The 42845-nt window shown below is 59.1% G+C and carries 44 protein-coding genes and 1 tRNA gene (1 of these 45 only partly in view); 27 read left to right on the plus strand and 18 right to left on the minus strand.

All coding sequences use genetic code 11. The features are described from left to right. From lptC to yjgA, 10 genes are all read left to right on the plus strand, one after another. Positions 1 to 498, plus strand: partial view of an LPS export ABC transporter periplasmic protein LptC gene (gene lptC / locus ACTG3T_RS08650; protein ID WP_439101867.1) — the 3' portion only. 81 nt of this gene lie to the left of the window's left edge; 498 of the gene's 579 nt are visible here — the last part of the coding sequence; its start codon lies off the left edge, out of view; it ends in the stop codon at positions 496 to 498. After that, positions 482 to 1201, plus strand: coding sequence for a lipopolysaccharide transport periplasmic protein LptA (gene lptA, locus ACTG3T_RS08655; RefSeq protein ID WP_439101868.1), 720 nt, complete (start codon positions 482 to 484; stop codon positions 1199 to 1201). Before lptC ends, lptA begins: the two co-directional genes overlap by 17 nt. After that, on the plus strand, positions 1179 to 1904 hold the full coding sequence (lptB, locus tag ACTG3T_RS08660) for an LPS export ABC transporter ATP-binding protein (RefSeq protein ID WP_439101869.1): 726 nt from the start codon (positions 1179 to 1181) through the stop codon (positions 1902 to 1904). Before lptA ends, lptB begins: the two co-directional genes overlap by 23 nt. Before the next feature lie 244 nt (positions 1905 to 2148). After that, a complete protein-coding gene (locus ACTG3T_RS08665) occupies positions 2149 to 3630 on the plus strand; it encodes an RNA polymerase factor sigma-54 (RefSeq protein WP_439101870.1) in 1482 nt (493 codons plus the stop codon). A 96-nt stretch (positions 3631 to 3726) separates the two neighbouring features. Next, positions 3727 to 4014: a ribosome hibernation-promoting factor, HPF/YfiA family gene (gene hpf / locus ACTG3T_RS08670; protein ID WP_008294475.1), complete on the plus strand. Its 288-nt coding sequence runs from the start codon at positions 3727 to 3729 to the stop codon at positions 4012 to 4014. 26 nt (positions 4015 to 4040) lie between these two features. Then, entirely contained in the window at positions 4041 to 4550 is a 510-nt protein-coding gene (locus ACTG3T_RS08675; protein ID WP_439101871.1) for a PTS sugar transporter subunit IIA, read from the plus strand. Then, positions 4550 to 5404: an RNase adapter RapZ gene (gene rapZ, locus ACTG3T_RS08680; RefSeq protein ID WP_439101872.1), complete on the plus strand. Its 855-nt coding sequence runs from the start codon at positions 4550 to 4552 to the stop codon at positions 5402 to 5404. The genes ACTG3T_RS08675 and rapZ overlap by 1 nt, the downstream gene beginning before the upstream one ends. Positions 5405 to 5412: 8 nt before the next feature. Then, positions 5413 to 5682 (plus strand): HPr family phosphocarrier protein, encoded by a 270-nt coding sequence (locus ACTG3T_RS08685; RefSeq protein WP_439101873.1) that lies wholly within the window; start codon positions 5413 to 5415, stop codon positions 5680 to 5682. Further along, on the plus strand, positions 5679 to 7031 hold the full coding sequence (gene mgtE / locus ACTG3T_RS08690) for a magnesium transporter (protein WP_439101874.1): 1353 nt from the start codon (positions 5679 to 5681) through the stop codon (positions 7029 to 7031). Before ACTG3T_RS08685 ends, mgtE begins: the two co-directional genes overlap by 4 nt. Next, complete coding sequence (gene yjgA, locus ACTG3T_RS08695) at positions 7024 to 7575, plus strand: ribosome biogenesis factor YjgA (protein WP_439101875.1); 552 nt, start codon at positions 7024 to 7026, stop codon at positions 7573 to 7575. Before mgtE ends, yjgA begins: the two co-directional genes overlap by 8 nt. On the opposite strand, the gene ACTG3T_RS08700 is transcribed toward yjgA, so the two are convergent. Genes ACTG3T_RS08700 through ACTG3T_RS08725 form a run of 6 tightly spaced genes read right to left on the minus strand, consistent with a single transcriptional unit; the run spans position 7526 to position 16004 of the window. Continuing rightward, on the minus strand, positions 7526 to 11509 hold the full coding sequence (locus ACTG3T_RS08700; protein WP_439101876.1) for a YhdP family phospholipid transporter: 3984 nt from the start codon (positions 11507 to 11509) through the stop codon (positions 7526 to 7528). The genes yjgA and ACTG3T_RS08700 overlap by 50 nt on opposite strands. Positions 11510 to 11534: 25 nt before the next feature. After that, on the minus strand, positions 11535 to 12989 hold the full coding sequence (rng, locus tag ACTG3T_RS08705; protein ID WP_439101877.1) for a ribonuclease G: 1455 nt from the start codon (positions 12987 to 12989) through the stop codon (positions 11535 to 11537). After that, positions 12986 to 13582 (minus strand): Maf family protein, encoded by a 597-nt coding sequence (locus ACTG3T_RS08710; protein ID WP_439101878.1) that lies wholly within the window; start codon positions 13580 to 13582, stop codon positions 12986 to 12988. Before ACTG3T_RS08710 ends, rng begins: the two co-directional genes overlap by 4 nt. Next, the gene (gene mreD, locus ACTG3T_RS08715) at positions 13582 to 14067 is read right to left on the minus strand and encodes a rod shape-determining protein MreD (protein WP_439101879.1); all 486 of its coding nucleotides are present in this window, start codon (positions 14065 to 14067) and stop codon (positions 13582 to 13584) included. Before mreD ends, ACTG3T_RS08710 begins: the two co-directional genes overlap by 1 nt. Continuing rightward, entirely contained in the window at positions 14060 to 14935 is an 876-nt protein-coding gene (gene mreC, locus ACTG3T_RS08720; protein WP_439101880.1) for a rod shape-determining protein MreC, read from the minus strand. The genes mreD and mreC overlap by 8 nt, the downstream gene beginning before the upstream one ends. Before the next feature lie 31 nt (positions 14936 to 14966). Then, positions 14967 to 16004: a rod shape-determining protein gene (locus ACTG3T_RS08725; protein WP_008294463.1), complete on the minus strand. Its 1038-nt coding sequence runs from the start codon at positions 16002 to 16004 to the stop codon at positions 14967 to 14969. A gap of 452 nt (positions 16005 to 16456) precedes the next feature. On the opposite strand from ACTG3T_RS08725, the gene gatC reads away from it, so the two are divergent. The 4 genes from gatC to ACTG3T_RS08745 are packed head-to-tail and all read left to right on the plus strand — an operon-like array spanning position 16457 to position 20022. Beyond that, the gene (gene gatC, locus ACTG3T_RS08730) at positions 16457 to 16744 is read left to right on the plus strand and encodes an Asp-tRNA(Asn)/Glu-tRNA(Gln) amidotransferase subunit GatC (protein ID WP_439101881.1); all 288 of its coding nucleotides are present in this window, start codon (positions 16457 to 16459) and stop codon (positions 16742 to 16744) included. Positions 16745 to 16775: 31 nt separating this feature from the next. Next, the gene (gene gatA / locus ACTG3T_RS08735) at positions 16776 to 18236 is read left to right on the plus strand and encodes an Asp-tRNA(Asn)/Glu-tRNA(Gln) amidotransferase subunit GatA (protein ID WP_439101908.1); all 1461 of its coding nucleotides are present in this window, start codon (positions 16776 to 16778) and stop codon (positions 18234 to 18236) included. Continuing rightward, on the plus strand, positions 18233 to 19687 hold the full coding sequence (gene gatB / locus ACTG3T_RS08740) for an Asp-tRNA(Asn)/Glu-tRNA(Gln) amidotransferase subunit GatB (protein WP_439101882.1): 1455 nt from the start codon (positions 18233 to 18235) through the stop codon (positions 19685 to 19687). Before gatA ends, gatB begins: the two co-directional genes overlap by 4 nt. A gap of 44 nt (positions 19688 to 19731) precedes the next feature. After that, positions 19732 to 20022, plus strand: coding sequence for a PA4642 family protein (locus tag ACTG3T_RS08745; RefSeq protein ID WP_439101883.1), 291 nt, complete (start codon positions 19732 to 19734; stop codon positions 20020 to 20022). Between the two features lie 46 nt (positions 20023 to 20068). On the opposite strand, the gene smrA is transcribed toward ACTG3T_RS08745, so the two are convergent. Then, the gene (gene smrA, locus ACTG3T_RS08750) at positions 20069 to 20674 is read right to left on the minus strand and encodes a DNA endonuclease SmrA (protein ID WP_439101884.1); all 606 of its coding nucleotides are present in this window, start codon (positions 20672 to 20674) and stop codon (positions 20069 to 20071) included. Between the two features lie 211 nt (positions 20675 to 20885). Here smrA and cysZ point away from each other — a divergent pair, with 211 nt between their 5' ends. Next, positions 20886 to 21614 carry a sulfate transporter CysZ gene (gene cysZ, locus ACTG3T_RS08755; protein WP_439101885.1) on the plus strand — a complete coding sequence of 243 codons (729 nt, stop codon included), beginning with the start codon at positions 20886 to 20888 and terminating at the stop codon, positions 21612 to 21614. Positions 21615 to 21704: 90 nt separating this feature from the next. Further along, the gene (locus ACTG3T_RS08760) at positions 21705 to 21851 is read left to right on the plus strand and encodes a hypothetical protein (protein WP_439101886.1); all 147 of its coding nucleotides are present in this window, start codon (positions 21705 to 21707) and stop codon (positions 21849 to 21851) included. Here ACTG3T_RS08760 and rhlB read toward each other — a convergent pair. From rhlB to hemA, 6 genes are all read right to left on the minus strand, one after another. Further along, entirely contained in the window at positions 21848 to 23131 is a 1284-nt protein-coding gene (gene rhlB / locus ACTG3T_RS08765; RefSeq protein ID WP_439101887.1) for an ATP-dependent RNA helicase RhlB, read from the minus strand. The two genes, ACTG3T_RS08760 and rhlB, sit on opposite strands and share 4 nt — an antisense overlap. Positions 23132 to 23188: 57 nt before the next feature. Then, positions 23189 to 23773, minus strand: a complete 585-nt coding sequence (locus ACTG3T_RS08770) for an HvfX family Cu-binding RiPP maturation protein (RefSeq protein ID WP_439101888.1) — start codon at positions 23771 to 23773, stop codon at positions 23189 to 23191. A gap of 134 nt (positions 23774 to 23907) precedes the next feature. Beyond that, positions 23908 to 24678, minus strand: coding sequence for a HesA/MoeB/ThiF family protein (locus ACTG3T_RS08775; RefSeq protein WP_439101889.1), 771 nt, complete (start codon positions 24676 to 24678; stop codon positions 23908 to 23910). Positions 24679 to 24689: 11 nt separating this feature from the next. Further along, positions 24690 to 25523 (minus strand): peptide chain release factor N(5)-glutamine methyltransferase, encoded by an 834-nt coding sequence (gene prmC / locus ACTG3T_RS08780; RefSeq protein ID WP_439101890.1) that lies wholly within the window; start codon positions 25521 to 25523, stop codon positions 24690 to 24692. Continuing rightward, complete coding sequence (gene prfA / locus ACTG3T_RS08785) at positions 25523 to 26608, minus strand: peptide chain release factor 1 (RefSeq protein WP_439101891.1); 1086 nt, start codon at positions 26606 to 26608, stop codon at positions 25523 to 25525. Before prfA ends, prmC begins: the two co-directional genes overlap by 1 nt. Further along, a complete protein-coding gene (gene hemA, locus ACTG3T_RS08790; RefSeq protein ID WP_439101892.1) occupies positions 26605 to 28053 on the minus strand; it encodes a glutamyl-tRNA reductase in 1449 nt (482 codons plus the stop codon). The genes prfA and hemA overlap by 4 nt, the downstream gene beginning before the upstream one ends. Before the next feature lie 223 nt (positions 28054 to 28276). Here hemA and ACTG3T_RS08795 point away from each other — a divergent pair, with 223 nt between their 5' ends. Further along, the gene (locus tag ACTG3T_RS08795; protein WP_439101893.1) at positions 28277 to 30067 is read left to right on the plus strand and encodes a tetratricopeptide repeat protein; all 1791 of its coding nucleotides are present in this window, start codon (positions 28277 to 28279) and stop codon (positions 30065 to 30067) included. After that, a complete protein-coding gene (lolB, locus tag ACTG3T_RS08800) occupies positions 30064 to 30708 on the plus strand; it encodes a lipoprotein insertase outer membrane protein LolB (RefSeq protein ID WP_439101894.1) in 645 nt (214 codons plus the stop codon). Before ACTG3T_RS08795 ends, lolB begins: the two co-directional genes overlap by 4 nt. Positions 30709 to 30713: 5 nt before the next feature. Here the strand turns inward: lolB and ACTG3T_RS08805 are convergent, their stop codons facing one another. Together ACTG3T_RS08805 and ACTG3T_RS08810 are read right to left on the minus strand one after the other, a co-directional pair. After that, complete coding sequence (locus ACTG3T_RS08805) at positions 30714 to 31061, minus strand: type II toxin-antitoxin system VapC family toxin (RefSeq protein ID WP_439101895.1); 348 nt, start codon at positions 31059 to 31061, stop codon at positions 30714 to 30716. Further along, positions 31061 to 31261, minus strand: a complete 201-nt coding sequence (locus tag ACTG3T_RS08810; protein WP_439101896.1) for a type II toxin-antitoxin system VapB family antitoxin — start codon at positions 31259 to 31261, stop codon at positions 31061 to 31063. Before ACTG3T_RS08810 ends, ACTG3T_RS08805 begins: the two co-directional genes overlap by 1 nt. Positions 31262 to 31420: 159 nt before the next feature. On the opposite strand from ACTG3T_RS08810, the gene ispE reads away from it, so the two are divergent. From ispE to ACTG3T_RS08845, 7 genes are all read left to right on the plus strand, one after another. Then, positions 31421 to 32332 carry a 4-(cytidine 5'-diphospho)-2-C-methyl-D-erythritol kinase gene (gene ispE / locus ACTG3T_RS08815; RefSeq protein WP_439101897.1) on the plus strand — a complete coding sequence of 304 codons (912 nt, stop codon included), beginning with the start codon at positions 31421 to 31423 and terminating at the stop codon, positions 32330 to 32332. A 13-nt stretch (positions 32333 to 32345) separates the two neighbouring features. Beyond that, positions 32346 to 32420: transfer RNA gene (locus ACTG3T_RS08820), tRNA-Gln, on the plus strand. Between the two features lie 105 nt (positions 32421 to 32525). Then, positions 32526 to 33458 carry a ribose-phosphate pyrophosphokinase gene (locus ACTG3T_RS08825; RefSeq protein WP_439101909.1) on the plus strand — a complete coding sequence of 311 codons (933 nt, stop codon included), beginning with the start codon at positions 32526 to 32528 and terminating at the stop codon, positions 33456 to 33458. A 92-nt stretch (positions 33459 to 33550) separates the two neighbouring features. Next, the gene (locus tag ACTG3T_RS08830) at positions 33551 to 34216 is read left to right on the plus strand and encodes a 50S ribosomal protein L25/general stress protein Ctc (protein WP_439101898.1); all 666 of its coding nucleotides are present in this window, start codon (positions 33551 to 33553) and stop codon (positions 34214 to 34216) included. 111 nt (positions 34217 to 34327) lie between these two features. Next, entirely contained in the window at positions 34328 to 34951 is a 624-nt protein-coding gene (gene pth, locus ACTG3T_RS08835) for an aminoacyl-tRNA hydrolase (protein WP_439101899.1), read from the plus strand. A 2-nt stretch (positions 34952 to 34953) separates the two neighbouring features. Next, positions 34954 to 36048, plus strand: a complete 1095-nt coding sequence (ychF, locus tag ACTG3T_RS08840; protein WP_439101900.1) for a redox-regulated ATPase YchF — start codon at positions 34954 to 34956, stop codon at positions 36046 to 36048. A 76-nt stretch (positions 36049 to 36124) separates the two neighbouring features. Then, positions 36125 to 36859, plus strand: coding sequence for an esterase/lipase family protein (locus ACTG3T_RS08845; RefSeq protein WP_439101901.1), 735 nt, complete (start codon positions 36125 to 36127; stop codon positions 36857 to 36859). Here the strand turns inward: ACTG3T_RS08845 and ACTG3T_RS08850 are convergent. Then, positions 36804 to 38567, minus strand: coding sequence for a TolC family outer membrane protein (locus ACTG3T_RS08850; RefSeq protein ID WP_439101902.1), 1764 nt, complete (start codon positions 38565 to 38567; stop codon positions 36804 to 36806). The two genes, ACTG3T_RS08845 and ACTG3T_RS08850, sit on opposite strands and share 56 nt — an antisense overlap. A 210-nt stretch (positions 38568 to 38777) precedes the next feature. On the opposite strand from ACTG3T_RS08850, the gene ACTG3T_RS08855 reads away from it, so the two are divergent. Together ACTG3T_RS08855 and ACTG3T_RS08860 are read left to right on the plus strand one after the other, a co-directional pair. Beyond that, positions 38778 to 39470: a transglutaminase-like cysteine peptidase gene (locus ACTG3T_RS08855; RefSeq protein ID WP_439101903.1), complete on the plus strand. Its 693-nt coding sequence runs from the start codon at positions 38778 to 38780 to the stop codon at positions 39468 to 39470. A gap of 9 nt (positions 39471 to 39479) precedes the next feature. After that, the gene (locus tag ACTG3T_RS08860) at positions 39480 to 41396 is read left to right on the plus strand and encodes a bifunctional diguanylate cyclase/phosphodiesterase (RefSeq protein ID WP_439101904.1); all 1917 of its coding nucleotides are present in this window, start codon (positions 39480 to 39482) and stop codon (positions 41394 to 41396) included. Between the two features lie 34 nt (positions 41397 to 41430). Here the strand turns inward: ACTG3T_RS08860 and ACTG3T_RS08865 are convergent, their stop codons facing one another. Beyond that, positions 41431 to 41751, minus strand: a complete 321-nt coding sequence (locus ACTG3T_RS08865; protein WP_439101905.1) for a hypothetical protein — start codon at positions 41749 to 41751, stop codon at positions 41431 to 41433. Positions 41752 to 41790: 39 nt separating this feature from the next. Continuing rightward, positions 41791 to 42438, minus strand: coding sequence for a hypothetical protein (locus ACTG3T_RS08870; RefSeq protein WP_439101906.1), 648 nt, complete (start codon positions 42436 to 42438; stop codon positions 41791 to 41793). Between the last annotated feature and the right edge of the window lie 407 nt (positions 42439 to 42845).

Genomic DNA, 42845 nt, shown 5'->3' on the forward strand with positions numbered 1-42845 from the left:
ACCATGCTTTCTCCTCCGCCGACACTGATCAAGGAAAGGGCTGCGCCCGCCGGCCCGACACGCGTACCGGAGAGTTATGCGAAACAGGTCTCGGTAAATGACTTCGACGCCAACGGCGTTCTTGAGGGGAGCACCGAGGCGGTGACGCTGAGACGCTTCCCCGGGGAAGGCATCGTGGAACTCGACGAGCCTAAACGGCACAACTACACGACCGATGGCGAGTGGGTGGCAAACGCTATGAGCGGGCAACTTCGCGAGAAAACCGAGGTGCTCGTGCTCAATGGCGAAGTGCGACTCCAATACGACAGCGAGAACCTGCAATTTCTCACGGAACGGATGATTATCAATATGCCTAAACAGGCCGCACGGAGCACGACCAGCGTGCGCATCTGGCAGGGCGATAACGAAACCGTGGCAGACCAGATCTATATCAATCTCAGCCGTCAGGTCGCATCCCTCAGCGGCTCTGTCAGGACAGTGTATGTTCCGGAAAGCTAACCTCAGCGTCGAGACATCCATCGCCGGACGCAGGCAGGTCCCGCGGGACGCTGCCACCTACGCCGTTCTGGCTGGCTGCGCCATGATCGTCGCAATACTGCTGTTACCCCACTCTGCGCAGGCGCTGCCCGAGGACCGCCTGCAGTCCATAGAGATAACCGCCGCCCGTGCCGTGCGGGATGAGCGCGCGGGATTCACCGTGTATAGGGGCGATGTGGTTATGAAGCAGGGCAGTTTGCATATCCGTGCCGACAAAATCACGATTTTTCATGACAGCGAAGCCGCCGATCGCATCATCGCCGTCGGTGCGCCCGCGACACTTCGCCAGCAGCCGGAAATCGACAAGGATTTTGTCACCGCAAGTGCCGGTCGCATTGTTTATGAAAAGTCCCGCGAGTGGGTGCAACTGCGGGAAGCCGCGGTCATCGAGCAGGACGGCGCGGTCGTCAGCGGTGAGTCCATCGACTATTTTATGGCTGAGCAGCGCGTCCGCGCCGACGCCGCGGCAGAGGACGCCGATGGACGGGTGCAGGTGATTATTCCCGCCGCGGTTATCGAAGCCGAAACCGGCGAGGAAAGCGACCAAAGCGACCAAAGGGACAGCAAGGATTCGGGCGGCGAGACAGGCACGACCGAGCCCGAGCCCCCCCGAAGCAACACAGCCCCCCAGGGAGGCGTCGATGGCGACCCTCAGGGCGCGTAGCCTCGCAAAAGCCTACCGCGGCCGCGCGGTAGTCAAGGACGTGAGCATCGAGGTGCAGAGCGCCCAGGTGGTGGGACTTTTGGGCCCCAATGGCGCGGGGAAAACCACCTGCTTCTACATGATCGTGGGCATCGTCGCCTCGGACGCCGGCGACATATTGATCGACGATGAGAGTATTACCGCCCTGCCCATGCATGAACGGGCGCGCCGCGGTATCGGTTACCTACCCCAGGAAGCTTCTATCTTCCGCCGCATGACCGTTGGCGACAATATCCTGTCAATACTGGAGACCCGCAAAGACCTGAACCGCGCGGAGCGCAGGAAACGCCGCGACGAACTGCTCGAGGAGTTCCATGTGGGCCATCTCAAAGACAGCCTCGGGCAGGCACTCTCCGGCGGCGAGCGCCGCCGCGTAGAAATTGCCCGCGCCCTGGCCATGGAGCCCAAGTTCATCCTTCTGGACGAACCCTTTGCCGGCGTGGACCCCATCTCTGTCGGCGACATCAAGAACATCATCCGCCATCTCCAGACCCGGGGCATCGGTGTTCTCATTACCGACCACAATGTGCGGGAAACGCTGGATATCTGCGAGACCGCTTTCATCGTGGGCGAAGGCCACATCATCGCGCAAGGCAGCCCCCAGGATGTTCTGGATAACGCCAAGGTCCGCAAGACCTACCTTGGGGAAAACTTCCGCCTGTAAACCCCAATCTGTGACGGACATCGGCTTTTCCGGCATTAACTATGGCACTAACACAATGCAATAAGCGCGCCAAGGCGTTGCGCCACTCCCGGTGCAGGCCTACACTTACTCCCAAGGGGCGGCAATGTACTGTCCCACCGTGGGGATGCGCGCCGGCTCGATTCAGGGCAGAGCGCGCGTAAGAGCGCACCTAGATGGCACAAGACCATCGGTGCGAAGCGCAATTTGGCAGGACTGACGCGCTATGAAGCAGGGACTACATCTCAAGCTCGGTCACCAGCTAACGATGACACCGCAGCTGCAGCAGGCCATACGCCTGCTACAGCTGAGCACCCTTGATCTGCAGCAGGAAATCGAACAGGCGCTGCAGGAAAACCCCATGCTCGAGGTTGAGGAAGAGCAGGCCGATACGCCGGAACAGTCCTCCCGTGAGGACTCGGGCAATCACGAAGGCCCCATGGACAACCCCGAACGCAGTGCCAACGTTGATGAAGCCTCTGCCGAGGGGGAGTATGAGGCGAGCATGCCCGAGGACCTTCCGGTAGATACGCAGTGGGAGGATATTCTTCCCTCCAGCGCCCCCCCTCCCTCCGAAGGCGCCGGCGAAGACTTTGATTTTGACAGTCGCAACCGGGGCAGTGAAAGCCTTCAGGATCACCTCCGCTGGCAGCTCAATCTCACCCGCCTGTCCGACAGCGACCGTATCGTAGCCCTGGCCATCATCGACGCCACTGATGCCAACGGCCGTTTTAACAGCAGCGTTGAGGATCTCCTTGAACTGTTCCCGCCGGAACTGGAAATAGAAAAAGAGGAGGTCACAGCGGTACTCCACGGCCTGCAGCAGTTTGAGCCCGTCGGCATTTTCGCCCGGGACCTTCAGGAGTGCCTGCAGCTACAGCTCAAGCAACTCGACCCCCTGACCCCCTGGCTGGATCAGGCCAAGATTTTGATCAATCGTCACATTAATCAACTGAGCAGCGGCGACTACGCACAGATCATGCGCCGCATGAAGCTCTCGGAAGATGATCTGCGCGGCGCCCTCAGGCTGGTGCAGTCACTGGATCCTTTGCCGGGCAAGCAGTTTGGGGACGATGACACGGAATACATCGTTCCCGATGTGTATGTCAGCCGCAAGGAGGGCCGCTGGGTTGTTGAGCTCAATCCCGACACCGCGCCCCGGCTGCGTATCAACGACCACTACGCGGGGATGATCAAGCGCGCAGACAACAGCGCCGATAACAGCTACCTCCGGGACAATCTTCAGGAGGCCAAATGGTTCCTGAAAAGTCTCCAGAGTCGCAACGAAACCATGATGAAGGTGTCTACAGAGATAGTGAGGCGCCAGCGCAACTTCCTGGAGTATGGGGAAGAAGCCATGAAGCCGCTGGTATTACACGACATCGCGGAGGCCGTTGAAATGCATGAATCGACCATTTCCCGAGTGACAACGCGCAAATACATGCACACGCCCCGGGGCATCTTTGAGCTCAAATACTTTTTTTCCAGCCATGTGGCGACCACCAGCGGCGGCGCCTGCTCATCCACGGCGATTCGGGCCCTGATCCGCAAACTCATCGCGGCGGAGAATCCCCGCAAACCCCTGTCCGACAGCAAGCTGGCTGAACTTCTGGAGGGTCAGGGTATTCAGGTCGCCCGGCGGACTATCGCAAAGTATCGGGATAGCCTCACCATCCCACCGTCCAACGAGCGCAAGCGGCTTGTATAGCTGCGGCGGCGCCCGAGAGCTCGCCATCAGACCCAACCACAGCCAGACAACGATGTTGCCAAAAACCCAGCTAACACCAAAAACCAGGAGAAGCGCATGCAAATAGTAATCAGCGGACACCACGTCGAAGTCACCGATGCCCTGCGAGAGTACGTGGAGGCGAAGTTCGAACGTTTGCAGCGGCACTACAGCCAGATCAGTAAGTCCGAGGTGACACTCATCGTGGAAAAAATGGTACAGACAGCAGAGGCCACGGTGCACATCGCCGGCAAGGATCTGTTTGCCTCTGCCGACTCGGAAGATATGTACGCCGCCATCGACGCCCTTGTGGACAAGCTTGATCGCCAGCTGATCAAGCACAAGGAAAAAAACCGACCTCACTAAACAACCGGGAGCCTTCGGATTTACCCATGCCAGCGATACCGACCATGAGCCAGGAAACACCCCACGCCGCCAACAGCGTCAGTGATCTGCTGACGCCTGCACGCAGCCTTTGTCGCATCCCCGGGGGGAGCAAAAAGCACCTCTTTGACCTGGTGGCGGAGGTGCTGGGGAGTGATCGGGATGAGTTCCACCCGGACGAGCTGGTCGCCGGCATGCTGGCCCGGGAGAAGCTGGGCAGCACCGCCCTGGGCAATGGCATAGCGATACCCCATTGCCGTCTCAAGGACTGCGAATCGCCCTGCGGCGTACTCCTGACCCTGTCCAGCGGAGCGGACTTTGATGCGCCGGACGATGAAGACGTGGACCTTCTCTTTGCCCTCGTAGTGCCCAGCGAGGCCACCCAGGAGCATTTGAATCTTCTTGCGGACCTCGCGCGACTCTTCTCGCAATCGGATTTTCGTGAATCCCTTCGCCGCTGTACCAGCAACGAGGCGCTTTTCGACACAGCCATCAACTGGACCACAGGCACGGCCTAGTGGACCTGATTATCATCAGCGGTCGTTCGGGGTCAGGGAAAAGCACCGCCCTGCATCAGCTGGAGGACGAGGGTTTTTATGCCATCGACAACCTCCCTGCGTCGCTCCTACCAGCCCTGGTGAGAGAGACAGGACCGGGGCTTCCGGAACAGTTTCGGGGTATTGCGGTATGCATCGATGCACGCAACGCCTTTCGTGACCTGCAGGGATTCAGCGCCACCCTCGCCTCCCTGGCGGATTCAGTGCAGCCGCGCATTCTTTATCTGGACGCCGATGAGGCGACCCTCATCAAGCGCTTCAGCGAGACGCGGCGGCGCCATCCTCTGACCAATGAGAAGCTACCGCTGGCCGAAGCCATACGCTACGAAAGCGAACTGCTGGAGCCCCTGGCAGCGCAGGCGACGCTCACCCTCGATACCCGGGCCATGACCATCTATGAACTTCGCGACGCGATCCGCCAACGACTGGTGGGCTCCGAAGCAGAAGAAATGGCCATTCTTTTTCAGTCCTTTGGTTTTAAGCGGGGAGTACCCGGCGATGCCGATCTGATTTTTGATCTGCGGCTGCTCCCCAATCCCCACTGGTCAACCGAGCTACGCCTGAAAACCGGGGAGGACCCCGCCGTTGTTGCCTATCTTGAAGACCACGACATCACAGAGCAGTTGTTCAAGGACATTGCGGGCTTCATCGAGCGCTGGGTGCCCGCCTATCAAAAGAGCAGCCGGAGCTATCTCACCGTTGCTTTGGGCTGCACGGGAGGACAACACCGCTCGGTATATATGGCCCGGCGTCTCCACAACCACTTTCAGGGCCAACTTGCGCAGCTTCAGCTTCGTCACCGGGAGCTCCGGTAGGCCGCGTCATGATCGAAAGCGAACTCAACATCATCAATAAGCTGGGGCTCCATGCCCGCGCCGCCGCCAAATTTGTCAGCTGTGCCAGCCGCTTTAGCAGCACGATCCAGGTGAGCAAGAGCGGCGAGTGGGTCGATGGCAAGAGCATTATGTCGATAATGATGCTCGCCGCGGGCCAGGGGAGCACATTGACTCTCCGCGCCGATGGCAGCGATGAAGCCGCGGCCACCGAAGCGATCCAGGAACTGGTCAACGACTATTTCGGCGAAGGCGAATGAACACCCTTCAGGAAGATCAGAAACGCTCCCGGGATAGCGTTTCCCGGGCTCTGGAGAGCGGCACCCTCGTCGATGTTCGCCGACGCATCCGCGTCATGGAACCCGGCGAAGTCGCCCACATTCTGGAGTCCTCACCCCCGCGGTACCGCCACGTGCTCTGGCAGCTGCTGGAAGGATCCCAGGAAGCCGAGGTGCTCAATGAGCTGGGCGAAGAGCTCAAGCTCGATTTCCTCCAGAGCATGGGACCGGACCAGGTCGCACAGATCACCGAAGAGCTGGATGACGACGACGTCGCGGATATTCTCCAGCAGCTGCCCGAGGCCTTTACCCAGCAGGTGCTGGATGAGATGGATGAGCAGGACCGGTCCCGTCTCGAACGGGTAATGGTGTACGACGAGGACACCGCCGGTGGTCTCATGAACACGGACACCATCTCTATCCGCGCCGACGTGACCCTCGACGTGGTGCTGCGTTTTCTGCGCCGCCATGAAGAAATTCCCGAGATGACCGATACCCTCATTGTGGTCAGCCGCGATGATCATTACATCGGCCTCTTACCCGTTCGTACGCTGCTGGTGTCTGACCCGGGCTCTTCCGTGCGGGAACTCATGCTCACCAAGCGCAAGCCCCTTCACACGGACATGTCCGATAGCGAAGTGGCCCGGCTCTTCGAGCGCAATGACTGGGTCTCTGCCCCGGTGGTGGATAATGAAGGTTTGGTGGTGGGGCGAATCACCATTGACGATGTGGTGGATGTTATCCGCGAGGATGGCGACCACTCCTTCATGTCCATGGCGGGTCTGGACGAGGACGATGACACCTTCGCGCCAGCGATTAAAACTGCAAGGCGCCGCGCTCTGTGGCTTGGCATCAATCTCCTGACGGCCTTTATAGCGTCTTCTGTGATCAACCTCTTTCAGGGCACCATTGAACAGGTAGTCGCGCTGGCAGTACTGATGCCCATTGTCGCCTCCATGGGGGGTATTGCCGGTACGCAAACACTGACCGTGCTGGTGCGCGCGCTGGCCGTCGGACAGATCAACCGCAGCAATGCCCGCTGGTTGATCAGCCGGGAGTTTGCCTCCGCCGCCCTCAATGGCTTTCTCTGGGCATTGGTCGTGGCGGTGGCCGCGGCCCTCTGGTTCGACGACAACACCCTGGGACTGGTGATCGCCCTCGCTATTGTGATCAACCTGATTACCGCCGGCCTCACCGGCGCCGTGCTGCCACTGGTACTGCAGCGTCTGAAAATCGACCCTGCCCTGGCCGGTGGCGTTGTTCTGACGACGGTCACAGATGTTGTCGGTTTTATGTCTTTCTTAGGCCTTGCGACGGTGTTTTATGCCTAAACCAAAACGCGGCAAGAAAAAGTCTGTGGACGAGCTCGAGCTGGAGACCAACACAGAGTTTGACGGCCCCAGTAAATCGGCAATGAAGCGGGAGATGACCGCGCGCCAGGAGCTGGGAGAAGCTCTTTGCGAGCTCAGTCCCCGGGAACTCCAGCAGATTCCCATCGGAGACGAGGACCTCCTGGCAGCCATTGCTGAGACTGCGCGCATCAAGCACCACAGCGCATTGCGGCGCCATCGGCAGTACATTGGCAAGCTCATGCGGCGCATCGATCCGGAGCCGCTCCAGCAGGCTCTGGATGCGCTGTATCAGTCCCGAAAACAGGAAACGGTGGTATTCAAGGGGCTGGAAGCGTTGCGCGACACCCTGATCCGCGATGGCGACAAGGCGCTGGGACAGGTGCTGGAAAAACATCCGGAGGCTGACCGTCAGCACCTCCGGCAACTGATTCGTGAAGCCCAGCGGGAGGCCGCTGCAGAGAAGCCGCCCGCCGCTAGCCGTCGCCTTTTTCGCTATCTGAGGGAGCTTCACTCCGCGGCGTGAGCTTATCGTCGAAGAGCCGGCTGAAAGTCACCGAGGGCGTTTCCATGGGACCGGAGACCTCGTAGACCGCCGAGGACATGCGGTTCACCTGTTTCTCAAACACCTTACTCACCACAAACACGCCCGCCGCCACCGCGGGGCCGGCTGCCAGCGCTGCCACCCAGGGCAGGTTGTTTGCAACGGGCAAAGTCACCAGCAGTTCGCCGTCGATGGTGCCCAGCTCCAGATCACTGACACCGGTGAAGGCAAAGGCACTCGCCGCGCCATCAATCTGCAGGTCCGCCACCTCCAGAATTCCCCGCTGAAGATATAGCTCCGTACTGGCAGTGACAAAGGGTATACCCGACTCAAACATATGACTGAGGCTGAGCCCCCGGAGTATTTCGGCAAAATTCAGAAAACTGATCATGGAGAGTGCACCGGGGCCTGACTCCAGCAGGCGCCCGTTGCGGGCGGCCAACTCCACAGACCCTTCGGCATTGGCCACTGCATAAGCAGAGGGCGGGCCGGGCCAGCGCAGGCGCAAGGACAGGGAACCGGATTCGGACTCCAGTGTCGGACTGAAGCCCGCGGCACTCATCACTCCACCAAGATCCCTGTAGCTGGCATCGATTTCCAGGGCAGTAAGCTCACCCTCGCCACTGCCGAACCAGCGCAACATGCCGGGCTGGGGATCATCCAGCGCGAGGCCCCACAGATCACCGCCGATGTCCGTGGCATAAATCGCTCCGTCGGATTGGGCGGTATCCAGGTCGAATCCCACTCCCCCCAGAACGCGTCCCTCGTTGCGAAGCTCCAGTACATCAACCCGCATACTCGGCATCGTGGCACGCACCTGCTCCAGGGATATGGGTTCTCCCTCCCCAAAACTTGCCAGATCCAGATGCTCCAACAGCAACAAAAGCTCATCACCCTCACGGGTCAGACTGCCCTGCACCAGATCGGATTCGATGGCGCCCTGCCAGAGGGTGTCCTCGCCCCAGAGATCCACCCGGGCCCGCCCAAAGCTGCGGGTGGCGAGACTCAGCTCACCCACTTCCAGAGAAGCAATGTCATAACTCAGCGGAGCACCGGACAGTCCTGCAGGACCCATGACCCCGGAGTCAGCGGTTGCCACGGGCTCTGCCGCCGGAGCATTACCCTGCGCCCTGCCGTCTGCCGCCGCGCCGTAGCGACGATAAAAATCACTCCACTGTGTGATATCCAGCGCAGAGACCGTACCGCCCAGGCAGAATCGCTGCTCACAGCTGTTCAGCTCCGCCGCGGCACCGCCCACGCTGGCTGCAAACCTGGACAGCCCTCCCTCGCCTATTCTCATCTTTACTGCCAGTCGCTCTCCCAGGGTAAGAGCCATCACCGGGTCAGTTTTCAGGGGCACCGACAGAGCCAGCGGCAGAGCCTGATCCGGGGCCTTCCCGAAGGGTTGCGGCGCATCAAAGGCGACTCCCAGCAACTCTGAACGAAGCAGGAAACGGGGATTAGTTTTATCGCTGAGCAGGAGTTCACCGGTAAAGGACGTTGACCCTGCGGTAAAGCCGAGCAGCGGCTGCTTCAACCACGGTGCCACCGCCGCGGTGTCAAATTCCCCCGTCAACAAAAGGTCCATCCCGCGCTCGGGAATTTCTGCACTCTCCGCACCGGCAGTACTTTCAACACCATCAGCACCGATGCTATCCAGCGCACTCAGAACAACGTTGCCACCCAGAACCTGGCCCCGGAGCTCACTCCCGACAAATCCCTGATCTGTGCGATAGCGCAGAGTCCCCTCTACCCGGGACGCGGTGAGCTGCAGCTGGTCCATCGCTGCGGAAGCACCGGCAAGCTCCAGCGAAAGATCAACAAAAGGCAGCGTTGATTTGCTGCCAATGGGCAGGGTCAGAGCGAGATCTCCCTCCATGGACCCCGCGAAGTCCCAATCCACAAAAACACGCTGGGTGAGATCGCGCAGCGGGGAGTCACGAAGCAGGGCACCGGCAGCGGCTGCAGGCCCCGATACCTGGCCGCTGATATCCAGTAACGCCCCCGGCGATTGGGGCAGAACGCGAACCATGAGGTCTTCGATGTACGCGCCCTCGCTGCGAGCCCGGGGAATCCTGCCCCAGGTTCTGCCGTCATCAACCCACACGGTGGCTGTCACATCCGTAAGTGGTGGCCACGCGGGATCATAGGTAAGGGTCGCGTCACTGGCATCCAGGAACAGTTGCACCGTCATATGCGGATAGTTGCGCGGTCGGGTGCTCCCCCGCCAGATAAACCCTGCCCGCTCAACTTTGCCGGCGACAATACTTCGATCCAACCACCCCAGAAGCGGCCCGGGTAGCGTCTTTGGCAAATACTTCCCCCGTTCCTGCACACGGGAGTTCCCAAGTCCAATCAGCAATTCAAGCTCCACCCCGGTGACGCGTTCCTCAAAGGGAATGTCCACAGCAAACAAACCCTTCGCTTGCCCCTCGTTCCCCGTCAATCGCATCAGCCCGCTGTCTATATGCAGGCCCGTCGCGTCCCAGGCCAGATACACATTACCCAGGGCGTCGCTGTAGCGCTGGGGCGCCTCATAAAGAGACGGGTAATGCATGCTGAAATCATCGGCATCCAGGTTTAACTGACCGCCCCCCGGCGCCAGTTCCAGATAACCGGTGACCCCGGTGAGAGCGGGCGTATTTCGCCAGCTCTTCACGCTCAAGTCATCGACGGCACTGCGCAGCTGCCAGCTGTTGGCGGGATCGGAAAGATCGTCCAGACGCAGCTCCACCACGCTGAGGGTCCCCTCTGGCGCCAGGGTGGGCAGTACGTCCCGCAAACCCTGAGGCATCCCCGGCGCGGCCGCCAGCAAAGTGGGCAGCGCCCCCAGGCCCAGATCGCTGGCGCGGATACGCAGCGCCTGTCCCCACCAATCGAACTGCGCGCGGTCCAGATCCAGGGCCTGGCCGGCGCGCTCAATATGAAAATCCTCCGTGAGCAAGCTCCAGTGCCGGGCCCGTTGCTCCAGGGCCGCCTCGAAAGACAGGGCGTCCAGCGGCAGAGACCAGGCACCAGTGGGCTCATCCAACTGCAGGGCCGCACCGTCCCAGCGCATCTTTGCCGTGGAGTCGCCGCCAACGCGTGTCAACCAGAACTGCGCGCTGGCAGACCCCGCGAGGCGGAAGGGCAAATCGAGGGTCTCCCAAAACGCACTGAGTGCAGCAAGGTCACTGCTCCTGGCATCCACAAAAACATCGCCTGTCCAGGAAAGAGGGCGAAGTGGGCTCCCCACACCCTCGGCATTCACTTCAAGGGCAATACTCTCGCCCTCGACCATACCGTGGAGCCGCCGGGCATTCCCCTCCCGCTCAAGCAACAGGTCCACCGCCAGGGCAACGCGGCCCTTGGAAGTAATCAGCTTGAGCTGATTCTCTGCCAGCGCCACACGCTGAACATTGGGAAGGAAATCTTCCAGCCAGGCCTTGAGCACGCCGTTGCGGGGCGTAAAGCCCACGACTTCTATGGCGCCCTCTTCCGTGAGCCGCGCATCCACCGCCAGCCCTGCCACATCCATGCGCGACAATTGTAAAGACCCGGCGAGCACACTCCCGGGAATATCGAGACGCAGGGAGCCTCGCCCAATAGCAATGGGAGGGGCCTGGGGATCATCCTGGGTAATCCGCAGTTCGGTGAAATTCAGCTCGGGACTAAAGGCGTTCCATCCCCCCGACAAGCTTTCTACGGACACCGTGAACGGCAATTGCCGGTTGATCAGCTCCAGCACCGGATCGCGAAGCGCCGGTATTTGCTGCATAAAAAAACGGCCCGCTGCAACATAGATCGCCAGGAGCACAACCAGGAACACAAGGAGCCGCCACGCCCAGGGCGCCAGGGCATGGAAACCCCGAAGCGGCAGACTTTCGCCGTGGTGGGTTTCGCCAGAATGACGGTCGCTGAGGTGGCTATCGCTCATCGTCGACTAGTCAGTAAGCTGATTGCTATAGCAACACAATATCGAACTGCTCCTGCGTGTAATCCGACTCCGCCCGGAAGCTGATGCTGCGCTCGATAAAGGATTCGAGATCACCAACGTGGGCGGACTCCTCATCGAGCAGACGCTCCACCACGGTGTGCGACGCCAACACCAGCAATCCGCCGGTCTCGTAGGCTCGGGCGTCACGCATAATCTCCCGGAGAATCTCGTAGCACACCGTCTCCGGAGATTTTAATACACCCCTGCCCTCGCAACTTGGACAATCCTCGCAAAGGGTCCGTTCCAGGCTTTCGCGGGTACGCTTGCGGGTCATTTCAATGAGCCCCAGGGCGGACACGCCGCTGATCTTGTTCTTCGCCGGATCCCGCGCCATGGCTTTTTCCAGAGCCCGCTGTACCTGTCTGCGATGCTCTCCGTCACTCATATCGATAAAGTCCACGATGACAATACCGCCGAGATTGCGCAGCCGAAGCTGCCTGGCAAGAACGCCCACCGCTTCGAGGTTGGTTTTGAACAGGGTCTCTTCCTGGTTTCGTCGCCCCACAAAGGATCCGGTATTCACGTCAATGGTGGTCATGGCTTCGGTCTGGTCAATCACCAGGTGCCCGCCACTCTTCAAGGGTACCACCCGTGCAAGCGCGCGCTGTATGTCCTCTTCTACGCCGTGGAGATCGAAAATCGGTCGCTCGCCTTCATACAGCTCCACGAGATCGGCAACCTCGGGCATGTACTTGAGGCAAAAGTCGTTAAGCACCGCATAGTTGTCGTGACTGTCCACCAGAATGCGCTGTACCCCGGGTCTGGCGAGATCCCGCACCGCCCGAAGCTGCAGTGGCAGATCCTCGTAAAGCAAACCCGGACCCAGAGCCTCCGACACCCGTCGTGACACCACGACCCAGAGGCGCTTGAGGAAACGAAGGTCCGCAAGAATCTCGCTTTCCCCAGCGCCCTCGGCGGCGGTTCTCACTATGTAGCCGCCCCCGGCCAGGGACTCCGATTCCAAAGCCCCGGCCAGCACTTTCTGCAGCCTGGCCCGCTCCTCGGCCTCATCAATGCGCTGGGAAATGCCCACATGGTCGCTCTGGGGCATGTACACCAGGTAACGGGTAGACACGGAAAGCTGGCTCGTGAGCCGCGCGCCTTTTTTGCCGATGGAGTCTTTTACTACCTGAACGGTGATGATCTGCCCCTCACGGAGATGGTCAGCAATGCGCTCATCGGTGACGGTTCCCACACCGAGGACATCACTCAGATGAAGAAAGCCGCTGCGCTCAAAGCCAAAGTCCACAAAAGCGGCCTGCATGCCGGGGAGCACCCGGTCCACGCGCCCGGCGTAGATATTGCCCACAATGCCAAGGCTCGCCTGCCGCTCTATGTAAATGTCCTGGGCAGCACCGTTCTCCACAACGGCAACACGCGCCTCCATGGGTGTCACGTTGACAAGAATCTCCTCGTTCACGCCGTAGCCTTCCCAAGCACAGGCACCAGTCCGAAGCGCTGCAACAGCTCCCGCGCTTCAAACAGCGGCAGGCCAATGACATTACTCACGCTGCCATCCACACGAAGCACAAAGCTCCCTCCCAGACCCTGGAGGGCATAGGCCCCTGCTTTGTCCCAGGGCTCATCGGTGGCCAGATACTCCTCGATCAAGCCCCTTGATAACTCACCAAACTCAACGAGCGTTCGCACCACAACAAGCTCTGTATGCCCATGGTCTCTCGCACACATTGCCGTCAACACCTCGTGGCTTCTACCGCTCAGGGCATTGAGCATGGCACGGGCATGCTCTTTATCGTCAGGCTTACCCAGGCTTTGTTCCCGGAGGACGACGGTTGTGTCAGCGGTGAGCAGTACCGTCCCGCTAGCCAGGTCCAGCGCTTCGGACTTTTCCCGCGCCATACGCTCCACGTAGTCCCGGGGCTGCTCGCCCGAAAGGAGGGTTTCGTCGATGTCCGCAGCGTAGACGGTAAAACCCACCCCCAGCTGCCGAAGAAGCTCTGCCCGCCGTGGGCTCGCGGAGCCCAAAACCAGCGATGGCTCAAGCGAAGACATCAGTGCACCTTATAGCTGCGACGGAGTTCCCGCAGCACCGGCATCAGCAGAGGCCAAAGCAGCGCTGTACTGAGCGCCGGAAAAAGAAAACCAAATCCCGGCACGGCCCCGCCCTGGAGTCCCTGCAACCATTGGGTGATGAGCTGGTGAAGACCCGCAAGGAGAAAGACCACGGAGGACTGCTGCACCAGAGTAAAGACCCGCAGGCGCTGGTACATAAGACTTGCCAGAGTCACCACCACCGAGAGAGAGAGCATATTCTGACCAATAACCGCGCCCTCCATCACATCCACAAAGAGGCCTACGATCAATGCCGTTACCAGCCCCACGCGATGGGGCAAGGCGATGGTCCAGTAAAGCAGGACCAGCAGAATCCATTCGGGTCGCCACCACAGCAGAGTTCCTGTGAGTGGAATCACCGCGAGCACCGCGGCAAAAAGTAATGACGCCAGAATCACCCAGTAGGCGTTCCTGCGCTCACTCACTCGGCGCGGCCTCGGGGTCCAGCACGGGTTCGATGTCGGGCAGCTGACTGAAAACCAGAAGCACGTGGCGGGCACGATCCAGCGCCGCCGTGGGTCTGGCAGAAATCTGGGCAAAGGCTTCACCGGGGTTACGCTCTACGGCAGACACCACCGCGACCGGATATCCGATGGGAAAGCGCCCCCCCAGACCCGAGGTGACCAACAGATCGCCGGCCTGAATATCGGTGGTCGCCGTGACGTGATTCACCGCCATCTGATCCAGGGAACCCACTCCTTCTGCTACCGCCCGAACTCCGTTGCGGTTGACCTGCACCGGCACCGAATGACGGGGGTCGGTGACCAGCAATACGCGCGATGTGGTTACACCCACTTCCACCACCTGTCCCATGAGGCCCTGGGCATCGATGAGGGGCTGGCCCAGGTAGACATCGGCCTCCGCGCCCTTGTCCAGCACCAGTTGATGCCGCACGGGATCCGGAGAAACGCCGATAATCTCGCTCACCAGGACGTCATCGCGAAGGAGCGCCGTGGAATTTAAGAGCGCCCGCAACCGCGTGTTATCCGCCTGCATGGACGCAAGCTGCTGGGAGCGCCCCTGGAGCACCAGGTTTTCCCGCCGCAGACGGTCATTGTCTTCCAGAAGGCTCTGGCGGGAGCGAATGTTGCTGTCCTGCCAGTCGCTGATGGCCGAGGGAATATCGGCGATGAGATAGATAGGGGTAAGTACGGTGTCGATAGCCGATCGTACCGTCCCAAGGCCGCTGTAACGCAGATCCGCCAAAAGCAATGCGCCCACCAGCACAAGCCCCAGCACAAGCCTGAGACCGAGATTGGATTCCTGTATGAACAGCGGCTTGATTAGCAGCACCCAAAGCGGGCAATGCTTATGCCGCCCGCGTTTACTCCGTAGAAAGCAATTCTATCGTATGGCGGTCCATACGTTCCATGGCCATACCACCACCGCGGGCTACGCAGGTAAGGGGATCCTCGGCCACGACCACGGGTAGCCCCGTCTCCGACGCGATGAGCCGGTCCAGGTCTCGCAACAGAGCGCCACCACCGGTGAGCACGATACCGCTCTCGGCAATATCGGCGGCCAGTTCCGGAGGGGATTGCTCCAGAGCCGACTTTACGGACTGCACGATGGAAGACAGGGGGTCCTGCAAAGACTCGAGAATCTCATCGCTGTTGAGGGTAAAGCTCCGGGGAACGCCTTCCGCGAGGTTGCGGCCGCGAACATCGATCTCCCTAAGTTCGCTGCCAGCGAAGGCACAGCCCACTTCCTGCTTGATTTTTTCTGCTGTGGAATCACCGATAAGTGTGCCATAGCGCCGCCGTACGTAGGCTACGATCGCTTCGTCAAAGCGGTCTCCGCCGAGGCGAATGGAATCGGAGTAGACCACGCCATTGAGAGAAATAATGGCGATTTCAGTGGTACCACCGCCCACATCCACCACCATGCAGCCGGCGGCCTCATCGACCTCCAGACCCGCACCAATAGCAGCGGCCATGGGTTCTTCGATGAGCCGCACTTCCCGGGCACCGGCGGACAGCGCCGATTCGCGAATGGCGCGCCGCTCCACCTGCGTAGACTTGCAGGGAACACAGACCAGCACGCGAGGGCTGGGACGGATAAAACGGGTCTCGTGCACCTTGGCAATAAAGTGCTGGAGCATTTTTTCCGTGACCTGAAAGTCAGCAATGACGCCGTCTTTCAGGGGCCTGATGGCAGTAATGTTGCCGGGAGTCCTGCCTAGCATGCGCTTGGCCTCGGTACCTACCGCTTCAATGGTTTTCTGTCCATTGTGAATACGAATAGCAACCACCGAGGGCTCGTCGAGAACAATGCCCTGACCACGTACGTATATCAGGGTGTTGGCTGTTCCAAGATCAATGGAGAGATCGTTTGAGAACATGCCACGCAATTTTTTCAGCATGAAAGTCGGTTACCTGAGTAAAGGTAAATATGGTGGGTGAAGGTACTCGTGGTCGAGACTGCCGCCAAACCCTGTCGCAAAACTCCGCCTATGGCGCGTTCGGTGCCTGGCGTCGACATCATAGAACCGATGTCGTCTTGCGCTAACAGATTTCTGTCTTCACTTTTATGTCTTTTATGTCTTTTATATCTTTTATGTCTTTGCTTTTGTGTTTTCACTTTTGCGTCCGCACCTATGCGTCATCAACTGTGTGGTGTCACAAAAGCCCGTTTATCCGCGTTTTGCGCGTTAACCCAGTGTTTCTGTTTAAGGTCGATATGGCGCGCAAGGTTATCAACCGCAGGGGTGTTGGGCAAGAAACAAATGTTGTATGGTGCGGCGCTCTTTGGGGGCCATACCCTGACAAGACAATCTACACCTACACTGCCACCTAAACGACGACAGATAGAGCCATGTCCGTATCCGGCGACACCATTCGAGAAATCGCTCAGCTTGCGCGCCTGCGCGTGGAAGAGGATGAGCTTCCCGCATTGACCGGGAATTTTAATGCCATACTGGATCTTTTTGAGCAGCTGCAGGCAGCGCCTACCGATCGCATCGAGCCCATGGCGAACCCCCTCGACGCTCGACAGACACTTCGCGACGATATCGTGACCGAGAGCAACCAGCGTGATGTGCTCCAGAGTATCGCGCCCCTCACGGAAAATGGCCTATACCTGGTGCCGCGGGTCGTCGACTGACATGGCGACCAACAAAGGGACTAACGCAGACATGGACGCCCGCAGCCTCACAGAGCTTGCGGCAGCACTGGCAAGGGGCGAGACCAGCAGCGTAGCGCTCACGGAAGCCGCCTTGGCACGCGTCGACGCCATGGACGGTGCTCTTAACAGCTTTATCTCCTTAGATACCGAAGGCGCTCTCGAGGAAGCCCGGGCCGCCGATGCGCGCATCGCCCGGGGCGATGCAGGCCCTCTTACCGGTATACCCATTGCTCACAAAGACATTTTTTGCACCCGGGGCCTGCGCACCAGCTGCGGATCGCGCATGCTCGACAGCTTTGTACCTCCCTATGACGCGACCGTGGTGGAGCGCCTCCGACAGGCGGGTGCCGTACTCATCGGCAAGACAAATATGGATGAGTTCGCCATGGGCTCTTCCAACGAAAACAGCTTTTACGGGCCCTGCGGCAACCCCTGGGACAAGGACCGGGTGCCCGGCGGCTCTTCCGGCGGCTCGGCCGCTGCCATCGCAGCGGGCCTCGTCGCCGCGGCGACGGGCACCGACACCGGGGGCTCCATTCGCCAGCCCGCCGCCTTCTGTGGCATTACCGGACTCAAGCCCACCTACGGACTGGTCTCACGCCTGGGCATGATTGCCTACGCCTCCAGCCTGGATCAGGGCGGCCCCATGGCCCGCAGCGCCGAGGACTGTGCGGTGCTGCTGGGCGCCATGGCGGGTCACGACGACCGGGACTCCACCTCGGTACAGCGCCCCCTGGAAGATTATGCAGCCTCACTGCAACAGTCTGTCGAGGGACTGCGTATTGGTGTACCCAAAGAGTATTTTGGCGAGGGTCTGGACAGCAACGTGGGCGCTGTTATTGAAACGGCGCTGAAAGAGTACGAAGCCCTGGGCGCGACGCTTCACGAGATCTCTCTCCCCCGCACGGCGCTGTCCATACCGGCGTACTACGTCATCGCACCGGCGGAAGCGTCTACCAACCTGTCTCGCTACGACGGTGTCCGCTACGGTCACCGCTGCGAGGATCCCGTCGACCTGGAAGATCTGTATACGCGCAGTCGCGAAGAAGGTTTTGGTGACGAAGTGCAGCGACGGATCCTCGTCGGCACCTACGCCCTGTCCTCCGGCTATTACGACGCCTATTACAAAAAAGCCCAGCAGGTGCGCCGACTCATCGCCGGTGATTTTGCCAGCGCTTTTGAGAGCGTGGATGTCATCGCCGGCCCCACTACACCGGGCGTGGCCTTTAAGCTGGGCTCAAAAACCAGCGATCCCACCGCGATGTACCTTGAAGATATTTATACGCTCTCGGTGAATCTGGCGGGGCTACCGGCCATGAGCCTCCCAGCGGGATTCAGTGAGGGGCTCCCCGTGGGCTTGCAGCTCATCGGTCAGCATTTTGACGAGGCACGGCTCCTGGCGACGGCGCACCAGTTTCAGCTGCGCAGTGACTGGCATCGTCAGCTGCCCTCTCCGGGGGCTCGCCCATGAGCCGGGAAATGGTTATCGGGCTGGAGGTGCATCTGCAGCTTGCCACCCATTCAAAGATATTCTCCGGCAGCCCCACCACCTTTGGTGCACAGCCCAACACCCAGGCCAATGCTGTGGATCTGGCCATGCCGGGCATGTTGCCGGTGCTCAACAAGAAGGCCGTGCGTTACGCGGTGATGTTCGGGCTGGCCATTGATGCACAGATCGGCAAGCGCTCGGCATTTGATCGAAAGAATTATTTCTACCCGGACCTGCCCAAGGGCTACCAGATCAGCCAGTTTGCGGAGCCCATCGTCGGCCTGGGTCGTTTCAGCTTTAACCTGCCCGATGGTTCCGAAAGCTCGGTGGGTATTACCCGGGCGCATCTCGAAGAGGATGCGGGAAAATCCCTCCATGAAGATTTTCATGGCATGACGGGCATCGACCTGAACCGCGCCGGTACACCGCTTCTGGAAATCGTTACGGAACCGGATTTTCGCAGTGGCGAGCAGGCCGTCGCTTTCCTGAAAGCGCTGCACAGTCTGGTGACCTATCTGGGTATTTCCGATGGCAACATGGCCGAAGGCTCCATGCGCTGTGACGTAAATCTCTCGCTGCGACCGGCGGGCAGTGACACTTTGGGCACTCGTACAGAAATCAAGAACGTGAACTCTTTCCGCTTTGTGGAAAAAGCGATCCGCTGCGAACGGATTCGTCAGGAAGATATTCTCGATGATGGCGGCAGCATCGTTCAGGAGACGCGGCTCTACGACGCGGATCGCGACGAGACACGCTCCATGCGCAGCAAGGAAGTCGCCAACGACTATCGTTACTTCCCCGAACCGGACCTGTTACCGGTAATTCTGGATGACGCCGACATCGCCGAAATAAAAGCGGCGCTGCCGGAACTCCCGCGGGCGCGATGGGCACGGTTTCAGGAAGCGTACGGGCTCTCGGAGTATGACGCCGGCGTCCTTACGGACGAGCGCGAGGTCGCTGACTATTTTGAAGTAGCGGCCAGAGAGAGCGGTGATGCAAAACTCGCAGCCAACTGGATTCAGGGCGAACTGCTCGCGGCATTGAATGCCGAAGACAAGTCGATGCAGTCCTGCCCCGTGTCGGCCAAACACCTTGCCGGTCTTATCGCACGGATCAAAGACCAGACCATCTCCGGAAAAATCGCCAAAGAGGTGTTTGAGGCTATGTGGCATGGTGAGGGTGACGCCGACACCATTATCGACGCCCAGGGTTTAAGGCAGGTATCCGACAGCGGCGCCCTGGAGGCCATGGTCAACGAGGTGGTGGCCGATAATCCGGATCAGGTTGCTCAGTATCGCGCCGCGGATCCCGCCAAACGGAAAAAGCTCAGCGGCTTTTTTGTCGGGCAGATCATGAAAGCCTCCAAAGGGCAGGCAAACCCGAAGATGGTGAACGACCTACTGCTCGCTCGCCTGGATGCGGACGACAGCTAAACGCGAATCCAGCGTGCAGGCTACTTATTTGCAGGAAAACAGCCATGCGTAAAGACAAAGCCAAAGTTTTGGATGAGCAGTGGGACGATGAACGGGTCGCCAGCTTTCTCGAACCGCGCCCCGGCGATGGTGAAAACGCCGACTTTCAGCTGTTGCTTAGGGCCTACCAGAGCATGCGCGACTCGGATTTCGCGCGCTTTATTCCGCTGTTTTGCGATGCGGGACGGGACATCAACGCCCTGGGACGAGACGGTAAGACTCTGCTGGAAGAAGTCAGCGAGCACCGCTATGGCACACCCTACGCCGAGACTCTCAAGGCCCACGGCGCGAGATAGCTAAGGCTCGCTTCTGTCCCCTCAGGACCATACTTAGGCCTCTGCTTTAGGTCGAGCCCTGCTCGTAGGGGACGCGACCCCGCATAAAGCGCTCACGGTTTTCGCGTTTCTTCTCTTCGCTTTTCGCCAGTAACACCAGCACCGCGCCGGTACCGCCAAGGTTCGGGGGCGCGCTGTGAAAAGCCTGCACCGGTGCCAGCTCCCGCAGCCAATGATCCACAAAGCCCTTGAGAATGCCCACAGCCTCGCTGTTGGGGCTGCGCTCGCCTTTACCGTGAACAATGAGCACGCTGCGCAAACCCAACTCGTGGCACTCATTGATAAAGCCGTAAATCTCTCGCCGCGCGCGCTGGACGTTCATGCGGTGCATATCCAGCCGCGCCTCCGCGGCATAGCTGCCCTTTTTGAGTTTGCGATAGACACCGTTCTGTATCCCCGGGCGCTTGAATTCCAGCACATACCACGGATCCAGAGGCTTGACGCCTTCATCGGCTAGCGGGTTGCTGTCGCGACCCCGCTCGGTGACCGCAGCCTCGCGGCGCAGCTCCACCAACGTTTTATCCGTCGCCGAGCGTGCGCGCCGGACCCGCGTCTCGGTTTTTAAGGGGGTAACGTCCCCCATCTCACTGAGGAAGTCGTCATCATCTTGCATTGTCGCCGCCTCCTGAAATCTTTGGTCAGCCATCACCGTCACCCGATAAAGCTCCCTTATCCGCTGTTCTTGTGCGAAGCGGAGCCTCGCAGGGGCGTTTGCTCGTCGCACAGGGAACTCGGCCTGACGCGGAGAATAGCTCAGCCCCGCACGAAACATTGTGCTCGCGTTAAAATACGCAGACAAGCGGACACACAGATCAGGAAGAAAATTGGAAGGCGATCCCATGTACGGAGCCGGCTGCCTTATTCGCGGCGGCAAGATGCTCAGTCACCCGAAGCTCAGGCCCTTTGTTTTGGTGCCCCTGACCATCAACGTCATCATTTTTGGCTCACTCATCAGCTGGGGCCTCAGCAACCTTGTTGCCTGGGTGAACAGCTGGATGGAATGGCTACCCGAGTGGCTGTCATTCCTGGAATGGATCATCTGGCCCATCATCGGGCTCACGGTGGCCCTGGTGACCGGCTACCTGTTTACCGCCGTTGCCCTGCTCATTGCATCACCGTTTAATGCTCTTTTGGCAGAGAAAGCGGAAGAGCTGATTACCGGCCAACCCGTGCAGGGTCTCGAAGGCCTCGGTGCCGCGTTGCTAAGCATCCCCCGCGGCATCTTCCGGGAACTGGCCAAACTGGTGTACTACATCCCCATGGCAACCATGGTGCTCATCATCAGCTTTATTCCCGCAGTCAACGCTGTCGCCCCTTTCCTCTGGCTCCTCCTGGGCGCATGGATGATGAGCCTGCAGTTTGTGGACTATCCCATGGACAACCACCAATACAGCTTCAAGGACGTGCGCATCGCGGTCAGTGACCGCCGCCTCTCCAGCCTCGGATTCGGCGGCATGGTCGCGGCTCTGGCCAGTGTGCCTATCGTGAACTTCTTCGTGGTGCCTGCAGCCGTCGTCGGCGCGACGATTTTGTACGTGGAGGAGCTTCGGTAGTCACCTGGTTTTTTTGGCAAACGTATAATTGCTTCGACAAGGGTAGCGATGCGCGATAAGGCCTTCGCGGGACGCCAAAAAGCGTCATCCATGACAGGCTCGGCGCTCGCCATGCCCAAGAAGCGGGGCAGGCTCTCCATGGCTCGCGACGCCCGCTACGACCTCATCGCGCATCGCCACCCGGGCGGGAGCTTTGATCTGGCGACCGAAAAACAGACGCCAACACTCGATGCCTAGCGCGACAACAACTCCGCCGGCGGATGTTCACAAACCACGGGCTCGCCAAGTAACGCCTCGAGATCTGGCAGCAGGAAGGCATCGTCCTCACTGGCAAAGCTGATAGACGTGCCGCTAGCACCGGCCCGGCCGGTGCGGCCGATGCGGTGCACGTAGTCTTCCGGGTCCTCAGGAAGGTTGTAGTTGACGACGTGGGTCACGCCGTCAACGTGAATACCGCGACCAGCGACGTCGGTAGCCACCAGTACTGAAATCTCACCCTTTTTGAACTGATCGAGGGTCTTGGTGCGCTTGGCCTGGGCAATCTCGCCGCTGAGCATGCCGCAGGTAATGCTGGCTTTGCGCAGGCGCTCAAAAAGGCGCCGCACCTGATCGCGTCGATTGGCAAAGACAATGACCGAACTCGCGTCATCACTGCGCAAAAGATTTACCAGAATACGGAACCGCTCTTCACTGCTCGCCAGATAAATGCGCTGATCTACCGAGTCCGTGGCCACGTGATCGGGCTCGATCTCGATGGTGATCGCATCGGTGGTCCACTGCTGGGACAGATTGATGATGTCCTGGGTAAAGGTCGCGGAGAACAGCAGCGTCTGGCGATAATCCTTGTGGGGGGTCTGGCGCACGATGCGCTTAACCTGTGGGATAAAGCCCATATCGAGCATGCGGTCCGCTTCGTCGAGAACCAGCACTTCGACCTGATCCAGCACCAGGTCGCGGCGGCCGGTAAAGTCGATGAGTCGACCCGGCGTCGCAACAACCAGGTCCACCACCTCGCGGCCCAGCTGGTTTAACTGTTTCTGGTAATCCATGCCGCCTATCAGGGTGCAGGTATTCAGGCCGGTGTGCTTGCCCAGATCCGCGGCGTCCGCCGCGATTTGCATTACCAGCTCCCGGGTCGGTGCAATGACCAGCGCCCGGGGCTCGCCCAAAAACCGTTCACCCTCGTGGGGGTGTTTGAGCAGATCGTCAAAAATGGTAATCAGAAACGCCGCAGTTTTACCGGTACCCGTTTGCGCCTTACCAATGGCATCGTGACCCTGCAGCGTGTGCGGAAGAATCTGCGCCTGAATGGGAGAACAATACTCAAAACCAATTTCTGCAATCCCGTGCATGAGAGTCGGGTGCAGATCCAGATCATGAAAACGGGTTTTACCCTCCTCCGGCGCGACATCGAACTCATCGACACTCCAGGAAGACGGGCTCTTACCGTTGGTTGCATTACCGCTTTCTGAGGAACCGGTGCGAGAGGCGTTGTTGGATCGGTTGGAACTGGTCAAAAGAATATCTACCTAAAAATTTAGGCGCGAAGTCTAGCATTTTTGGCGAATAATTGATCAGCGATTAAACAGACGACCGAGATAGTAATCGACACTCACATAACGACCCCCACCGGTAAAAAGTAAGGCCAGCAGCATGAGCAGGTAAGTAACCGCGAACTCGATGCCGTTGTTGAGAATGACAAAGTTACCGCGCTCTGTGAGCCAGCTGTAATTCCCATACTCCCGGAGCAGATCCCGGGCCGCGCCCAAGCGCTGGGCCACCTCGGGTACGCTGGAATCAGCAATGGCTGCCCAGCCGTTATCCCAGTGCACGGCAAATATCGCCACCAGCATAACGATAATCAGGGGAATGGAGATCCACCGCGTCGCCAGCCCCAGGAGCAACAACAGGGCGCCGATCGCTTCGGCATAGGCAGCGAGGTAGGCAAGCAAGGCGGGAAACGGCAATCCAAGACCGTAGTCCGCGTTAGCAAACCACTCAATGGTGTTTTCCATGCCCGCTATTTTTTGCGTGCCGGCCATCCAGAGCACCGGCACCAGATAAAGACGCAGAGCCAGGGGTGCCAGTCCGTCGAGATGGGCAAGACGCCCAAACAAGGCTTCCTGAAACCGGCTAAATCCCTGTACCCATGAAATCACTGCTGCTGTCCTCCCGGATCCTGAGGAAATATCACTTCACGCATCACCGGACATTCTGACCACGCGCCTCGCAGACCGTTCCCCTGATCTTCTTCACGGATTCCTGACGGCTTTTTCGACGGTTTACTCGCCGGCTAAAAACCGAAACCGCTACGCAGGCCCTCACCACAATCAGGGCAGTCGGGACGGGGCGCTACCTCAATGATGTTTTGCGCATAGGTCCTGAGGTCCAGCATGAGCACCCTGGATCGCAGGGACTCGCCCCACCCCGTGAGCACTTTGATGACCTCCAGGGCCTGCAGTGTGCCCAGGACCCCCACTACGGGCCCCAGAACACCGTTGTCGCGGCAGGAGAGCGCCGTTGCTGCGCCCTCCTGGGGATACAGACAGCGATAGCAGGCGCCGCCACCGGCAACATCAAAGGTGGCGAGCTGCCCCTCGGAGCGTGCGGCCGCTGCGGACACCAGGGGTTTTCCGGCGCGAATACAGGCGCGGTTGAGGGCGAAGCGCGTGGGGTAGTTATCGGTACCATCGGCGACGAGTTGCACGGCGTTCACGGCCTGACTCAGCGCCTCGCCTTCAAGCCTTTCGATGAACTGGGAAACGCGACAATCGGGATAGTGGGCACTGATGAGCGCTGCCGCAGATGCCGCCTTGGACCTGCCGATGTCGCTCTCACCATGGAGGATTTGACGATGGAGATTGGTACGCTCAACGGTGTCACCGTCGGCAAGGATCAGACGTCCCACACCCGCCGCGGCCAAATAGATGGCAAGGGGACTTCCCAAGCCACCGCAGCCCACCACCAGCACCCAGGCGCTGCGCAGGCGCTCCTGATGCTCGAGGGTAAAATCGGGCAACATTAACTGCCTGCTGTACTGTTCAAGTTCCCGGTCGCTCAGCAAAATCCCTCTCCTTACCACACGCCACCACTGACGCGTTCGAGCCCTGCAAGATCCTTGCAGCTTGCCACATCCTCAAAGCCCGCCGCTGACAACAGCGCTCGCACCGCCGTCCCCTGCTCAAAGCCATGCTCCAGCAGCAGGCGTCCACCGGCTTCAAGATAGCCCGGCGCCAGGGCAACAATGTGGCGTATATCGTCAAGCCCATCAGCCCCCGAGGCCAGCGCCGAGCGCGGCTCAAAGCGAAGGTCCCCGGTGCTCAAATGCCCATCGTTCTCGGCAATATACGGGGGGTTACTGACTATAAGATCAAAAGATCGCCCCCTGACCGCGGCAAACCAATCGCTCTCCATGAACGCCACACGCTCCAATCCCAGGCGCCGGCCGTTGGCCACAGCGATCTCGAGCGCCTTGCTGCTGTGCTCCACGGCACTGATTTGCCATGAAGGACGCTCCGTCGCCAGGGCCAAAGCGATGGCGCCGGAACCCGTACCCAGATCGAGCACCGAAGCCGTTGCGGGTAAGTCCGAATTCAGCGCCTGCTCCACAAGGAGCTCCGTGTCCGGTCGCGGGATGAGGGTAGCCTCGCTCACATCCAAGCTCAGGGACCAGAATTCCCGATAACCCAGGAGATAGGCAACGGGGACCCCGTCGGCGCGGTTTAGCAACCAATCCCGATACTGCTGCGCAGCAGACTCCGGCACCTCGGCTTCGGGCCAGGCTATGAGGTAACTCCGTGGTTTTTTGAGAGCGGCACAGAGCAGTACCTGGGCGTCCCGTCGCGCGTCGTCACCCGCCACTATCGTCACTATCGTGCTCTCGGCAAGTAACTGCTCAACGGTGGCCATTACTGTCCGGACATGGCCGCCAGCTGATCCGCCTGATGCTCCTGACGGAGAGGGCCAAGCACCGCCTCCATGTCTCCGGCCATGACTTCATCGAGCTTGTAAAGCGTGAGATTGATGCGATGGTCCGTGACCCGCCCCTGGGGAAAATTATAGGTACGAATGCGGTCGGAGCGATCCCCCGTGCCCACCAGATTCCGGCGTTGCTCCGCCTGCTCGCTGGCCTGAGACTCCTCCGCGCTGCTGTCGAGCTTTGCCTGTAGTAAGGACATGGCCCGGGCCCGATTCTTGTGCTGGGAGCGCTCATCCTGGCACTCCACGACAATGCCTGTTGGCAGGTGGGTAAGACGCACGGCGGAGTCGGTTTTGTTGACGTGCTGACCGCCGGCGCCCGATGCGCGGTAGGTGTCCACGCGCAGGTCCGCCTTGTTGATTTCCACCGCCTCCAGCTCCTCGGGCTCGGCGAGAATCGCGACGGTGCAGGCCGAGGTGTGGATGCGTCCCTGGGATTCGGTCTCGGGCACCCGTTGAACACGATGGGCGCCCGACTCAAATTTCAGAAAGGCGTAAACATCCTTGCCTTCAATACGACTGATGATTTCCTTGTAACCGCCGTGCTCTCCGGGACGTTCGGACAGCACTTCGATGCGCCATCCCTGACGCTCCGCAAAGCGGCTGTACATGCGCTGCAAGTCCCCGGAAAAAATGGCGGCCTCGTCGCCCCCGGTTCCTGCGCGAATCTCCAGGAATACGTTGTGGCTGTCCTTGGGATCCCGGGGCAGCAACAGCAGTTGCAGCTCGGCTTCGAGCTCCTCGCGCCGGGCTTCGCCCTCGCTGATTTCCGCCTTGGCCATCTCGCGCATATCGGCGTCATCGTCGGAAAGCATGGATTCGGCGGCTTCGAGATCGCCCTGCAGCTCCTGGTATTCGCCGAAACATTTCACGACGGTCTCCAGCTCTGAAAACTCCCGGGACAAACGGCGGAATTGATCCTGATCAGAAATCACGCCCGGGTCTCCAAGGAGAGCCGAGACCTCTTCGTGACGCTCGGACAGCGTCTCAAGCTTGAGCAACAGTGAGGGCTTCACTGCAGGGTCGGGCCGGGCGTCCTGGGCTTCTCGCTTTCACTCTCGCCGTCGATCAGGCCGTCGACGGCGACGCTGGCGACCGTCGATGCCGTTAAACCTACAGCCACCTCGGCGGTCGCTTTCCCGGGCTGTTTCTCAGCAATTTTTTGCGCTGGAGCATCAACCGTCTCGGCGTTTTCCGCCTTAAGATCCAAAAGCCGCGCGGCGTGACCCAAAACATCGTGACGCCCTTCGGCGCTGGCTTTTTTGAGTCCGGTAGTGGGTGCGTGAATAAGCTTGTTGGTAATAGCCCGTGCCAGCTGTGCCACCACCTGCTGAGGATCGTCACCCCGTGTGATCGATGCCAGCGCTTTATCGAGTTCTCGCTGTCTCACGGCTTCTGCGGATTTTCGATACTCCTTGACCAAATCCACGGCAGCCAGCGAACGATGCTCTTCGCCCACGCTGGCAATGCCCTGGGCAATGATCTCGTCGGCTTTGCTGACTTCCTGCTGTCGCGCGCGGAGATTGCCATCCACGATCTGACGCAGGTCATCTACGCTGTAGAGGTAAATATCCCGCAGCTCGCTGACCTGGGGCTCAATATCCCGGGGGACCGCAATATCGACCATGAGCATGGGGCGGTGACGGCGCGCCTTGAGCGCTGACTCCACGGTACCTTTACCAATAATAGGCAGCTGGCTCGCCGTGGAGGTGATAACAATGTCAGATTTGGGCAGATGATCGGGAATCTCTGCGAGAAGCACGGCGTCGGCACCAAATTGCTGGGCCAGCTCCCGGGCGCGCCCGAGGGTTCGGTTGGCAATGACGATATTGCTTACACCCGCCTCAATCAGATGCCGTGTTACCAGCTCGATAGTTTCGCCGGCGCCCACCAGCAGCGCGTTACAGTCGTTGAGATCGGTAAAGATGCGTCGCGCGACGTCCACTGCCGCGAAGGCCACCGATACAGGGTTCTCGCCGATGGCCGTATCCGTGCGGACTTTTTTGGCGATGGTGAACACCCGGGGAAACAGTCGTCCGAGTTCACTACCGACCGTGCCCGCATCATTGGCGACGGCATACGCGGACTTGAGCTGGCCAAAAATCTGCGGCTCACCGAGCACCATGGAGTCCAGACCCGCGGCTACATGCACCATGTGCCGCAGCGCGGCTTCGCCCTCGTGATGATAGGCAGCGTCGCGCAAATCATCCGCAGACAGGTGGTGATAGTTCGCCATCCAGTCGATGAGCTCCCGGGCTTTCTCGTCCAGGGGCTTCGTGGGCGGCGCGACGGCATACAGTTCGGTACGATTGCACGTCGAAAGCACGACAACCTCGTCGATCTCCGCTGAGCGGCAGACATCGTTCATGGCCTCTGACACCTGCTCCGGGGCAAAAGCCACTCGCTCGCGCACATCAACATGTGCGGAGTTGTGGTTAATGCCCAGTGCTATCAGGTTCACAGCTAAAAGTGTCCAGTTTACTTGTCAGTCGCCATTGAAAAGGATTCTAGCAGCATAAGCAGGAAATCGCAGGGTTTATGTGGCGCTTTTTTACAATCACCAAAAGCCAAGAAACCCCCTCCATCAGGAGAGCAGGACCAAAGCGCGTCGACTCCATCGAACGCGGCGTGGGTTTCACTGTCTCACTGTGTCATCATTTAGGCATTCTATTTTGGTCCGACACATGCTCGTAAACGCCTCACTACGCCATTTACTCAAGACATCCGCGCTGGCTGCAGGCCTCGTGCTACTCGGTGGCTGTGCCAGCACTGATCCCATGGCCGACGCCGCGACGAGCGCCGCCGGCGAGCAGACGGCAGCAGCGAGCGAGGCAGTAGTCAGCGAGCCACCGCCGCCACCGGCTCCCGAGCGTCCTATCCCCGAAGCATCGGTCTATCCGCTACTGTTAGCTGAGTTTGCGCTGCGTCGGCGTGATTTTGATACAGCGCTCAGCACCTACCTGGAACAGGCGGACGAACTGCAGGACCCGGGGGTGAGCGCCCATGCCACCCACCTCGCGCAATACCTGCAGCGTGAACGGGAAGCCTTCCGGGCCGTGCGCCTGTGGGTCGCACTGGAACCTGGCAATGTGGAGGCCAACGGCACATTGGCGACACTGCTGGCACGTCAGGGCCGCAACCGCGAGGCCCTGCCCTACCTGGCAACGGTGGCCCGAGCCGGAGAGAAAGCCAAGTTTCCGGTGCTCCTGAATCGTTACAAAGCCCTGCAGCCCGCCGATCAGCTGGGGCTCGACAGCGACGCACAAGCGCTCCTCGATGACGATCTGGGCGATGATGTATCTTTACGCCTCACCCATGCCCTTATGGCCGAGGAGCGCGGTGACGCGGCGACCACACGGGCACGGCTGGAGCCGGTGTTTGCCCTGGAGCCCTACCAGCGACAGGCACTGATTCTGGAAGCCAAACTCAATCTCGCTCAGGGCATGGACGCCCCTTTCGTCCACATGGAAGAGGCCCTGGACGTTGACCCCACGCGCACCGAGCTGCGCCTCCAATATGCGCGCCTACTGGCCAGCCAGGACATGGCGGCGGCGCGGCAGCAGTTTGAAATCCTCTCTGCCGAGGCGCCCCACAACGCGGACCTGCTATTTTCTTTGGCGCTTATCAGCCACGAACTTGAGGACAACGACGCAGCAAAGGGCTATCTCCAGCAGGTCCTCGCGCTCAATCAGCGCACCGACGAGGCCTATCTCTTTCTCGGGCAAATCGCGCGCGGCGAAGGCGATCTAGATGAGGCCATACAGCTCTTTCAGCAAGTCGGTGATGGCGCCGACCTCATGAAGGCCACTATTAGTATCGCCCAGATTCAGGTGGCTGAAGACCGGGATCAGGAGCTCGCGGATTACATGGACCGACTGCGCCAGAGCTATCCCCTGCGTAAAGAGCAACTCTATGCGCTGGAAGCCAACATCTACAACGAGACTGATCGAGATAAGAGAGGCCTGGCGCTGCTCAACCGCGCCATTGATGAATTCCCGACGTCCGACAACCTGCGCTATGCCCGCTCCGTCGCCCACGAGCAGGCGGGGAATCTCGCCGCTGCAGAGACGGACCTTAGGGACATCATCGAGCGGGATCCGGATAACGCCACCGCCCTCAACGCCCTTGGTTACACCCTGGCCAATCGCACGGACCGCTATGACGAGGCCAAAGCGCTCATCGAAAAGGCCCTGGCTCTGTCGCCCAACGAACCATCCATTCTCGACAGCATGGGATGGGTACTCTACCGCCAGGGCGATCTGGAAAACGCCAAGCAGTATCTGACCCGGGCCTATGCCGCCTTCCCTGATCCTGAGGTCGCTGCCCATCTCGGCGAAGTGCTTTGGGCTATCGGCAATACTACAGGCGCCATGACCGTCTGGCGCAATGCCCTGCAGGAAGACCCTCAGCATGCTGTGCTCAACGAAACGCTCACTCGTCTGGGCATTAGCCTGCAAGCCGACGCCGACTCTTGATAGTAGCGATACCCGCGTTTCCCGCGCTGTTTTTGGCGCTGCTGCTAGCCGCACTCAGCGGATGCTCGACACTCCCGGAATCCCCTTTACCCGCGCCACAGCCTCCCGGCGCGGAGCAGCTGAGCGAAGAAGAGCGCTGGGCACAGCGGCTGTCCGTCATCGGCAGGCTGGAAGAGTGGCGCGTGCGCGGCAAAGTCGCCTACCGCCTTCCGGATGATGCCGGAAGCGCTAATCTTGACTGGCAGCAGGCGGGCACCCAGAGCGATCTGCGACTATCGGGCCCCATGGGCGTGGGGAGCACAGAAATCCGCAATGAGGGCGCCCTGCTTCGCGTCAAACGCGATGGCATCGAACGCCTTTATCCCGCCGATGCCGCGCCCTGGCTATCGGGAGGGCAACTGCTCCCCGTCCCCGTGGACTCCATCCACCACTGGTTGCGCGGTGTGCCCGACCCATCTTTACCGACAGCGCACTTAGAGACTGACAATGCGCTGGCTGCGCGCATTGAACAAAACGGCTGGGTGGTGGAGTACGACGAATACCGTGAGACCCAGGGCCTGGCCATGCCCTCGCGTTTGAATTTATCGGCGCCCGACAGCGAACTCACTCTGAGAATTATCTTGCGGGGCTGGGAGCTTTAGCACCGTTAGATAACGCTGGCGACACGGTTCAGACGCTCATCATAGGTCCAGAGCTTTACCCCATCATCCAGTCGACTTGATGCGAGCAAATGAATATCGACAAAATTCAGCCCGGTTCCCTCAAGGGTATGTGCGTCCACAAAGTGCAGGAATTCTGAGTGACTGACGACAGAGACGCGGGGCAGGCTCTCGAAAAACCCCAGCACTGCCTGCCGATCTTTTAGTCGGCCGCAGGCGAGCTCACCGATGACAAACTCATGGGTAAGCACCATCCCGTCTTCGAGCAGACGTCGGAGCTGTATAGAGCCGCTACGAAAATGATCAATCCACACTGATGTATCCACCAGCCACATCAGCTTTCGACATCTTCGGCCATTGCCGCTGCGCGTCGCCCGGGAATCTCCAGATCAGGCATCTCGCCACCCAGGCATGCCAACCGCCGGGCGGCCTCGCGCTCTACCATTCGCTTGATGGCAAAACGAATAAGCTCGGTATTCTCGGTTATGCCCGTAAGACGCCTTGCCTCTGCGAACAATTGGTCGTCGATACTCACAGTCGTTCTCATGCTTAAAGCCCCAAACTAAACGTCGTTAACATCAAATTAAACATCAAATGATGCCATAAGAAGCATCAAATATGGGCGCCGCCTCGCTATTGCCTCAATAAAATCCAGGACCATCGACAGCCCCTCCTCCCGTGCAATAATCCGCCCATGTCATCGATCACCGTCAGCGCGCCCGCCAAACTCAATTTGTTTCTGCATATCACAGAGCAGCGGCCTGACGGCTATCACAACCTCCAGACCATGTTTCAGTTGCTGGACTTTGGTGACGAGCTCACCCTCTCGGCTCGCGAGGATGGCGAAATTTATCTCCACTGCGAAAACGGCGCGCTGGAGGATGTAGCCCCAAAAGACAATCTCATCGTGCGCGCGGCGCGGCTTCTCCAAGACGTTTCGCCTGCGCAGCCGGGCAATCAAGGTCGAGGCGCAGACATTAAACTCCTCAAACGCCTGCCCTCCGGTGGTGGCCTTGGCGGCGGCAGCTCGGATGCTGCCAGCACCCTTTTGGCCCTCAACCAGCTGTGGAAGCTCAATCTCTCCATCGATGTTCTGGCGGACATCGGTCGCCAACTGGGCGCTGACGTGCCGGTGTTTGTGCGCGGACACAGTGCCTGGGCCGAGGGTATTGGCGAAGAACTCAGCCCTGTGGAGCTGCCCGAACGCTGGTTTCTGGTGATTCATCCAGGCTGCCATGTATCAACAAAAGTGATTTTTTCGCACCCGCAATTGACACGCGACACCCCCGCCATCACAATGGCCGCCTTTTTTACGGGGCCTACCCGTAACGACTTCGAAACCCTCGTGCGACGCCTCGCCGAACCTGTTAATAAGGCGTTGATTTGGTTGGAGAAATTCGGAGAGGCAAGAATGACCGGCAGCGGTGCCAGCGTGTTTGCGAGCTTCGACAGCGAAGCGCAGGCAAGGTCGGCTCTGCAGCAAGTCCCGGCAGAATGGCAAGGTTTTGTCGCCCGGGGCCTGAATCGGTCACCTATCTGTGCACAGCTTGACGGGCTGTCACGGGGCCAAGAAGTAACAACAACGAGCGCAGCAGGCCACCGCTGACGCAAACGATCATTGGGGTGTCGCCAAGTGGCAAGGCACCGGGTTTTGATCCCGGCATTCGGAGGTTCGAATCCTCCCACCCCAGCCATTTTTTTATGGCGGTGTTACCACCGCCACGTCCACTATAACGACCAAGACCACGATCGTTGCATAGCGAATGAGCGAAGGAAGGCATAACGTGTCCGCAAAGCTGATGGTGTTCACCGGTAACGCCAACCCGGAATTAGCCCGCAAAGTAGCCAGTCGCCTTTATCTGTCCCTCGGCAAAGCCGATGTGGGACACTTCAGTGACGGCGAAGTTGCGGTAGAACTTAACGAAAATGTGCGAGGCAAGGACGTCTTTGTTTTACAGCCGACCTGCGCGCCCACCAACGACAACCTCATGGAGTTGCTGGTAATGATTGATGCGCTCCGTCGCGCGTCAGCGGGCCGCATTACGGCGGTAGTGCCCTACTTTGGCTACGCCCGTCAGGATCGCCGGGTACGTTCTTCGCGAGTGCCTATTTCCGCGAAGGTAGTGGCTGATTTAATGAACACCGTCGGCGTTGATCGGGTACTCACGGTCGACCTCCACGCCGAACAGATACAGGGCTTTTTTGGCTGCCCGGTAGACAATATTTACGGTTCGCCAGTGCTCAATGACGATATTCAGGCCAGTAACTACGACAACGTGATGGTGGTATCACCGGATATCGGCGGTGTAGTCCGCGCCCGGGCCATTGCCAAGCAGCTGGATGAAGCGGAGCTGGCAATCATAGACAAGCGTCGGCCCAAGGCCAACGAAACCGAGATTATGAACATTATCGGTAACGTCGAAGGCCGCACCTGCCTGTTGGTAGACGATATGGTCGATACCGCCGGTACATTATGTAACGCCGCAAACGCGCTCAAGGAGCGCGGTGCGACACGAGTCGCTGCCTACTGTACCCACGCGGTACTTTCGGGCAAGGCTTTGGACAATGTGCGTAACTCCGCGCTCGACGAGCTTGTGGTTACGGACACGATTCCCCTTTCGGAAGAGGCAAAGACCATTGGCAAGATTCGGCAGCTCACTATCGCCGACTTGCTCGCTGAGTCTATTCGCCGCGTTTCGAACGAGGAGTCTATTAGCGCGCTTTTCAGCTAGGTCGACAAAACGCCCGGCAAGAAAGCGCATTTTAAGCGGACGGGGAAGCTGGTCGCAGGCGACCCCAAATCCGATATTTATAGGAGACAGTCATGTCTAAACAAATGGCTATTGCAGCCACAGTACGTAGCGACCTGGGGAAAGGTGCGAGCCGCCGCCTGCGTCGTAGCGTCGATCATATTCCGGCAATCATTTATGGAGCCGGCAAAGAGCCCGCACCGCTGACCATCATCCGCAAGGACCTGGAGAAAGCGCTGGAAGACGAAGCGTTCTACTCACAGGTTATCGACGTAATGGTCGATGGTGATGTGCAGCCAGCAATTCTCAAGGATTTGCAGCGCCACCCCGCACGCAACGACGTCATGCACGCGGATTTTCTGCGCGTTGATGCCAAGGTCGCGATCAAGGTCAACATTCCTCTGCACTTCATCAACGAAGAAAAGTGTCACGGCGTGAAGATCGAAGGCGGCATCATCGAGCATCTGCTCACGGAACTGGAAGTTCTGTGTCTGCCAGGCTTGATTCCCGAGTACATCGAAGTCGATATGGAGAACGTCACCACCGCTGACATCATCCACATCTCTGACCTCAATTTGCCCGAAGGCGTGGTATCCACCGCTCTCGAGCTGGGCGAAGACCACGATATGGCCGTGACGTCTGTGAGCGCCAAGCGTGGTGGCGACGAAGACGGAGCGGAAGACGACGCACCGGAAGCAAGCGCTGAAGAGGGCGCAAGCGATGGTGGCGACGAAGACTGATCTGCGGTCGCTTTCCCTCGGGATGGCGTATGCAGTATCTGATCGAGGGCAGCGTGACGCTGCCCTTTTTCGTTGCGTTGGGAAATCAAGTAGTCAGCAAGAGATGGATTCATGCCCAACCCCATTCAACTGATTGTCGGCCTCGGAAACCCCGGATCGCAATATGAGGGCACCCGCCACAACGCGGGGGAGGACTTTGCGCGCGAACTGGCACGACAGGCCGGCGGATCTTTCAAGCTCGAGACCAAGTATCACGGCGAGCTCGCGGAGGTGTTCTTTGCGGGCCACAAGCTACGGGTGCTTGTCCCCAATACCTTTATGAATCGCAGTGGTAAGGCCGTAGTGGCACTGGCGAACTTTTATAAGATTGAACCGTCGCAGATTCTTATCGCCCACGATGAGCTGGATATTGCGCCGGGATCGGCACGGTTTAAATTTGATGGCGGCCATGGCGGCCATAACGGGCTGCGGGACATTGTGCCGGCACTGGGCAACCGCAAGGATTTTCACCGGCTGCGCATCGGCATCGGTCACCCCGGGTCCGCAAAGCAGGTGAGCAACTATGTGCTGTCCAAGGCTTCACCGGCCGATCGTGAGGCCATTGCCGCCAGCATTGATGAGGCTATTCGTGCGCTACCCCTTTTGCTGGCAGGGGACGCAGGAAAGGCCATGACACAATTACACAGTTTTAATGGTGCGGACTCTTCGGTTTTGACTCCGCCGGTTAAGGAATAGCTATGGGTTTTAAGTGCGGCATTGTTGGACTTCCCAACGTCGGTAAATCAACGCTTTTTAACGCGCTCACTCGAGCAGGCATTGATGCGGAGAACTTTCCTTTTTGCACCATCGAGCCCAACGCGGGCGTGGTGCCTGTGCCCGATCCGCGGCAGAGCAAGATATCCGCGCTGGTGAAGCCCCAAAAAGAAATAGCCACCACCATGGAGTTTGTGGACATCGCAGGCCTGGTAGCCGGCGCGAGCAAAGGCGAAGGCCTTGGCAACCAGTTTTTGGCCAATATTCGCGAGACCGATGCCATCGCTCACGTGGTGCGCTGTTTTGAGGACGAAAACGTGATTCACGTGGCCAATGCCATCGACCCCGCAGCGGATATCGAGATCATCAACACCGAGCTCGCCCTGGCGGACCTCGAGAGCTGTGAGAAGCAGCTGACCAAAGTGGTGCGCACAGCCAAGGGTGGCGACAAAGAATCCATCGCCATGAAAGCGCTTTTAGAGAACAAGCTCCTGCCACAACTCAACGAAGCCAGACCCGTACGCGGGCTGACTCTGGATGACAACGAACAGGCGCTGGTGAAAACCCTGTTTCTACTCACCAGCAAACCGACCCTGTACATCGCCAACGTGGACGAAGAGGGACTCGAAGGGAACGCCTACGTTGATGTCGTGCGGGATATCGCAGCAACAGAAAACGCGGAAGTGGTGGTAATCTGCAACAAACTCGAGTCAGAAATCATCGAGCTTGAAGATGAGGAGCGCGCCGAGTTTCTGGCAGATATGGGCATGGAAGAGCCGGGTCTGAACCGCGTGATTCGCGCGGGCTATCAGTTACTGAACCTGCAAACCTACTTCACCGCCGGCGAAAAAGAAGTCCGCGCCTGGACCGTCAAAGTCGGTGCCACGGCCCCCCAGGCCGCCGGCGTGATTCACACGGATTTCGAAAAGGGCTTTATCCGCGCCGAGGTGATTGGCTACGAAGACTTTATCGCCCACAAAGGTGAGCAGGGCGCCAAGGACGCGGGTCGCTGGCGCTTGGAAGGTAAGGAGTATGTCGTGCAGGATGGGGATGTGGTGCACTTTAGATTTAACGTCTGAACCACGGCACAGCGGCTCGCGTAGGTCTATTGAGATAAACAGATCGATACGGCCACTCACCGAGACCCCCGCCACTGTGCAAAATTACAAGATCTACTCCACCCCGCCTCCGGCCCCCGCTCCCAGGGCCATGGATTTCCCCAACCTGCGCAGCGAGTGGAAGGTCGGTCGCGAGGCGGTTCGTTTAGGGCTCTCATCACCGCAGTTGTTTCGTGCCCCCCGGGGCCACGGCGAGCCGGTATTATTGCTGCCCGGTTTCAGAGCCCCTGAATCCTCTATGTTCCCTATCCGACGTCTTTTACGACTCAAGGGCTACGATGCCAATACCTGGGGCTTGGGCGTCAATCAGGGCGACGTGCAGCGGTATGTAGACGCTTTAAAGCCGGTTGTAAAAGCAAAAGCGGACTCCGCGGGACGCGCGGTGGCGCTCGTGGGCTGGAGTCTTGGCGGTGTGGTATCGCGAGAAATTGCCCGGGAGATACCCGAGCACGTCAGCACCGTTGTCACCTATGGCACACCGGTTATCGGCGGCCCTTCGTTTACCGTTGGCGCAAAGTCTTACAGCGCAGCAGATCGCGAGCACATCAATAAATTGATTGAAGAACGGAATGCGGTAAACCCTATCAAGATACCGCTGGCGATAATCTTTACCCGGGGCGACACCATCGTGTCCTGGCCCGCGTGCATCGATCGCTACAGCCTGCAGGCAACCCACTACGAGGTGGATTCGACCCACTTTTCTATGGGGATTGATCCTACGGTGTGGGGAATTGTGCTTGAGCGTTTACATCAAGTGCATCAGGCAGGCTGAGGGTATACCCCGCCTTGATACTGCTGAGGCTACCCCCATTAAACGCGTCAGGATTTAAACGCTGGATAGCCGCTATGGTTTGATCGGTCCTCGCCCCCTCGGGTCGTGCTTTGTTGGCGATGGACCAAAGCGTCTCGCCCTCGGCTACGGTGTACTGTCTAGAATCCACAGGCTCGGCATTGACTAGTCTTTCTGCAGCAGCCGCGGGCGCTTCTACCTTATCCGCAGGCGCAGCAGCCCCCGCCTCATTCAACAGCTCACCACGGGAGCCCGCCGCACGATCAAGGCGCTGAAAGATAGCTTCCTGATCAATCTCAAGAGCGCCGGGCGTGCCCTCGGGGCAGGCAGGGATTTCTTCTTTCTCCTTGCGTTCCAGATTCAGCTCCAGCTCCGCCAGCTTGTCGGCGTTAAAGCCCTCGGCGTCCAGAGCGCGAGTGAGCGACCCTACCCTTGCCAGCGCCGTAGCCTGCGCCGCAATAAGTTGGGTGCGCGCCGTAATCAGTGCCCGCTGGGTATCAAAAAATTCGTTCTGGCTGTCCAGCAGGTCAAGCAGAGAGCGTTGACCGATATCGAACTGATCGTTGTAGGCCCGGCGGGTTTTGTCCTGGGCGCTTAACTGCTGCTCGAGGTAATCCACCTGCCTGCGAAGCACATCAATGTCATTGAAAGCGATCATGGTTTCGCGTCGGATCGCCAGACAGGCATCCTTGCGTTCTTCCACGGCAGAGTAGTAATTGTTCGCCGCCTCACGGCGTCGGGCGCTGTCCGAGCCGCCGCGATAAAGGTTGTAGTTCATCACCACCTCCACCGCCTGCAGATCGTAGTCTCCCAGAATGCCATCGGTGTTACTCGCCTGCTCGTTGCGATAACGGAGGTCAAAACGCGGATACATCACACCACGGGTGGCGTTGGAGGATTCTCGGGCCGAACGCAATTCTTCAATAGCCCGATTAATGTCGGGGCTGTTCCGATAGGCCCGCGCCAGCGCCTCGTCCCGCGTGACCGGCAGCGCCGATGCGGGTATCTCGGGTATGGGCAGGGTTTTGGCAGGCAACAGTCCTACAATGCGCTGAAACTCCACACGGGTATCGTGAAGATTGGTCACCTCGGTGAGCAGGTTGGATTCGGCGAGGGCCAGACGTGCTGTGGCCTGCTCTAGGTCGACACGCTGACTGACGCCCCCCGAAGCACGCTCAGCGATCTTGTTGTACACCTGCCGGTGCACCACGTAATTTTGCTCAGCGTATTGCACCAGGTTCTGAAAACGCACGGCGTCTACGTAGGCCTGGGTCGCCGACAGCGCCACCTCCTGTGAGGCGGCCTCAAAATCATAGTAGCGGGCGAGCTTTTCGTAACGCTTGGCTCGCGCCTCATCACGACTCTGAAAACCGTCGAAGAGCAGCTGCGTGATAGAAAAGCGCAAGGAGTCCGCCTCGTAGTCGCCAAAATCAGCGATAGGCGTCTGTCGATCCTGCCAGGAATAATCACCGGAAAGATCGACGCTGGGCAGCATATCGCCCTGCTCCGCACGCTCCGATGCCCGGGTTGCTTCGAACTCGTAATAGGCTGAGGTCACTGCGGGATTGCTCGCCAGCGCGGTAACAATCGCCTCACCATAAGTCCCCACCTCCTGTGCAAGAGCCGGGGCAGTACCCGCAACACCAAAGCAGATACCCACGATGACGCGCGCCGTTTCTCTCAAAAACAATCGGCCCTGCGGTAAAGCCGTGTTTTGTTGGTGACTAGTAATCGCCGTTCTCCATGATTTTTTCGCTCAGCCACAGAGGGGCCGTCCATTGCTGCTTGAGGGACCCGCTTTTGAGCGGCTGAAAATTAGATTTCGTTAGCGCTTATATTACCGCGATTTATCAGCTGCATCGTGATTATACTGTGAGCAAGTTCACACATCGGCACACTGATGGCCCAAAGCCACCACGCTAAAACTCAAATCATATCCGGCGTGCTCTTTATTGCCTTACTGAGCCTGCTGCAGGGCGCATCGCTCGCGGGTATGATCGAATTCGACAAGCTGCGACAGTTGGCTCGGGAGGAGTTTGGAGCGGAAGGTGTGCGGTCTATCGATACCTGGCAAACCTTTATCGAGGCCACCAGCAGAGTCCCGGTACTCACCAAGCTCAGTTCCACCAATGCTTTTTTTAACGATCGCATTCGCTGGAGGGATGATCAAAGCATCTATGGCGTCGAGGACTACTGGGCTACCCCCCTGGAGACCCTCGGCAAAAAGGAAGCGGACTGTGAGGACTTCACCATCGCCAAGTACGTCACCCTGCTGGCCCTCGGTGTGGCCCCTCAAAGTCTCCGGCTGATTTACGTCAAGGCGCAACGTCCCGGCGGGGCGAGCCAGGCGCACATGGTGCTTGCCTGGTACGAGACCCCAGGCGCAGCGCCACTTATATTGGACAACATTAATACGCGGGTTTTGCCGGCAGCGCGCCGCCAGGACCTGACACCTGTTTTCAGTTTTAACGCCGATGCCCTTTGGATCAGCGGTGCGACGGGGCCCAGCAATGCCAATCCGCGACAGCGACTGTCGCGCTGGCAGCAGGTTCTGGACCGTATCGTTGACGAAGGCTTCAGGGCTACCTGGTAGGAGAGAAGCATGTCCCTTTACCGACAATTATGGATTGCGATCATTCTGCTGATGTTTGTGGTGTTTGGCACCACTTTCATCATCAACGGTGTGAGCAGCAGTCGCTATCTCGAAGAACAGCTGAGTATTAAAAACAGCGACGATGCCAACGCCCTGGCCCTCTCGCTCTCGCAGCAGCAGCTGGACACCGTGGCTCTGGAGATTCAGCTCGCGTCACAGCTGGATCAGGGCTCCTATGAGTGGGTGCGTTTTCGCGATGCCAACGATGCACTTGTTTTCGACCGGGCGAAGCCTCTACAGCACAGCCGCGCGCCCGCATGGCTAAGTGCTATTTTTGAGATCGATGCGGCACCCGGTGTGGCTTCGGTCAGCAGCGGCTGGACCCAACTTGGCACCTTGAGCCTTAAAACACACGATGACTTTGCCTATGAAGAGCTCTGGTCCAGCGCCCAGCGAACGTTGGCCGCACTGGTGATGGCGATTGTTGTGGCGGGCGGCCTCGGATCCCTGATTCTGCGGACCATACTGAAACCTCTTGACCAGGTGGTGGATCAGGCCGATGCCATGGGTGATCGACGCTTTGTGGCTCTCCCCGAGCCCCGCACCCGGGAATTTGCCCGGGTTACCCGCGCCATGAACAGCCTGGCCATGCGGGTTCAGGAGATGCTCACCAAAGACGCGCAGAAACTCACGGGCGGTCAGCTGGCTGATGAAAAAGACCCACTCACCGGCCTGGAACAGCGGTCGGCCTTCATGAATCGACTTAACAGCAAACTCATAGCGGAAGACTCCGATGCCGCGGGCGCCATCGCCCTTGCCCGCATCCACCGTCTGACGGAGCTTAATCAGCTTCATGGCCGTAAAATTGTGGACGCACTCATCGCCGACATCGGCAGGAGCCTACTCAGCCTCCAGGAACACAATCCTGAACTGGCCATCGCCCACCTCAACATCGCAGATTTTTGTGTGCTGTCCCCCCGGGAAAGTGACCCTCGACAGTTGGGCACGAGGTTGCAGCAGACATTTATCGATGTGCTTGAACGTCACGATCTGGTGGGTGAAGTGAAAATCCCATCAGCCTGTGCCAACTATGAGCCCGAAGATACGGCCAGTGAGATTATGAGTGACCTTGACGAGGCACTGATGCTGTCTGCGCACACCGACGCGGGCGATCTAACGCTGGCGTCTCGCAGCGACAAGCGACTTTCCAATCTGCGCGAGAAAGGAGAAAGCTGGGAACGCAAGCTTCGCGAAGCGCTGACAGCCGGATACCTCCAGTTTGAGTCCTGCCCAGTGCTCGACCAACAGGGGGCTTTGCTACACAGCAAGTTGATACTGCAACTGAAAATTGACGACAGCTGGTGTCGCGCCGGCGTATTTATGCCCTGGGTACATCGACTGTCACTAAACAGCGAGATTGATCGCGCGATCATTAGCGCAGGACTAAAGCACCTTGAGGCCAATCCTGAAAACGCCTGTGTAGAGCTCTCGATCCGTGCCATCGCAGAGGATGGTTTTGTATCCTGGCTGAACTACCAGCTAAGCAAGCACCCGGACGAGGCCGAGCGACTCCGTGTAGACATCAGTGAGTCTGCGGCACTTTCCGACCCGGCGGGATTTACCGCGCTCCAGGGCTGCCTCCGCAAGCACCAAGCGCAGCTGGGTATTCAACATATGGGTTATCGCATTAGCGATATCGGCAAGCTGGGAACGCTCGGTGCAGACTACCTGAAAGTGGATAGTCTGTTTACCCGCAATATCGACAAGTCACCGGGCAATCAGGCGTTGATGCAGACCTATGCCAATATCGGACACACCCTGGGAGTTTTGTGCATTGCGGAAGGCGTGACAAACGAAGAAGAACGCAGCACCGCCCTTGCCTGTGGCGCTGGCGCTGTCACCGGCGCCCTGGTGATGGACAGCTAACGCTCTTTTGGATGCTCTTACGGATGTCAGGCCCCTAGACCCGTGGGTTATCATCCAGGAGATTCAGGGCATTGTCATCGCGCCGCAGGGACTGTCGCTTCAGCACTTTAGCCTGCGCGGCCTCTGGAAGTTCGGTAAAAAGCAGCACGTTCTTGGCGATGAGGACATCCAGCAAGTCTTCCAGCACCCGTACAAATTCCATGTCCGTGCGTGCGAGGGCGTTTGATGCGGTAACGCCCTCCATAAAAACGCTCAGCTCTGGATCACCGTCCAAAACGTGCTCATCAAAGCCGCTTTGCGGCTCAAGACTCACAGCCGATATGTTCTTATCGCTGTCGCGCTGTACATAAGGCATCAGCTGCTACTCCATTTAGGCGAATGAAGCAGCTGACATTTATTCAGTGCCTCCCGTATCCAGCTTCTCATCGTTGCCGGTGTTGAGCAACAAGTCGACCTCCAATGCGGCCACGTCCGCCTCACGATTGCTCGAGTCTGTGGGCTGCGCAGCGTCGGCAACAACAGTCGTTGTCTCAGCGTTATCTTCCTCGCCAGCGGGAAGAATCACGTCTCCGTCATCAACCAGCACGTCGGCTGCCGAAATACTGAACGTGGTGTCTTCGACAAGGCTTACGCTACCATCCTGCCAGGTCAAATCTGCCTGACCGTGAATGACCACATCACCCTCTGCAGCACTGCCAGACTGGCTGTCGTCGTTGTAGTTAAGCGAAATACTTTCTACGCCCAGATCAACCAGAGACGTCAGCTCACCCTCGTCAGTCACACCGTCGGAGTCAGCATCCTGCCAAACGGTGAACTGGTCGAACTGATCATCCTGGGCGTCGAGTACGCCATCCTGATTGGTATCGAAGACCTCGGCGACCGCTTCCATGTCGGTTTGGGCAGTTTCGCTCCACTCGGTGAAGACGTATTCCTTGGCCTCGTTCACGGTACCGGAATTATCGGCATCGATAACTAGCATGCCGTCGTCCGGTGCGACCCAGGCGGTATTGACCGCTTCACCCGTGGTCTCATCGGTGAACACCACACCCGCATCGCGAGAGAGGTATTCGACGGTGCCATCGTTGTTGAGGTCGAGAGTGATGGGTGCGTTGTCGTCCTTGTCGTCCTTGTCGTCCTTGTCGTCCTTGTCGTCCTAGTCGTCCTTGTCGTCCTTGTCGTCCTCGTCGTCCTCGTCCTTGTCGTCCTTGTCGTCCTTGTCGTCCTCGTCCTTGTCGTCCTCGTCCTTGTCGTCCTAGTCGTCCTCGTCCTGGTCGTCCTAGTCGTCCTCGTCGTCCTCGTCCTTGTCGTCCTTGTCGTCCTTGTCGTCCTTGTCGTCCTCGTCCTTGTCGTCCTTGTCGTCCTTGTCGTCCTTGTCGTCCTTGTCGTCCTCATCAGTCTTGGTCGAGTCATCAACCACTACCGGCGGATCGTTCTCGGGATCAACCGTCA

The organism is Congregibacter sp. (assembly GCF_965660375.1).
Taxonomy (GTDB): Bacteria; Pseudomonadota; Gammaproteobacteria; order Pseudomonadales; family Halieaceae; genus Congregibacter.

Coding starts and splice junctions, on each gene's coding strand:
- mgtE (WP_439101874.1), top strand. CDS start 5,679: ATGAACACCCTTCAGGAAGATCAGAAACGCTCCCGGGATAGCGTTTCC.
- lptA (WP_439101868.1), top strand. CDS start 482: ATGTTCCGGAAAGCTAACCTCAGCGTCGAGACATCCATCGCCGGACGC.
- ACTG3T_RS08665 (WP_439101870.1), top strand. CDS start 2,149: ATGAAGCAGGGACTACATCTCAAGCTCGGTCACCAGCTAACGATGACA.
- ACTG3T_RS08795 (WP_439101893.1), top strand. CDS start 28,277: ATGCTCGTAAACGCCTCACTACGCCATTTACTCAAGACATCCGCGCTG.
- yjgA (WP_439101875.1), top strand. CDS start 7,024: ATGCCTAAACCAAAACGCGGCAAGAAAAAGTCTGTGGACGAGCTCGAG.
- hpf (WP_008294475.1), top strand. CDS start 3,727: ATGCAAATAGTAATCAGCGGACACCACGTCGAAGTCACCGATGCCCTG.
- ACTG3T_RS08700 (WP_439101876.1), bottom strand. CDS start 11,509: ATGAGCGATAGCCACCTCAGCGACCGTCATTCTGGCGAAACCCACCAC.
- smrA (WP_439101884.1), bottom strand. CDS start 20,674: ATGCAAGATGATGACGACTTCCTCAGTGAGATGGGGGACGTTACCCCC.
- ACTG3T_RS08745 (WP_439101883.1), top strand. CDS start 19,732: ATGCGTAAAGACAAAGCCAAAGTTTTGGATGAGCAGTGGGACGATGAA.
- lptB (WP_439101869.1), top strand. CDS start 1,179: ATGGCGACCCTCAGGGCGCGTAGCCTCGCAAAAGCCTACCGCGGCCGC.
- ACTG3T_RS08725 (WP_008294463.1), bottom strand. CDS start 16,004: ATGCTGAAAAAATTGCGTGGCATGTTCTCAAACGATCTCTCCATTGAT.
- ACTG3T_RS08860 (WP_439101904.1), top strand. CDS start 39,480: ATGTCCCTTTACCGACAATTATGGATTGCGATCATTCTGCTGATGTTT.
- ychF (WP_439101900.1), top strand. CDS start 34,954: ATGGGTTTTAAGTGCGGCATTGTTGGACTTCCCAACGTCGGTAAATCA.
- ACTG3T_RS08855 (WP_439101903.1), top strand. CDS start 38,778: ATGGCCCAAAGCCACCACGCTAAAACTCAAATCATATCCGGCGTGCTC.
- ACTG3T_RS08760 (WP_439101886.1), top strand. CDS start 21,705: ATGACAGGCTCGGCGCTCGCCATGCCCAAGAAGCGGGGCAGGCTCTCC.
- ACTG3T_RS08830 (WP_439101898.1), top strand. CDS start 33,551: ATGTCTAAACAAATGGCTATTGCAGCCACAGTACGTAGCGACCTGGGG.
- gatA (WP_439101908.1), top strand. CDS start 16,776: ATGGACGCCCGCAGCCTCACAGAGCTTGCGGCAGCACTGGCAAGGGGC.
- pth (WP_439101899.1), top strand. CDS start 34,328: ATGCCCAACCCCATTCAACTGATTGTCGGCCTCGGAAACCCCGGATCG.
- ACTG3T_RS08685 (WP_439101873.1), top strand. CDS start 5,413: ATGATCGAAAGCGAACTCAACATCATCAATAAGCTGGGGCTCCATGCC.
- ACTG3T_RS08710 (WP_439101878.1), bottom strand. CDS start 13,582: ATGTCTTCGCTTGAGCCATCGCTGGTTTTGGGCTCCGCGAGCCCACGG.
- prmC (WP_439101890.1), bottom strand. CDS start 25,523: ATGGCCACCGTTGAGCAGTTACTTGCCGAGAGCACGATAGTGACGATA.
- ACTG3T_RS08805 (WP_439101895.1), bottom strand. CDS start 31,061: ATGTGGCTGGTGGATACATCAGTGTGGATTGATCATTTTCGTAGCGGC.
- ispE (WP_439101897.1), top strand. CDS start 31,421: ATGTCATCGATCACCGTCAGCGCGCCCGCCAAACTCAATTTGTTTCTG.
- gatC (WP_439101881.1), top strand. CDS start 16,457: ATGTCCGTATCCGGCGACACCATTCGAGAAATCGCTCAGCTTGCGCGC.
- ACTG3T_RS08825 (WP_439101909.1), top strand. CDS start 32,526: ATGGTGTTCACCGGTAACGCCAACCCGGAATTAGCCCGCAAAGTAGCC.
- ACTG3T_RS08675 (WP_439101871.1), top strand. CDS start 4,041: ATGCCAGCGATACCGACCATGAGCCAGGAAACACCCCACGCCGCCAAC.
- gatB (WP_439101882.1), top strand. CDS start 18,233: ATGAGCCGGGAAATGGTTATCGGGCTGGAGGTGCATCTGCAGCTTGCC.
- ACTG3T_RS08865 (WP_439101905.1), bottom strand. CDS start 41,751: ATGCCTTATGTACAGCGCGACAGCGATAAGAACATATCGGCTGTGAGT.